Origin of the sequence: Bradyrhizobium sp. 2TAF36 (assembly GCF_052114925.1) — a bacterium.
GTDB lineage: Bacteria > Pseudomonadota > Alphaproteobacteria > Rhizobiales > Xanthobacteraceae > Bradyrhizobium > Bradyrhizobium barranii.
Genome location: NZ_JBFRFR010000050.1, coordinates 1 through 57,671, shown reverse-complemented (window position 1 = coordinate 57,671; position 57,671 = coordinate 1). Strand labels below are relative to the sequence as shown.

Annotated in this window: 52 protein-coding genes and 1 pseudogene (1 of these 53 running past the window's edge); 22 read left to right on the top strand and 31 right to left on the bottom strand. The window is 64.6% G+C overall.

Annotation, left to right across the window (positions count from 1 at the left end; all coding sequences use genetic code 11):
* The 4 genes from ccoO to AB4Z51_RS27305 all read right to left on the bottom strand — a co-directional run.
* Positions 1 to 44, bottom strand: partial view of a cytochrome-c oxidase, cbb3-type subunit II gene (ccoO, locus tag AB4Z51_RS27320; RefSeq protein ID WP_014497065.1) — the start only. It extends 691 nt beyond the left edge of the window; 44 of the gene's 735 nt are visible here — the first part of the coding sequence; its start codon is at positions 42 to 44; the stop codon falls past the left edge of the window.
* A gap of 10 nt (positions 45 to 54) precedes the next feature.
* Positions 55 to 1,704, bottom strand: coding sequence for a cytochrome-c oxidase, cbb3-type subunit I (ccoN, locus tag AB4Z51_RS27315; RefSeq protein ID WP_085404460.1), 1,650 nt, complete (start codon positions 1,702 to 1,704; stop codon positions 55 to 57).
* A gap of 301 nt (positions 1,705 to 2,005) precedes the next feature.
* Complete coding sequence (locus tag AB4Z51_RS27310) at positions 2,006 to 2,431, bottom strand: CBS domain-containing protein (protein ID WP_085404461.1); 426 nt, start codon at positions 2,429 to 2,431, stop codon at positions 2,006 to 2,008.
* 39 nt (positions 2,432 to 2,470) lie between these two features.
* Positions 2,471 to 3,304: a universal stress protein gene (locus AB4Z51_RS27305; protein WP_085404462.1), complete on the bottom strand. Its 834-nt coding sequence runs from the start codon at positions 3,302 to 3,304 to the stop codon at positions 2,471 to 2,473.
* 207 nt (positions 3,305 to 3,511) lie between these two features.
* Between AB4Z51_RS27305 and fixL the strand changes: the two genes are divergently transcribed.
* From fixL to AB4Z51_RS27285, 4 genes are all read left to right on the top strand, one after another.
* On the top strand, positions 3,512 to 5,029 hold the full coding sequence (fixL, locus tag AB4Z51_RS27300) for a sensor protein FixL (protein ID WP_085404554.1): 1,518 nt from the start codon (positions 3,512 to 3,514) through the stop codon (positions 5,027 to 5,029).
* Between the two features lie 3 nt (positions 5,030 to 5,032).
* On the top strand, positions 5,033 to 5,650 hold the full coding sequence (gene fixJ / locus AB4Z51_RS27295; RefSeq protein WP_028150099.1) for a response regulator FixJ: 618 nt from the start codon (positions 5,033 to 5,035) through the stop codon (positions 5,648 to 5,650).
* 58 nt (positions 5,651 to 5,708) lie between these two features.
* Positions 5,709 to 6,131: a response regulator gene (locus AB4Z51_RS27290; protein WP_135215071.1), complete on the top strand. Its 423-nt coding sequence runs from the start codon at positions 5,709 to 5,711 to the stop codon at positions 6,129 to 6,131.
* Between the two features lie 103 nt (positions 6,132 to 6,234).
* On the top strand, positions 6,235 to 6,924 hold the full coding sequence (locus AB4Z51_RS27285) for a helix-turn-helix domain-containing protein (RefSeq protein WP_085404555.1): 690 nt from the start codon (positions 6,235 to 6,237) through the stop codon (positions 6,922 to 6,924).
* 39 nt (positions 6,925 to 6,963) lie between these two features.
* Here the strand turns inward: AB4Z51_RS27285 and AB4Z51_RS27280 are convergent, their stop codons facing one another.
* The 4 genes from AB4Z51_RS27280 to AB4Z51_RS27265 are packed head-to-tail and all read right to left on the bottom strand — an operon-like array spanning position 6,964 to position 12,884.
* Positions 6,964 to 8,277 carry an MFS transporter gene (locus AB4Z51_RS27280; protein WP_441498359.1) on the bottom strand — a complete coding sequence of 438 codons (1,314 nt, stop codon included), beginning with the start codon at positions 8,275 to 8,277 and terminating at the stop codon, positions 6,964 to 6,966.
* A 23-nt stretch (positions 8,278 to 8,300) separates the two neighbouring features.
* Positions 8,301 to 8,834, bottom strand: coding sequence for a PRC-barrel domain-containing protein (locus tag AB4Z51_RS27275; protein ID WP_085404465.1), 534 nt, complete (start codon positions 8,832 to 8,834; stop codon positions 8,301 to 8,303).
* Positions 8,835 to 8,856: 22 nt separating this feature from the next.
* The gene (locus AB4Z51_RS27270; RefSeq protein ID WP_085404466.1) at positions 8,857 to 11,061 is read right to left on the bottom strand and encodes an amylo-alpha-1,6-glucosidase; all 2,205 of its coding nucleotides are present in this window, start codon (positions 11,059 to 11,061) and stop codon (positions 8,857 to 8,859) included.
* 59 nt (positions 11,062 to 11,120) lie between these two features.
* Complete coding sequence (locus AB4Z51_RS27265; protein WP_441498358.1) at positions 11,121 to 12,884, bottom strand: ABC transporter ATP-binding protein; 1,764 nt, start codon at positions 12,882 to 12,884, stop codon at positions 11,121 to 11,123.
* A gap of 272 nt (positions 12,885 to 13,156) precedes the next feature.
* Between AB4Z51_RS27265 and AB4Z51_RS27260 the strand changes: the two genes are divergently transcribed.
* On the top strand, positions 13,157 to 14,227 hold the full coding sequence (locus AB4Z51_RS27260; protein ID WP_085404468.1) for a glycosyltransferase family 4 protein: 1,071 nt from the start codon (positions 13,157 to 13,159) through the stop codon (positions 14,225 to 14,227).
* 180 nt (positions 14,228 to 14,407) lie between these two features.
* On the opposite strand, the gene AB4Z51_RS27255 is transcribed toward AB4Z51_RS27260, so the two are convergent.
* The 7 genes and pseudogenes from AB4Z51_RS27255 to AB4Z51_RS27225 all read right to left on the bottom strand — a co-directional run bounded on the left by AB4Z51_RS27255 (position 14,408) and on the right by AB4Z51_RS27225 (position 21,974).
* On the bottom strand, positions 14,408 to 16,330 hold the full coding sequence (locus tag AB4Z51_RS27255; protein WP_441498357.1) for an alkyl/aryl-sulfatase: 1,923 nt from the start codon (positions 16,328 to 16,330) through the stop codon (positions 14,408 to 14,410).
* Between the two features lie 252 nt (positions 16,331 to 16,582).
* On the bottom strand, positions 16,583 to 17,449 hold the full coding sequence (locus tag AB4Z51_RS27250) for a diguanylate cyclase domain-containing protein (RefSeq protein ID WP_441498356.1): 867 nt from the start codon (positions 17,447 to 17,449) through the stop codon (positions 16,583 to 16,585).
* Positions 17,379 to 17,741, bottom strand: a complete 363-nt coding sequence (locus AB4Z51_RS27245; RefSeq protein WP_441498355.1) for a hypothetical protein — start codon at positions 17,739 to 17,741, stop codon at positions 17,379 to 17,381. Before AB4Z51_RS27245 ends, AB4Z51_RS27250 begins: the two co-directional genes overlap by 71 nt.
* 119 nt (positions 17,742 to 17,860) lie before the next feature.
* Complete coding sequence (locus AB4Z51_RS27240) at positions 17,861 to 19,144, bottom strand: TRAP transporter large permease (RefSeq protein WP_321576422.1); 1,284 nt, start codon at positions 19,142 to 19,144, stop codon at positions 17,861 to 17,863.
* A gap of 240 nt (positions 19,145 to 19,384) precedes the next feature.
* Positions 19,385 to 19,729 (bottom strand): annotated as a pseudogene (locus AB4Z51_RS27235) (TRAP transporter small permease); the annotation flags it as partial.
* A gap of 260 nt (positions 19,730 to 19,989) precedes the next feature.
* Entirely contained in the window at positions 19,990 to 20,991 is a 1,002-nt protein-coding gene (locus AB4Z51_RS27230) for a DctP family TRAP transporter solute-binding subunit (protein ID WP_085404471.1), read from the bottom strand.
* 212 nt (positions 20,992 to 21,203) lie between these two features.
* Positions 21,204 to 21,974, bottom strand: coding sequence for a methyltransferase domain-containing protein (locus tag AB4Z51_RS27225; RefSeq protein ID WP_028150111.1), 771 nt, complete (start codon positions 21,972 to 21,974; stop codon positions 21,204 to 21,206).
* A gap of 145 nt (positions 21,975 to 22,119) precedes the next feature.
* Here AB4Z51_RS27225 and AB4Z51_RS27220 point away from each other — a divergent pair, with 145 nt between their 5' ends.
* Both AB4Z51_RS27220 and AB4Z51_RS27215 read left to right on the top strand, forming a co-directional pair.
* Positions 22,120 to 22,863 (top strand): SDR family NAD(P)-dependent oxidoreductase, encoded by a 744-nt coding sequence (locus AB4Z51_RS27220; protein WP_085404556.1) that lies wholly within the window; start codon positions 22,120 to 22,122, stop codon positions 22,861 to 22,863.
* Positions 22,864 to 22,960: 97 nt separating this feature from the next.
* Complete coding sequence (locus tag AB4Z51_RS27215; RefSeq protein WP_028150113.1) at positions 22,961 to 23,344, top strand: YidH family protein; 384 nt, start codon at positions 22,961 to 22,963, stop codon at positions 23,342 to 23,344.
* Between the two features lie 8 nt (positions 23,345 to 23,352).
* Here the strand turns inward: AB4Z51_RS27215 and AB4Z51_RS27210 are convergent, their stop codons facing one another.
* From AB4Z51_RS27210 to AB4Z51_RS27200, 3 genes are all read right to left on the bottom strand, one after another.
* On the bottom strand, positions 23,353 to 23,670 hold the full coding sequence (locus AB4Z51_RS27210; RefSeq protein ID WP_441498354.1) for a hypothetical protein: 318 nt from the start codon (positions 23,668 to 23,670) through the stop codon (positions 23,353 to 23,355).
* A gap of 60 nt (positions 23,671 to 23,730) precedes the next feature.
* Positions 23,731 to 25,506 carry an AMP-binding protein gene (locus AB4Z51_RS27205; protein WP_441498353.1) on the bottom strand — a complete coding sequence of 592 codons (1,776 nt, stop codon included), beginning with the start codon at positions 25,504 to 25,506 and terminating at the stop codon, positions 23,731 to 23,733.
* 468 nt (positions 25,507 to 25,974) lie between these two features.
* Positions 25,975 to 26,328: a UBP-type zinc finger domain-containing protein gene (locus tag AB4Z51_RS27200; RefSeq protein ID WP_085404475.1), complete on the bottom strand. Its 354-nt coding sequence runs from the start codon at positions 26,326 to 26,328 to the stop codon at positions 25,975 to 25,977.
* Between the two features lie 322 nt (positions 26,329 to 26,650).
* Here AB4Z51_RS27200 and AB4Z51_RS27195 point away from each other — a divergent pair, with 322 nt between their 5' ends.
* Positions 26,651 to 27,745, top strand: coding sequence for an amidohydrolase family protein (locus tag AB4Z51_RS27195; RefSeq protein WP_085404476.1), 1,095 nt, complete (start codon positions 26,651 to 26,653; stop codon positions 27,743 to 27,745).
* Between the two features lie 61 nt (positions 27,746 to 27,806).
* On the opposite strand, the gene AB4Z51_RS27190 is transcribed toward AB4Z51_RS27195, so the two are convergent.
* From AB4Z51_RS27190 to AB4Z51_RS27180, 3 genes are all read right to left on the bottom strand, one after another.
* A complete protein-coding gene (locus AB4Z51_RS27190) occupies positions 27,807 to 28,808 on the bottom strand; it encodes an NAD(P)/FAD-dependent oxidoreductase (protein ID WP_354114756.1) in 1,002 nt (333 codons plus the stop codon).
* A gap of 8 nt (positions 28,809 to 28,816) precedes the next feature.
* Entirely contained in the window at positions 28,817 to 30,811 is a 1,995-nt protein-coding gene (locus AB4Z51_RS27185) for a LodA/GoxA family CTQ-dependent oxidase (protein WP_085404478.1), read from the bottom strand.
* A gap of 69 nt (positions 30,812 to 30,880) precedes the next feature.
* Positions 30,881 to 31,093 carry a hypothetical protein gene (locus AB4Z51_RS27180; protein ID WP_085404479.1) on the bottom strand — a complete coding sequence of 71 codons (213 nt, stop codon included), beginning with the start codon at positions 31,091 to 31,093 and terminating at the stop codon, positions 30,881 to 30,883.
* Positions 31,094 to 31,321: 228 nt separating this feature from the next.
* Between AB4Z51_RS27180 and AB4Z51_RS27175 the strand changes: the two genes are divergently transcribed.
* From AB4Z51_RS27175 to AB4Z51_RS27165, 3 genes are all read left to right on the top strand, one after another.
* Entirely contained in the window at positions 31,322 to 32,518 is a 1,197-nt protein-coding gene (locus tag AB4Z51_RS27175) for a hypothetical protein (RefSeq protein WP_441498352.1), read from the top strand.
* A gap of 9 nt (positions 32,519 to 32,527) precedes the next feature.
* Positions 32,528 to 33,166: a hypothetical protein gene (locus AB4Z51_RS27170; protein ID WP_085404480.1), complete on the top strand. Its 639-nt coding sequence runs from the start codon at positions 32,528 to 32,530 to the stop codon at positions 33,164 to 33,166.
* Between the two features lie 177 nt (positions 33,167 to 33,343).
* Complete coding sequence (locus AB4Z51_RS27165) at positions 33,344 to 33,805, top strand: hypothetical protein (RefSeq protein ID WP_085404481.1); 462 nt, start codon at positions 33,344 to 33,346, stop codon at positions 33,803 to 33,805.
* Positions 33,806 to 33,899: 94 nt separating this feature from the next.
* Here the strand turns inward: AB4Z51_RS27165 and cax are convergent, their stop codons facing one another.
* Both cax and AB4Z51_RS27155 read right to left on the bottom strand, forming a co-directional pair.
* A complete protein-coding gene (gene cax, locus AB4Z51_RS27160) occupies positions 33,900 to 35,000 on the bottom strand; it encodes a calcium/proton exchanger (RefSeq protein ID WP_085404482.1) in 1,101 nt (366 codons plus the stop codon).
* A gap of 336 nt (positions 35,001 to 35,336) precedes the next feature.
* Positions 35,337 to 36,398: an isocitrate/isopropylmalate dehydrogenase family protein gene (locus tag AB4Z51_RS27155; protein ID WP_085404483.1), complete on the bottom strand. Its 1,062-nt coding sequence runs from the start codon at positions 36,396 to 36,398 to the stop codon at positions 35,337 to 35,339.
* 171 nt (positions 36,399 to 36,569) lie between these two features.
* Here AB4Z51_RS27155 and AB4Z51_RS27150 point away from each other — a divergent pair, with 171 nt between their 5' ends.
* Positions 36,570 to 37,958, top strand: a complete 1,389-nt coding sequence (locus tag AB4Z51_RS27150; protein ID WP_085404484.1) for an MFS transporter — start codon at positions 36,570 to 36,572, stop codon at positions 37,956 to 37,958.
* A gap of 4 nt (positions 37,959 to 37,962) precedes the next feature.
* On the opposite strand, the gene AB4Z51_RS27145 is transcribed toward AB4Z51_RS27150, so the two are convergent.
* The 7 genes from AB4Z51_RS27145 to AB4Z51_RS27115 all read right to left on the bottom strand — a co-directional run bounded on the left by AB4Z51_RS27145 (position 37,963) and on the right by AB4Z51_RS27115 (position 46,564).
* Complete coding sequence (locus tag AB4Z51_RS27145) at positions 37,963 to 39,585, bottom strand: B12-binding domain-containing radical SAM protein (RefSeq protein ID WP_085404485.1); 1,623 nt, start codon at positions 39,583 to 39,585, stop codon at positions 37,963 to 37,965.
* A gap of 185 nt (positions 39,586 to 39,770) precedes the next feature.
* On the bottom strand, positions 39,771 to 40,610 hold the full coding sequence (locus tag AB4Z51_RS27140; RefSeq protein WP_085404486.1) for an aKG-HExxH-type peptide beta-hydroxylase: 840 nt from the start codon (positions 40,608 to 40,610) through the stop codon (positions 39,771 to 39,773).
* A 22-nt stretch (positions 40,611 to 40,632) separates the two neighbouring features.
* On the bottom strand, positions 40,633 to 42,066 hold the full coding sequence (locus AB4Z51_RS27135) for a hypothetical protein (protein ID WP_085404487.1): 1,434 nt from the start codon (positions 42,064 to 42,066) through the stop codon (positions 40,633 to 40,635).
* On the bottom strand, positions 42,063 to 43,223 hold the full coding sequence (locus AB4Z51_RS27130; protein WP_085404488.1) for a radical SAM protein: 1,161 nt from the start codon (positions 43,221 to 43,223) through the stop codon (positions 42,063 to 42,065). Before AB4Z51_RS27130 ends, AB4Z51_RS27135 begins: the two co-directional genes overlap by 4 nt.
* On the bottom strand, positions 43,220 to 45,184 hold the full coding sequence (locus tag AB4Z51_RS27125) for a RiPP maturation radical SAM C-methyltransferase (RefSeq protein WP_244623184.1): 1,965 nt from the start codon (positions 45,182 to 45,184) through the stop codon (positions 43,220 to 43,222). The genes AB4Z51_RS27130 and AB4Z51_RS27125 overlap by 4 nt, the downstream gene beginning before the upstream one ends.
* Positions 45,181 to 46,239 (bottom strand): radical SAM/SPASM domain-containing protein, encoded by a 1,059-nt coding sequence (locus AB4Z51_RS27120; RefSeq protein WP_135215068.1) that lies wholly within the window; start codon positions 46,237 to 46,239, stop codon positions 45,181 to 45,183. The genes AB4Z51_RS27125 and AB4Z51_RS27120 overlap by 4 nt, the downstream gene beginning before the upstream one ends.
* Positions 46,240 to 46,309: 70 nt before the next feature.
* Complete coding sequence (locus tag AB4Z51_RS27115) at positions 46,310 to 46,564, bottom strand: hypothetical protein (RefSeq protein ID WP_028150121.1); 255 nt, start codon at positions 46,562 to 46,564, stop codon at positions 46,310 to 46,312.
* 266 nt (positions 46,565 to 46,830) lie between these two features.
* Here AB4Z51_RS27115 and AB4Z51_RS27110 point away from each other — a divergent pair, with 266 nt between their 5' ends.
* From AB4Z51_RS27110 to AB4Z51_RS27065, 10 genes are read left to right on the top strand one after another with little or no spacing between them, the layout of a single operon-like run.
* Complete coding sequence (locus AB4Z51_RS27110; RefSeq protein WP_028156974.1) at positions 46,831 to 47,280, top strand: (2Fe-2S)-binding protein; 450 nt, start codon at positions 46,831 to 46,833, stop codon at positions 47,278 to 47,280.
* Between the two features lie 11 nt (positions 47,281 to 47,291).
* Entirely contained in the window at positions 47,292 to 49,478 is a 2,187-nt protein-coding gene (locus AB4Z51_RS27105) for a xanthine dehydrogenase family protein molybdopterin-binding subunit (RefSeq protein ID WP_085404491.1), read from the top strand.
* Between the two features lie 46 nt (positions 49,479 to 49,524).
* Positions 49,525 to 50,808, top strand: coding sequence for an NAD(P)/FAD-dependent oxidoreductase (locus AB4Z51_RS27100; protein WP_193560891.1), 1,284 nt, complete (start codon positions 49,525 to 49,527; stop codon positions 50,806 to 50,808).
* A complete protein-coding gene (gene soxX / locus AB4Z51_RS27095; protein ID WP_085404492.1) occupies positions 50,801 to 51,253 on the top strand; it encodes a sulfur oxidation c-type cytochrome SoxX in 453 nt (150 codons plus the stop codon). Before AB4Z51_RS27100 ends, soxX begins: the two co-directional genes overlap by 8 nt.
* Positions 51,254 to 51,257: 4 nt before the next feature.
* Positions 51,258 to 51,725: a SoxY-related AACIE arm protein gene (locus AB4Z51_RS27090; protein WP_085404493.1), complete on the top strand. Its 468-nt coding sequence runs from the start codon at positions 51,258 to 51,260 to the stop codon at positions 51,723 to 51,725.
* Positions 51,725 to 52,042, top strand: a complete 318-nt coding sequence (soxZ, locus tag AB4Z51_RS27085) for a thiosulfate oxidation carrier complex protein SoxZ (protein WP_014497100.1) — start codon at positions 51,725 to 51,727, stop codon at positions 52,040 to 52,042. Before AB4Z51_RS27090 ends, soxZ begins: the two co-directional genes overlap by 1 nt.
* The gene (soxA, locus tag AB4Z51_RS27080; RefSeq protein WP_085404494.1) at positions 52,039 to 52,818 is read left to right on the top strand and encodes a sulfur oxidation c-type cytochrome SoxA; all 780 of its coding nucleotides are present in this window, start codon (positions 52,039 to 52,041) and stop codon (positions 52,816 to 52,818) included. Before soxZ ends, soxA begins: the two co-directional genes overlap by 4 nt.
* A 58-nt stretch (positions 52,819 to 52,876) precedes the next feature.
* On the top strand, positions 52,877 to 54,226 hold the full coding sequence (locus AB4Z51_RS27075) for an ABC transporter substrate-binding protein (RefSeq protein WP_441498351.1): 1,350 nt from the start codon (positions 52,877 to 52,879) through the stop codon (positions 54,224 to 54,226).
* Positions 54,223 to 55,161, top strand: coding sequence for a carbohydrate ABC transporter permease (locus AB4Z51_RS27070; protein WP_085404495.1), 939 nt, complete (start codon positions 54,223 to 54,225; stop codon positions 55,159 to 55,161). The genes AB4Z51_RS27075 and AB4Z51_RS27070 overlap by 4 nt, the downstream gene beginning before the upstream one ends.
* Positions 55,158 to 56,012, top strand: a complete 855-nt coding sequence (locus tag AB4Z51_RS27065) for a carbohydrate ABC transporter permease (protein ID WP_441498350.1) — start codon at positions 55,158 to 55,160, stop codon at positions 56,010 to 56,012. Before AB4Z51_RS27070 ends, AB4Z51_RS27065 begins: the two co-directional genes overlap by 4 nt.
* Positions 56,013 to 56,070: 58 nt before the next feature.
* On the opposite strand, the gene AB4Z51_RS27060 is transcribed toward AB4Z51_RS27065, so the two are convergent.
* The coding region (locus AB4Z51_RS27060) for a regulator (RefSeq protein ID WP_441498349.1) at positions 56,071 to 57,671 on the bottom strand (1,601 nt) is incomplete at its 5' end.

The window sequence follows — 57,671 nt, the reverse complement described above, 5'->3', positions numbered from 1 at the left end:
ATCGAGTTCTTTTCGAAGATTTGATGGCGTGTCCAGAACGACATGGAAGGCTCCTCATTCCGCCGGCTGAAGCGCGACGGGCATCTGGACTTCCACTTCGCCGACGCGAACGGTCATCCAGAGATTGTAGGCCATGATCAGCGCCCCGATCAGGAACAGGCCGCCGCCGGCGGCGCGGATGATGTAGAAGGGATGCATCGCCTCGACGCTCTCGATGAAGGAATATTCGAGGAAGCCGAGCGAGGTGTAGGCGCGCCACATCAGGCCCTGCAGGATGCCGGACACCCACATCGCCGAGATGTAGAGGACGATGCCGAGGGTGGCGATCCAGAAGTGCCAGTTGACGAGCTTCAGACTGTAGAGGCCCTTGCGATTCCACACCCACGGCACCAGGCAGTACAGCGCACCGAACGAGACGAAGCCGACCCAGCCGAGCGCGCCGGAATGCACGTGGCCGATGGTCCAGTCGGTGTAGTGGCTGAGCGAGTTGACCACCTTGATCGACATCATCGGGCCTTCGAAGGTCGACATGCCGTAGAAGGCGACGGAGACGACGAGCATGCGCAGCACGGGATCGGTGCGCAGCTTGTCCCAGGCGCCCGACAGCGTCATCAGGCCGTTGATCATGCCGCCCCAGGAGGGCATCCACAGCATGATCGAGAAGGTCATGCCGAGCGTCTGCGTCCAGTCAGGCAGCGCCGTGTAGTGCAAATGGTGCGGGCCGGCCCAGATGTAGAGGAAGATCAGCGCCCAGAAGTGGATGATCGACAGCCGGTAGGAATAGATCGGCCGCTCCGCGCGCTTCGGGATGAAGTAGTACATGATGGCGAGGAAGCCGGCGGTCAGGAAGAAGCCGACTGCGTTGTGGCCGTACCACCACTGGAACATGGCGTCCTGGATGCCGCCCCAGGCGACATAGGATTTCGAGCCGAACACCGAGACGGGGAGCGCGGGATTGTTGCCGAGATGCAGGACCGCGATCGTCACGATGAAGGCGAGATAGAACCAGTTCGCGACGAAGATGTGCGGCTCCTTGCGCTTGATGATCGTGGCAAGGAAGACCAGCAGATAGGCGACCCAGACGATGGTGAGCCAGAGGTCGGCATACCATTCCGGCTCGGCATATTCCTTCGACTGGGTGACACCGAGCAGATAACCGGTGCCGGCGATCAGGATGAAGAAATTGTAGCCGATCACGACGAACCATGGCGCGAGGTCGCCCGCAAGGCGCACCCGGCAGGACTTCTGCACGACATAGAGCGACGTGCCGATCAGCACGTTGCCGCCGAAGGCGAAGATCACCGCGGAGGTGTGCAGCGGACGAAGCCGGCCGAAGCTGGTCCAGGGCAGATCGAAGTTCAGTGCGGGCCACGCCAGCTGCGAGGCGATGATGAGGCCGACGAGGAAGCCGGCAATGCCCCAGAACATCGCCATGACGGCGGTGAACTTGATCGGACCCATATTGTAGTTGGGGCGGCCGTTGATCTCCGTCGGCGGCAGCGCCGCCGGACGATCGAAGTAGCGGTTGATGATGCCAAAGACCACAGCCAAGCTCGCCGCTGCGCTGAGCGCGGCATGGAAGGCAAAGGCCGAATCGAGCGCCTTGGCTGAGGCGATCACGCAAAGGAAGGCGGTGACTGCGAACACGATAGCCAGGCCGCTTTCACCGATGGTCATGGATTTGGAGATGGAGGGCTGGCTCATGCGGATTCTCTCTGAAAGAACACGCCGCCAGAAACCACATTCGACCTCGCGGCGAATTGATTGAAATCAAGACAGGTGGATTTCTATTCGGGTGAGTGACGCGGCGCCCGTCAGTTGAAGTGCCCTCTCCCCTTGTGGGAGAGGGCAGCGAGGACGGTGCCGCGCACTCACTTGGGTGAGGGGTTGGCTCCGCACGGAGAGTCTTTCGGTGGAGAGAACCCCTCATCCGGCGCTTCGCGCCACCTTCTCCCACATCCGCCTTCGCCAAGGCTTCGGCGGACATGAGGGGAGAAGGAAGAAGTCACTCCTGCGCCGTCGCCTTGAGCGCCTTGATGACGTCCTCGCGGGCGATGATTCCGACCAGCTTCTCGGCGCCGTCGAGCACGATGATGCTCCTGATGCGGTGCTCGACCATGATCTGGAGCACGCGCGTCAGCCGCGTGTCGGGGCTGACATAGATGAACTCGGGCGTCATGACGTCGCCGATCCTGCGGCTCATCAGGTCGCGATAGTGCGGCAGCATCTGGCTCGGCGAGAACGCGAAACACTTCAGGATGTCGAACTTGGTAACGATGCCGACCACCTGCCCGTCGTCCTCGACCGGATAGGAATTGAAATCATCACGCTCGAACATCTCGCTGAGCGCGAGCAGGTCGTGGTCGCGCCGCACCGTCGTGACGTTGCGCGTCATGTAGCTGTCGACGGTCTCTTCAAGAAATTTGTACACGGCGCGTCCTCCTCGATTAGCTTTTGGGCCGGGCGGCCGTCAGTGCGACAGCAGCACGCTGCGGGCGGATTGGGTGACCAGATATTCGGTGACGCCGCCGAGGATCAGCTCGCGAAAGCGCGAATGACCATAAGCGCCCGCCACGATCAGGCCGGCCCCAAGGTCGCCGGCGACCTGCTCCAACTGCGCGGCAGCGGTTGCGTTCCGCACGGCCTCCGAGACGCGTGCGCTCGCGGTAACGCCGTGACGGGCGAGCCAGGCGGCAACGTCGGTGACGCCGGCCATCACCGCCGAACGGTCGTCATCGCGCTCCGGGATTTCGACGATGGTGACGTCCCTCGCCTTGCGCAGCATCGGCAGCGCATCCGCCACCGCGCGCCGCGCCTCCGGCGTGTCCTTCCACGCCACCAGCACGCTGCGCAGGTCGAGCCAGTTGACCTTATCGGGAACGACGAGAAGCGGGCGGCCGGCCTGCATCACCAGGTCCTTGGGGCTCGCGAGCGCGAACGCGTCGGAGAAGGCCGGGCTGTGGCCGCCGCTGACGATGATGTCGGCACATCGTGCCTGCGCCAGCACGAATCGCGCCGGAAAATCCATCGCGCCGCGCCACTCCACGCGGCCGCCGCGCGCCTTGGTGGCGGCGCGGAATTGCGCCTCCAGATCGGCAAGGCGCTTCCTGATCGAGGCTTCCTCCTGATCGATCAGGCTCTGGGCTTCAGCGCCGTCGGTGAAATAGAGCGGCGGCGCGAACTGCCCTGCGGCAACCCCGATAATGGCCGCCTCGAATCGCTCGGCGAGCTCGCCCGCGACCTGAAGGCGCGCCTCGTTGGACTGATCGAGCGCCAGGCTGACCATCACGGTCGCGTAAGTCATTGGGATTCTCCGCACAGCTATGAACTGGCGCGAAATCTAGCCTCGCCGTGACGGGGCAGGATGAGGTAGATCAAATCGCCGGGCGCGACCTTGCGGGAAATCCGCCAATGGAATCAGACATCCGAACTTGCCTCGGGCCGGTCCATGGGCGAAATTGCGGTCATGTTCGCGGCACCACGCCCGCCGCGCGAAGATGGGAGTCATCGATTGTCGCCGACCCGCGTAACGCATCCGCCAGACGACAGTCGCGGCGAGCATTTCCGGGTCCGGATCGAGGGATTCGGCGTCGGCACCTGGGATCTCGACCTCACGACGCGCGAGCTGGAGTGGTCGGAAACCGCGAGGACGCTGCTCGGTATCGAGCGGGGCCAGCCGGCAAGCTACGACCTCTTCCTGTCGCGCCTCGAGCCCGGTGACCGCGCGCGCATCGAGAACGCGATCAAGCAGGTCTCCGAGCATGGCGGCGGTTTCGACGTCTCCTTCAGGATTTCCGCCAATTCCGGCCGCGGCAAATGGATCAGGGCCCGCGCCGGCTTGATCCGAGACGAATCCGGCGTCGCTCGCCATCTCAGCGGCATCTTCCTCGATATCGACGAGGAGAAGCAGGTCGAGGAAGCCCTGCGCACGCGTGAGACCCACCTCCGCTCGATCCTTCACACCATTCCCGACGCCATGATCGTCATCGACGGTCGCGGCATCATGCAACTGTTCAGCACCGCCGCCGAGCGCCTGTTCGGCTGGTCCGAGCAGGAGGCGATCGGCCAGAACGTCAGCATCCTGATGCCGGAGCCCGACCGCACCCGCCACGACAGCTACATCGCGCGCTATCGCAGCACGAACGATCCGCACATCATCGGCATCGGCCGCATCGTGACCGGCAAGCGCCGCGACGGCACGACCTTTCCGATGCACCTGTCGATCGGCGAGATGCAGTCCGGCGGCGAGCCCTATTTCACCGGCTTCGTCCGCGACCTCACCGAGCACCAGCAGACCCAGGCGCGGCTCCAGGAATTGCAGTCCGAGCTCGTCCACGTCTCGCGGCTGACCGCGATGGGCGAGATGGCCTCGGCGCTGGCCCACGAGATCAACCAGCCGCTGGCGGCGATCAGCAATTACATGAAGGGATCGCGGCGGCTGCTGGCCGGCAGCACCGACCCCAACACGCCGAAGATCGAAAGTGCGATGGATCGCGCCGCGGAGCAGGCCTTGCGCGCCGGCCAGATCATCCGCCGCCTGCGCGACTTCGTCTCCCGCGGCGAGTCCGAGAAGCGGGTCGAGAGCCTGTCCAAGCTGATCGAGGAGGCCGGCGCGCTCGGGCTTGCCGGCGCGCGCGAGCAGAACGTGCAGCTCCGCTTCAGCCTCGATCCCGACGCCGATCTCGTGCTCGCCGACCGCGTGCAGATCCAGCAGGTGCTGGTCAATCTGTTCCGCAACGCGCTGGAAGCGATGGCGCAGTCGCCGCAGCGCGAGCTCGTCGTCGCCAACACCCGCGTCGATGACGACATGATCGAGGTCGAAGTGTCCGACACCGGCTCCGGATTTCAGGGCGACGTCATTCCCAACCTGTTCCAGACCTTCTTTACCACCAAGGAAACCGGCATGGGCGTGGGACTGTCCATCAGCCGCTCGATCATCGAGGCTCACGGCGGACGCATGTGGGCCGAGAGCAACCCATCGGGCGGCGCGACATTCCGCTTCACTCTCCCGGCAGCCGATGAGAATTGATCCATGACGACCAAGGGACATGTCTACGTCATCGATGACGACGAGGCGATGCGGGACTCGCTGAACTTCCTGCTGGATTCCTCCGGCTTCGGCGTCACCCTGTTTGACGATGCGCAAGCCTTCCTCGATGTCCTGCCCGGCCTTGCCTTCGGCTGCGTCGTCTCGGACGTGCGCATGCCTGGTATCGACGGGATCGAGCTGTTGAAGCGGATGAAGGCGCAGCAAAGCCCGTTCCCGATCCTGATCATGACCGGCCATGGCGACGTGCCGCTCGCGGTCGAGGCGATGAAGTTGGGGGCGGTCGACTTTCTCGAGAAGCCGTTCGAGGACGACCGCCTCACCACCATGATCGAGACGGCGATCCGCCAGGCCGAGCCGGCRGCGAAGAACGAGGCGATCTCGCAGGACATCGCCGCCCGCGTCGCCTCCCTCAGCCCGCGCGAGCGCCAGGTCATGGAAGGGCTGATCGCGGGCCTCTCCAACAAGCTGATCGCCCGTGAATACGACATCAGCCCCCGCACCATCGAGGTCTACCGGGCCAACGTCATGACCAAGATGCAGGCCAATAGCCTCTCGGAGCTGGTCCGGCTAGCGATGCGCGCCGGGATGTTGAAGGATTGAGGCAAATCGGATTGAGGCAAGTCAAAATCATTCTCCCGGGCCGTGCTAGCCAGATGGGATGATCGAGATCGGCTCGCACCATCAGCGGCTTCCAGTGACGTCATCCGCAAAGCCCACCGTCTACGTGGTCGACGATGATGCCGCCGTGCTGGGATCCCTGCAATTCCTGCTGGAAACCGACGGCTTTGCCGTGCGGACCTTCAGGAATGCCACGGCCCTGCTGAATGCCAGCGGCGCRCCCGGCGCGGACTGTTACGTGATCGACTACAAGATGCCCGACATCAACGGCATCGAGCTGGCCGGCCGGTTGCGCCAGTCCGACGAGGGCACGCCCGTGATCCTGATCACCGGCTATCCCGATGGGAATATCTCGGCCCGGGCGGCAGCCGCAGGCGTCAAGGACGTGATTTTGAAGCCGCTTCTCGACGAAACCCTGGTCAAGTCCATCCGCCACGCCATCCAGGGCGGCCGCGGCAACTGACCTACGGGGTTCTACGTAGGTAACCTCCCTTAAGATATCTCGCGAAATTTTCGAAGCGCCCGAACCCGCGTACCAAAGCGTCATCACAACGGAGATGGCGCAGATGCTGACCGAGACACTCAACACCCAGGCGATCAACACCCAAGTTCGTGCCAAGATTGCCCCTGCCCATCCCGTCTCCGACCAGTTCGGCGCGATCGCCGGCCTCGTCGCCACGGAGTTCTCCTACCGCAAGGACGAGGAGATCTACGGCGAGGACGAGCCGGCCGAATATGTCTACCAGGTCATCACCGGCGCGGTGCGCAGCTACAAGCTGCTCTCCGACGGCCGCCGCCAGATCGGCTCCTTCCATCTTCCCGGTGACGTGTTCGGCCTCGAATCCGGTCCCAGCCACCGCCTCGCCGCTGAAGCCATCATCGACACGACCGTGCGCCTGGTGAAGCGCGCGAGCCTGGAGAAGGCCGCCGGCACCGATGTGCAGGTCGCGCGCAAGCTCTGGGCCATGACCGCCGGCGAACTACGTCACGCCGAGGACCACATGCTGCTGCTCGGACGCAAGACCGCGATGGAGCGCGTTGCAACCTTCCTGCTCGAGATGGACCGCCGCCTTGCGGTAGCCGGCATGATGGCACTGCCGATGTGCCGCCGCGACATCGGCGACTATCTCGGCCTCACGCTGGAGACCGTGTCGCGCGCGCTGTCGCAGCTTCACGCCCAGGGCATTTTGGGATTTTCCGGCGCCCGCCAGATCGTGCTGCGCAACCGCCAGCGCCTGCACAATCTCGACGCCTGATTTCTGTCTTCCCCACCCAATTTGGCCGGCTGAATTCGTTCAGCCGGCCATTCTTTTCGGCGCGATCATGCCGGTGCGCCGGGTTTCCGGCATCACAAAGAGGATCAGCAAAAGCCCGGTCGCGGCGACGCCGGACAGCCCGATGAAGGCGGTGGCATTGCCGAACTTGTCGCTGACATAGCCGCCAAGCGCCGTGCTCAAGGACGCCCCGATGCCGGTCGCCGTCCCGACAATGCCTTGCGCCAGATTGAAATGGCCGCTGCCGAAGGCGACGTCGGYCACGATCAGCGGGATCATCACCGCGAACACCGCCGCCGTGATGCCGTCGAACACCTGCACCGCGACCAGCAGATAGGGATCGCGCACGGTCGCAAACAGAAGGCCCCGGATCGTCAGCGCAGCGAATCCGATCAGCAGCAGCGGGCGCCGGCCCCAGAGCTGGGCCTTGCGCCCGACCGTCGGCGACAGCAGCGCCACAATCGCCTGCGGCACGACGATGCAGAAGGCGACGAGCACGGTTGCCCACTGGCTCGACCGCGCCGTCACCGCGCTCGCCATCAGCGGCATCATCGCGGCGTTCGCCAATTGCAGCAGCAGCACGCTCAGCGCGAAGACGATGAGCGGGCGTTGCCGGATCAGGTGCCAGAGATTGGTGTCGCCTGGAACCGGCGCCTCGCGCGGCATCTCGCCGTGACAGCGCGCGATGTCGACTTCCTCCTCGCGGATGCGCGACAGCGCGATCAGGGTCGGAATCGCGAGCAGGAAGGTGACGAGGAACACCGAGCGGCTCGACAGGAGATAGCCGGCCGTGCCCATCACGGCGGCGGCGACGCCGTTGCCGAGGGACGCAAAGCGCGCATTGCGGCCGAGCCGTTCGCCGATCGCAAGCGGACCGACCAGGCCGAGGCTGATCGCCGCGATCGCCGGCCCCAGCACGCAGCTCGCCGCCGCATGCAGCGTGGCCGCAGCAACCACCACGGGGAAGATCGGCATCGCCGCATAGGCGAGCGCGCAGAAGCCGATGGTCGCTATCGCAAGCGCTGCGACCAGCCGCTCGGACTTCGCGGCATCGATGATCGCGCCACCGGGCATCTGTCCGATCAGCGCGACGATGCCACCGATCGACAGCACGAGGCCGATCTCGACCTGAGTCCATTTCTGCGTCGTGAGGTAGACCGCGATGAAGGGACCGAACCCGGTCTGAACGTCGGCGAGGAAGAAGATGAACCAGTCGAGGCCGCGCAGGCTCTGGCGCGACGGCGCCGGAAGGCCCGCAGGCGGCGGCGCGGCAACCTTGTACCGTTCAACGCGGCTATCGCGATCTGCGTGGTTCCGCTTCCTCGACAACAGCACCGGCGGCCATCCCTCCCCGCGCCTCACTGAATCGCTTGCAGCGGCTGCAGGCTGCCGGACGCGCCGAGCACCACCATCGGCGTGTCTTCCTTGTATTCCGGCGCGGCTGCGACCTGCGCCTTGGTCAATTCCAGCGTGATGCTGTCCTTCTTGTTGGCAATCTTGCCGAACCGCATCGCGTTCCAGTCCACCACGATCTTGCGGCTGCCGACGCCGAGGAAACCGCCGAAATCAATCACGGCGGCGCGCACACGGCCGGCGCGGTCGACGATGATGTCGACAATGCGGCCCATATCCTCGTCGGCGGCGCTGCGCACGTCACGGCCGAGCACGCCATGGGCGTCGCTCGCACCGATGATGGTCACGGACGGCGGCGGAGCGGCGTCCTTCGGCGTGACCGGCACGGTTGAAGCCGGCGGCTGCACCGTGGCCGGCGCGTTCGCTTCGCTGGGGGGCGTCGTTGGGCCCGCGGGCGGCTCCTCCGCGGCACGCGATGCGGCGACCGTCAATCCCGCGACGATCGCCGCGCTCAGAACCAACCATCCGGCGGTACGCATGAACCCTCCTCCCGGCGCGCCGCTAGCGCGCCAGCACGATCGAGACCTGGATCTGGCCGCGCGTGCGCAAGACCTCCAGCGCGACGTCGTCGCCGTGACGGCTGACGCGCAGATCCACGCTGGAACTGCCCAGGCGCAGATCGCGCAGGATCACCTCGTTCAGGAACGCCGGCAGATGCGGATTGCGCAGGCGAATCTCGCCGCGCGCGACGTCGAACTCGATGCCGAGCGCGGCCTCCAGCAGCGTGAATGGCGTCGCGCTGGCCCAGGCCTGCGGCGCGCAGGCGACCGGATAGAGCGTCGGGCCGCGCCGCTTCTCGCGCCGGAAGCCGCAGAACAATTCGGGCAGCCGCCGCAGGTCCATGTAGGTCGCCGCGTCGAACAAACCCTTGAAGAGATGTGCCACCGAATGCTTGAGCCCGTAGCGCGCGAGCCCGAGCGCGATCAGCGCATTGTCGTGCGGCCAGATCGAGCCGTCATGATAGGACATCGGATTGTAGCGCACCTCGCCTTGCGCGACCGTGCGGATGCCCCAGCCCGAGAAGAAGTGCGGCGCCATCAGATCGGCGGCGACGAGACGTGCGCGGTCCTCGCGGATCATGCCGCTGAACAGCACCTGCCCGGCATTGGACGTCCGCACCTTGCAGGGCCGCTTCCTGCCGTCGAGCGCGAGCGCATAGGTACCGAGCTCCTCGCACCAGAATGCCTTCTCGAACCGCTCGGCCAGCGCCTTGGCCTCGGTCTCGAGCTTTCTGGCGAGGTCCGGCTTGCCGAGCCGCAGCGCACAACGTGCGGCGAGCTGCTTGGCAGCAAAGACGTAGCCCTGCACCTCGGCAAGGGCGAGATTGCCTTCCGCAAGCTGGCCATCGGCATGGAAGATCGCGTCATAAGAGTCTTTCCAGCCCTGGTTGGCGAGGCCCTTTTCGGTGGCGCGCTGGTATTCGACGAAGCCGTCCCTGTCGGGGTCGCCCGGGCCGTCGATCCAGGCCAGCCCCGCCTCGATCGCCGGCCACAGCTCGGTCAGGGTCTTTTCGTCGCCGGTGCGCTCGAAATAGCTTCCGGCGAGCAGCACGAACAAGGCGGTCGAATCCACGCTGCCGTAATATTGCGCGAACGGCACCTCGCGGAGCGCAGCCATCTCGCCGCCACGCATCTCGTGCAGGATTTTTCCGGGCGCCGCATCGTTCAGCGGATCGACCGTCTCTGCCTGAAAATGCGCGAGCCGCCGCAGCACGCCCTTCGCGACCCGCGGATCGATCCACAGCATCTGGAGCGCGGTGATCAGGCCGTCGCGGCCGAACGTCGTCGAGTACCAGGGAATGCCGGCATAGGGATAACGCCCCTGCGGCGTCTCCGTCATCAGCATGTTGAGGTCGGCCATGGCCTGGCACAGCACCTGGTTGAAGATGTTGTTCGACGTCTCGATGTTGGCCATGCCCATCGTCGACCGGCGCATCTCGCGGCGATGGGCGAGCAGGCCCCTGAAAAAGCGCGCGGGCTTCTCCGCGATCGGCCGGTTGCAGGACACCGCCACGAACAGGGATTTCGACTGGTGCGGGTCCAGATCGAGCTGCCAGGTCGCGGCATTCACCGACAGCCGCGTCGGACGCGGGTCGAAATGCAGGCCGGTGGTACGCACGGCATCGTCAAGGCCGCGATAGTGGAACAGCACGTCGGTCGGCCCGAGCAACTTGCTGGTGCCGGTCCCGCGGTGCGGGCGCCGCTCGCCGCGCACCTCGAACAGATCGGCAAAATCGCAGTCGAACAGCAGCGTCAGCTCCAGGCTGGCGCGACGGTCGCCATGGTTCTGCACGCCGATGCGCTGATAGGCCGTGCCGCGCCACAGGAAGATCGTGCGCACGATGTGCAGCAGGTCCTTCTGGAGCACGATGCGGCCCTGCCGATAGATATCGGGATTGGTGAGATCGACGGTCAGGGCCGAATTGTCGTCGCGCAGATTCGAGCCGAGCAGCAGCGGCTGGAGGTCGTCCAGCACGAGCTCCAGCCGCGCCAGATAGCGCGTGTCGTGGTTGAACAGGCCGTCCGGCCCGCCCGCGGAGGCGCCGATATCGCCATGGCTGTCCAGCACGATGAAGGTGTCGTCGTGCTTGAGCGACCGACGGGGCCGCGCGGCGGGCCCCGTCATCGGAATGTAGAACGCCTGCTCCGCGACGGCCTCCTCCGTCTGCGCTACCGAGATGATCTGGGTTACGGCTTCGGCTGCCATGAGCTGCTCCCCTGCGGCCTATTTTTCGAACGCGACCAACGCAAACGCAACTGTTGGACTTACGCGGCGAACTTCGCCAGCCGGCTCATCTCCTGCGTCACCAGCTCACGGTAGGGACCGTGGCCCTGCATCAGGCGGTCGGGCGCGCCGTCCTCGATGATCTTGCCATTCTTCAGCACCAGGACGCGATCGAAATTGCGCAGCGTCGCCAGCCGGTGCGCGATCGCGATCACGGTGCGGCCGCGCATCAGGCGCAACAGCGCCTCGCGGATCGCCTCCTCGGATTCGCTGTCGAGCGCGGCGGTGGCCTCATCGAGCAGCAGGATCGGCGCGTCCTTCAGGAAGGCCCGCGCGATCGCGATGCGCTGGCGCTGGCCGCCGGACATTTTCACGCCGCGGTCGCCGACCATGGTGTCGAGGCCCTCCGGCAGGCTATCGATGAAATCGCAGCGCGCCGCGATCGCCGCGCGCAGCACCTCGTCGTCGGTCGCGTTCGGACGGCCGTAGCGGATGTTCTCGCGGATCGAGCGATGGAACAACGATATATCCTGCGGCACGACCGAGATGGCTTCACGCAGGCTTAGCTGGGTCACCTTGGAAATATCCTGGCCGTCGATGGTCACGCTGCCTTCATCGACATCGTAGAACCGCTGCAGCAACGTGAACAGGGTCGATTTCCCTCCGCCCGACTGGCCGACCAGGCCGACGCGCTGGCCGGGCTGAAGCCGCAGGCTGAACCGTTCAAAAATCTTCTCGCCACCGGGATAGCCGAAGGTGACGTTGTTGTATGCGATCGCGGCGCCGCTCTTCATCAGCGGCTCGGCCTCGGGATGATCGCGCAATTCATGCGGCATGAGCAGGGTCGCGATCGCCTCGGTCAGGCGCGCGACGTGCTGGGTGACATCGACCAGCGCCACCGCGAGGTCGCGCGTCGCGTTGAGAATGGAGAGGCCGAGCGTACAGACCAGCACGACATCGCCGGTGGTCGCCTCGCCCTGCTGCCAGAGCGTGATTGCCCAGGCCATCAGCGCCACCGTCAGGACGACCGTTATGCCGGCATGCGTGAGCCGCAGCTTTTCCAGATAACGCAGGCTACGGCCGCGCGCGGTCAGTTCCCGGTTCACCGTCGCGTCGAACCGCTCGTGCTCATGGCTGATGCCGCAGAAGGCGCGGACCAGCGGCATGTTGCTGATGACATCGATCATCTCGCCGTCGACGACGGCGGCCTTGTCGGCAAAGTCGTCATGCAGCGGCTTGCCGGCCGCGGCCAGATGGAACATCGCTATCACCATACCGCCCGCGACCACGATCAGGCCGAGTGCCATATAGGGACTGACGGTTCCAATCAGCCCGATGGCCGCAATTGTGGCGATGCACGGCGGCAACACATTCCAGACGAACATGTTCTCGACCGTGAACACCGCGTTTGAGGTCGCGGTGATACGGCTCGTCAGCATGCCCGGCATGCGATCCGAGAAATAGCTCGGCGCGTGTCCGGTCAGATGACGAAATATGTCACGGCGTAAATCACCCGTGACACGAACGAAGGTGAAGCTCGCGGTCCAGCTCGCGATCCGCCACAGGAAATTGTCCGCCGCGATCAGCGACATGAGTAAAATGAATGCCAGCCATACGCTGCCACCGTGCGAAGTTCCAGCGGACAGGCTGTCGACCAGGGATTTGACGCCGTACTGCGTGCCCACGGAACAGRCAACGGCTGCAACGACAGCGGTCAGGATCACGAGATGCGATGCCGGCCGTCGTCGCAGATAGCGCAAGACAAAGGCAAATGGCCTGCGCGCGTAACCAGAAAGATGATCCATGTGACTGCGACCCCGTCGTATTGATTTCGATTTTTCTATTAGCCGATTGAACATCGACCGCTTCGCCTCGGTTCCCGGGCCGGGCCATCACGACATGCGGATGCGGACGATGTGAGAAGAGGAGATGGCAGCATCGCGGCCGACTGAAGTGTGTCGAAGAAGTAACGTTCGTTGAAGGAACTTCGCAATTGCGAGAACGTTCCCTCGTCTGGCATGCCGGTGCCGAGACACGGCGGGGGTTTAACTTCTATGATCACAGAGGAGATGGCGAGATGCGCATCGCGCAGGTAGCTCCGTTGACTGAGGCTGTTCCACCCAAGCTGTATGGCGGCACCGAGCGGGTGGTGCACTGGTTGACGGAGGAGTTGGTTGCCCTTGGACACGATGTAACCCTGTTCGCCAGCGGCGACTCGCAGACGTCGGCGAAGCTCGACGCACTTTGGCCGCGGGCGCTTCGTCTCGACGGTTCCGTGCGCGATCCCAACGCGCTGCATATGGTGCTCCTGGAGCGCGTGCGGCAGAAATGTGACGACGAGGAGTTCGACTTCCTCCACTTCCATCTCGATTACTATCCGTGGTCCCTGTTCCACCGGCAGCCGACCCCGTTCGTGACCACGCTGCACGGCCGGCTCGACCTGCCGGAGCATCAGCCCGTGTTCAACACCTTCTCGAAAATGCCTGTCATCTCGATCTCGAACGCGCAGCGCAGGCCGGTGCCGCAGGCGAACTGGGTGACGACGATCCACCACGGCCTGCCGGAGAACTTGCTGACGCCGAAGCCGGCGAAGCAGGAATATCTCGCCGTGCTCGGCCGCATCGCGCCCGAGAAGGGCGTCGACCGCGCCATCAAGATCGCGATGCATTGCGGCATCCCGCTGAAGATCGCGGCCAAGGTCGATCGCGCCGACCAGGACTATTACGACGAGCTGATCAAGCCGATGATCCAGAACAATCCGCTGGTCGACTTCATCGGCGAGATCGGTGACCACGAGAAATCCGACTTCCTGAGCGGCGCGCTCGGCCTCCTGCTGCCGATCGACTGGCCGGAGCCGTTTGGCCTCGTGATGATCGAAGCCATGGCCTGCGGCACACCGGTCGTCGCTTTCAACCGCGGCTCGGTGCCCGAGATCATCGATGAGGGCCTCACCGGCTTCGTGGTCGAGGACATCATCAGCGCTGCCGGCGTCGTCAAGCGCCTGCCGCAACTCGATCGCGCGGCCATCCGCAAGCAGTTCGAGAAGCGCTTCACGGCGCGGCGGATGGCGCTGGATTATCTCGCGGCCTATCGCAGCCTGACGGAAGCGCAGGCGCCGCGGATCAAGCTGGTGAGCAGCGCGGAGTAAGGGCCGCTTTCACCTCACGACACACTGTCATGCCCCGGCTTGACCGGGGCATCCAGTACTCCGCGACTTCTCGGCTCAAGCACTGCGGTCTCAGGAATACTGTCATCGCCCGGTCAAGCCGGGCGATGACAGCGAGCGTGCGGAGGGCGATGCCAGCAAGAACGTGGCGGCGGCGGCGCCCTAACTCACCACCGCCCGCTTCGGCTCGACGATCTCGAACATGCGCGGGAATTCGTCCATCAGGCCCATCAGCTCGGCAAGCCGCATCGGGTTGCCCGCGAGCTTGATCTTGCCGGCGGCGACCGCTTCCGGAAAGCTCGTCAGTTTCGCGATGACCTCATCGAGCGTTGCGCGCGCGAGCGTGAAACTGGCGTCCGCGCCTTCCGCCTGCACGCCCTCCGTATAAGTCAGCGCGCAATTCTCCAGGTTGAGCACGAAGATCTCGCCGGTATCGGAAAAGCTCCAATTCAGCACGATGTGCTTGCCCTCGGCCTTGGGGCCGTTGAGCCGAATGCCGAGCACGTCCCAGAGCTGCTCGGTGCGTAGCGCGGCCAGCGTCTCGCGCGGCATTGGCGGACGCGGCGGGGTCTTGGGCATGCCCTGACGCAGCTCCTGCGCGCCGAACAGATAGGCGTTGCGCCAGGTCGAGCTCTCGGCGGCATAACCGAGCTGCTCGAGCGTATCCGCGAGCAACAGACGCGCCGCTTCATTCTCCGGCTCCGCGAAGACGAGATGGCCGAGCGCCTGCGCGACAAAGCGGAACTCGCCTTTGTCGAAGTCCTTGCGTGCGCGCGCGAGGATGGCCTCGGCGCCGCCCATGTACTCGACATACTTCTTGCCGGATTCCACCGGCGGCAGCGGATCGAGATTGACCGGGTTGGCATCGTACCAGCCGAGATATTTCTGGTAGATCGCCTTCACGTTGTGCCGGATGTGGCCGTAATAGCCGCGGCCGTGCCAGGCGCCCTCCAGGCTCTTCGGCAACTGGATCGTCTCGGCGATCTCGGCGGCGGTGAGGCCGTGGTTCATCAGGCGGATGGTCTGGTCATGCGCGAACTTGTAGAGATCGCGCTGCTGGCGGATCATCGTGCCGATCCGCTCGCGCCCCCACACCGGCCAGTGATGCTGGCCGCACATCGCCTCGGCCTTGCCGTCCCAGAGCCGCAAGGCCTCGTTGAGGTACTTCGACCACGCCAGCGCATCGCGCACGTCGGCGCCGCGGAACGGCAGCAGATTGTGGAAATTGTGCGTACAGTTCTCGGCGAGGTTCAACAGTCTGTAGCGCGGGATGAAGAAGTGCATCTCCGCCGGCGCTTCGCTGTTCGGCGCCATCTGGAATTCGAATTCGACGCCGTCGATCACGCGCCTGTCGCCGGTCGCCATGATCAGGTCGGTCGGACGCAGCAGTGCCACGGCGCCCGCCGCCATCGACTTGCCGAGCCCGTTGTCGACTTGCCCCCGCACGCCTTTGGCGAGGAACGGCCCGAACTGGTATTGTGCCCGCCGCAGCATCGCCGGCCCCGCGATGATGTTCTCGGAGACGGCATGCTCCATGAACAGGTTCGGCGCGATGATCGGCACGGCGCCGGTTGCCAGCGCGTCCTCCTCCAGCACGCCGCGCGCGCCACCCCAATGGTCGGTATGGGTGTGGGTGAAAATGACGGCGGCCACCGGCTTCTGGCCACGATGCCTGCAATAGAGATCGAGCGCGGCACGTGCGCCCTCGATCGACGTCAGCGTGTCCACGACGATGACGCCGCTGTCGCCCTCGATCAGCGTCATGTTGGCGATGTCGAGCCCGCGCACCTGGTAGACGCCGGGCACCACCTCGAACAGGCCGTGATGCATGTTGAGCCGCGCCTGTCGCCACAAGCTCGGATTGACGGTCGGCGGCGCCGTCTCGCTGGAGAGGAAGCCATAGGGCTTCAGGCTCCACACCGTCCGCCCCTGCGGGTTGGCGATCTCCGCATTCTCGATCGTACCAAGGAAGCCACGTGCGGCATCGTCGAAATCCCGCGTGTCGGAAAACGGCAGCGCATTCAGCATCGCATCATGCTGCGCGGTGACGGAGGGTGTTGCGTCCTTCGGCTCGTTGCTGGTCATTCTTGTTTCCTCCCGGCCTGTGCGAACATCTAACCGCATCTCGCGGGTGATTGCTATCGGAGGAGACTGCCGAAATCGAGCGAGATGCCTCTTCCCTTCTCCCCTTGTGGGAGAGGTGGCGCGAAGCGCCGGATGAGGGGTATATCTCCGCCCGCAAGACTGTTTGTGCGGAGAGAAACCCCTCACCCGCCTCGCCGCTGCGCGGCGAGCCACCCTCTCCCACAAGGGGAGAGGGTGCACCGTCCGCGTGGCTTACGCAGCGAGCTCTTCCGCCAAGGTCTGGCCCGATGCGGTCGCATCCGCCATCCGCAAATCCCGCGCCAGCACATAGCCGCCGCGTTCCTGCTTGGCCCGATATAGCGCCTTGTCGGAGCGCGACAACAGCGCCTCGGCAGTGCGCCCGTCGTCSGGCGCGACGGCGACGCCGACGCTGACGCCGAGCTCGATCATTTGTCCGTCGATATCATAGGGCGCGCTGATCGACTGCACGATGCGCTGCGCCATCGCTTCCGCATCAGCCGCCGCACGCTGCACCAGGACGAACTCGTCGCCGCCCATCCGGACCACGAGGTCATCCTGCGCGGCGAGCGCCTTGAGCCGCCCGGCGACCTGCTTCAGCAGTGCGTCACCGACGGGATGGCCGAACCGGTCGTTCGCCTCCTTGAAGCGGTCGAGGTCGAGCGTATGGACGGCAATCATCCCGGCCGCCAGCATCTGCGGCAGGTCCGTGGCCAGCACCGAACGATTGGACGCGCCGGTCATCGGGTCCAGGCGCGAGAGCTGCTCGAACTGCCGCTTGAGCGTGATCTGGTTGATCGAGGCATTGAAGCTCAGCCGCACCATCTCGAAGCTCGCGGCCACATACATCAGGATGAGGAGCCCGAGCCCGACATGGCGCAGATCGGGTTGCATGAAGGTCACGATCGCAGCAGGCGCTGCGATTGCGACGAGATCGAGCAGCGCCGCGACGGGACGCAGCGCCAGCCGCGCCACCACGCCGGCGCCAAAGCCGAAGCCGATGCCAATCGCCATCACGGAACAGAGTGCATCACCCAGCACGATGCTGCGCGCGGCAAACACGCCGAGCACCGGATGCCGTTGCAACGGTGCCGGCAACATAGCGCCGCTCCCAGCGCGCGGCCTCGGCCCGACCGAGCTGCGGCGGACATGAGAGGCGGCGACGGAAAGCGAATATCTCGAACAGGCGGACAATGGCCACCACCACACCGGCAACCGTCAGGCCGGCCGTCACGATGTCGCCGGTCTCATAGGTCGTGATCGCACCGACCATCGCCTGGCAGGCGGCCGCAAGAATGGTGGGCATCGTCGTGCCGTGAAGGCCCGTGATGACTTCCATATAGACGGCGTCCGAAATCGACGCCCGTCCGGATTCCATTCTGTTGAAGAACATGCCAGCCCCATCCGCTGGCATGCTTCTACCGCAGACCCGTAAAATGGGTTCCCAGCACAGCGATGGCATTTGAGTGTGCGGGTTTACCGCGCGTTAGCCATGTCCCGGTCGTGCATAGGCTAATGCATCCCCAGCACCCGCGGCAGCCACAGCGTCAGATCGGGCCAGTAGGTCACGATGACGAGGAAGCCGAGCATGGTGATGAGCCACGGCAACACGGCGACCGCGAGCTCGGTTATTCGCATGCGCGCTATCATCGAGGCGACGTAGAGATTTAACCCGACAGGCGGATGGCAGAGGCCGACCTCCATGTTGACGTCCATCACGATGCCGAAATGCACGAGGTCGATGCCGAGCTTCTTGGCCGCCGGCGCCAGGATCGGCGCCATGATCAGGATGATCGAGTTCGGCTCCATGAAGTTGCCGGCGAGCAGTAAGAGGATGTTGACGACCAAGAGGAAGCCGACCCAGCCGAGGTTCTGCGCCGCGATCCAGTCGGCCAAGGTCGCCGGCAGGTTCTCGTTGGAGAGCACGAAGGAGAACAGCACCGCGTTGGTGACGATGTAGAGCAGCATCGCGCTGGTGTTGGCGGCGCGCAGCAGCACCCGCGGCACGTCCACGATCTTGATCGCCTTGTAGACAAACACCGCGATGACAAAGGAGTAGACCGCAGCCATCGCGGCCGCCTCGGTGGCGGTGAACAGGCCGCTGTAGATGCCGCCGATGATGATGACGACCAGCATCAATCCCCAGATGCTCTCGCGGAAGGTGCGGACGGTCTCGCCCCAGCTCGCCTTCGGCAGGCGTGGATAGTCGCGCTTGCGTGCGAGCCACCAGGTGACGATGCAGAGCATCGTCGTCAGCATGATGCCCGGCAGCAGGCCCGCGACGAACAGCGCGCCGATCGAGGTATTGGTGGAGACCGCATAGACGATCTTCGGTATCGACGGCAGCATCAGGATGCCGAGCGAGCCGGCAACGGTGATGATGCCGGCGCCGAAATGCATGGGATAGCCGTGGCGGACCATCTCCGGCAGCACGATCGCGCCGATCGCGGCAACGGTCGCGACGCTCGAGCCGCAGACCAGCGCGAACATCGCGCAGGCGACGATGCCGGCAAGGCCGAGACCGCCGTGCCAGTGGCCGATCAGCGAGGTCGCGAAATTGATCATGCGGCGCGCGACGCCGCCATGGGTGAGGAAATTGCCGGCGAGGATGAAGAACGGGATCGCCATGATCTCGAACCCCTCGATGCCCGTGAAGAGCTTCATCGAGACGGCTTCGATCGGCACTGTGGTCAGCGTGAACAGGAACGTCATCACGGTGAGGCCGAGCGCGATCGAGACCGGGATGCCGGTCAGCATCAGCGCGATCAGCAGCGCGAACACGGTCGCGGCACGCATCCAGTGCGGCAGCACCACAACGCCGAACTTCTCGGCGAGACACATCGCGAAGATCAGGATCGGCGCCATGATCAGGATGACGCCGAGCGGCGACACTTTTCGCGCGGCCGCCCTGGTCGCCGCGCCGGCGGGCTGCGGATGCAGCGCGGGCGAGACGTCGGCCTCCACGCCCTCGACATGACTCTCGTCATGATGCGGCAGATGGCCGGTCCAGTAGTAGGACCACGAGACCTGGAGGAAGCGGAAGCACATCAGGCCCGAGCCGAGCGGGATCGCCAGATAGACGAACCACATCGGCGCTTCCAAATCATTGGACTGCTGGCCGGTCTTGAACATCTCGGCGACGAAGGAGGCGCCGAAGGCCGCGATCATGCCCGTGAACAGCGCGCCGCACAGCAGCGAGAACAGGATCACGTGCTTGCGCGAATGTTCGGGCAGGCGGTTGACGAGCAGGTCGACGCCGACATGGATGCCGGTGCGCACGCCATAGGCTGCGCCGAACTTCGCCATCCAGATGAACATGTAGATGCAGAGTTCCTGCGCCCAGGACAGGTCGAGCTCGGACAGGAAGGTGAACACCGCCATCGACAGCGTCGCGAGCCAGTTCATCCCGTGCGCAGCCGCCCATCTGGAGAGGACGATCGATTCGCCTGCGCCGTAACGGTGCACCACGGCGATGAAGATCAACCCGGTTGCAGCCGCGATGAGCGTCGCGATCAGCCATTCTTCGAGATGGTTGAGCGCCTGATTGAGCACGCGAAGCAAATCAAAGTCCCCCTATCGATGCGAAACGGCCGGAAGTGCGCACACTCCCGACCGTTCGTATTGTCCTTGCGGAAAACGCGTCAGTTCATCTTGACGTCGAGTTCCTTGGCGACGAGATCGAGCACCTCCTGCCCGACCCGACCCTTTGCCCATGTATAAGTCGGCCGCATCGATTCCTGCCACGCCTTGCGGTCGGCGTCAGTCAGATAATGCAGCTTGGTCTTGCCCGCCTTCTTGATCTCGGCCAGCGCGTCCTCGTTCTCCTGGTGCGCGATCTGGTTGGTGTACTCGGTTGCATCCACCATCGCCTTCTCGAGCTGGGTGCGGATGTCGGGCGGCAGGCCGGACCAGAATTTCGAGTTGACGATGACCGCATATTGCAGATGCGCGTGATAGGACACTGTGATGTCCTTCTGCACCTCGTAGAACTTCTGGGTCAGGTAGTTCGACGCGGTGTTTTCGCAGCCGTCGACCACGCCGGTCTGGAGCGCCTGGTAGACTTCGGAGAACGCCATGATCTGCGGGATCGAGCCCATCAGGCGGAAATACTGGTCGGCGATCTTCGATCCGGAGATGCGGAATTTCAGGCCCTTGAAATCCTCAGGCTTCATCAACGCGCGGTTCGACGACACCATGTGGAAGCCGTTGTCCCAATAGGCGAGCCCCGTGATGCCCTTGGCCTCGAGCTTCTGGAACAGCCATTTGCCGATCGTGCCCTTCATCGCGCTGGAATAGGTCTCGTCGTCCTTGAACAGCCAGGGCAGATCGAGCGCCTCGAACTCCTTGATGCCGAGCGGCGCGAATTTCGCAGTCGAGGGCGCCAGCATCTGCACCGAACCGAGCTGAAGCGCCTCGATCTCCTCCTTGTCCTTGTAGAGCGAGGAGTTCGGATAGACTTCGATCTTGACCTTGCCGTCGGTGTACTTCTCGGCGAGTTCCTTGAACTTCAGCGCGCCCTTGCCCTTCGGGGTGTCGTTGGCGACGACGTGGCTGAACTTGATGACGATCGGGCTCTGGGCCTGTGCCACCGCTGGGGTCACAAGAATAGCTGCGGCGGCGACCGCAAGAAGCAGCTTGCGCATGAAGTAACCTCCCAACAACCTCTAAAACCGGGTTCTTTTTGTTTTGCAGCCCGGTTTGCAGCCCAGTAGTGGCAGCAATCCACCACCCGAACAACTAGACCTAAGCCCAATTTGCCGCAGGCAAGCTAGCTTGATGGCTGTTGTCCGCGCAACCCGGGACCCGCTTCCAGTCCCGGGTTGCGAACGGTTTATGTCGCATTGCGGCGGTGCGATCAGCCCTTGCGCTGGGCGACCATGAACAGACGCCGGAACGGAAACAGCGTCTGCCCCGCCGCATTCTTCGGATAGGCCTTCGCCACCCGCTCGCCATAGGCGGCCTCGAACGCGGCCTTCTCGTCGCCCTGCAGGATGTCGAGATAGCGCGTCAGCCAGGTCCCCTTGGTCCATTCCTTCACGGGATTGTCGCCTTCGAGCACCTGCAGATATTCGGTCTCCCAGATGTCAACGTTCTGGGAAAGCGGCGCGAGCAAATCATGATAGAAGGCCGGCCCTTCGACCGGCGGCGGGGTAACGAGATGCTCTACCTTTGACCGCCACGGACCGTTCAGCGCCGTCTCGCCGATCAGCACATGCGATGGCGCGAGGAAGTTGCGCGGCATCTGCACCGCAAGCATGCCGCCGGGCGTCACCTTCTCCATGACCGACGGAAACAGCGCCGCATGATTGGGCAGCCAGTGCAGTGCGGCATTGGAATAGATCAAATCGTATTGCCTGGCGGGGCGCCAATGGCCGAGATCCTCGTGCGACCATTCCACATCCGGCGCCGCCTTGCGGCCGGCGGCCACCATCTCGGCCGAGCCCTCGACACCGGTCACGGTCGCGTCCGGCCAGCGCTCCTTGATCAGTTTTGTCACGTTGCCGGCCCCTGCCCCGAGATCGGCGATCGCGCGCGGGGCGAAATCCGGAATCCGCATCAAGAGGTCGACGGCGGGCCGAAGCCGATGGCCGGAGAATTTCAGGTATTGCTGCGGATCCCAGACCATTGCTCAACGCCTTTTCTTTTTCGTGTTTCCTTCGTCGAGGCTCTTGGTTACCACTGCTCGTCCCGCTCAGGCAATTCGCGAAGCCGGCGGGACGGGCAGGAAACGAACGACAAGAAGCAAAAAGCAAACAAGAGAGCGTGTGACCATGGACCTCGGGCTCAAATCGAAAACCGCAGTCGTGACAGGAGCGAGCATCGGCATCGGCCGCGCCATCGCCAAGGGCCTGGCTGCCGAAGGCGTCCGCGTCGTCGGCGTGGCGCGGCGCACTGATCTCCTTGCCGAGCTGGTGAAGGAAGTCGGCTCCGGCCTGATCACGTCGTTCGAGCAGGACGTGATGGCGAAGGACGCCGCGGAGAACATCGCGGCCTTTGCGCAAAAGGAGCTCGGCCATGTCGACATCCTCATCAACAATGCCGGCGGCAGCCGCCCCCTTCCCGTCGATGCGCCCGACAGCAAATGGGACGAGGCGATCGCGCTGAACTTCACCAGCTACCGCCGCATCGCGCATGCGCTGCTGCCGCAGATGATCGAACGCAAATGGGGCCGCATCGTCAACATCACCGGCAAGTCCGAGCCGGAGGGACTCAACGCCGCCTTCGCCGCCAAGGCCGCCGTGCACGCCTGGGCCAAGGGCCTGTCGCGCGAGATCGGCGAGCACGGCATCACCATCAACTGCATCCCGCCCGGCCGCATCATGAGCGAACAGATCCGCCGCAACTATCCGCCGGGTTATCGCGAGCGCTTTGCCGAAGAAGAAATCCCGGTCGGCTATTGGGGCGAGCCGGAGGATCTGGCAGCGCTCGCGGTGTTTTTGGCGTCGCCGGTGGCGCGGTACATCACGGGGACGGTGATCCCGGTGGATGGGGGGCTGCGGCGGTATCAGTTCTGAGGGCTTGCCCTGGCTTCGCATACATTGCGCCCCGCCGCTCCGCTCCTGCGGGAATAGCGCGCGACGAACCCCATCGACAGCAACCAGAGAGGTCTCGATGATTGAGAGATACTCAGACCACGCGGCAAACGAGCGGACTTTTCTCGCCTGGGTCAGGACGGGCATCGCAATCATCGCGTTTGGCTTTGTCGTCGAGAAATTCAACCTCTTCGTCCGAACTATCGCTGAAGCCAACAGGACGGAGATCGGGTCCCGACTGCAATTCGATCGCTTCACGGGAGCGTTCAGTCACTATGACGGCCTCGCGCTGATCGCGATCGGGATCGCAATCATCGTGATTTCGCTCTTTCGCTTCATCAGGACTGGCCGAATGATTGACGACGCACAATCTCATTCCGCCGGCGGCATCAAGACAGAACTGGTGCTCGCCGTTGTGCTGGGCCTGATCGTTACAGCGATGACCGTCTATTTTGCGCTCTGACTTTGGACCTAGCGGTGGCGCCGGCTTCCATCGACAACGTCTGGAGATCGCTTTGCATCACCATACGGGCCGAACGGCTCGTCCACCAGGATCACATCGGGGCCGACCTCGGTGTTGACTGACGTGATGTTGCGGCCGCGATGATGGACCGCATGTCTATACATATTCCAAGCCGCCGAAATGAGCAAGCCGAGGCCAATGGTGAGAATTTGGGCTTCGCGGGTTGAATGAAAGGCAGGGCCGGCTGCGGCATCGCCGCGGCGGCGCGTTGGGGTTGCGGCGTTCGCCGCACACTCGTCCAAATCTACTGGCGTCGCCGCCGTCAATGACGCAGAGGCGGTCCCTTTAAGAAACACGCTCGGAAGGTCGGCGGCCGGGCTCTCTGGTCATGCATCAGTCGACGTGACTGCATTTCCTGCCGTCGACAACGCGCGTGGATGAGAGGCAAGCCGGATGATGTGCGGCGAGGCTGCTCCGCTATAGAGACTGTCGAGAATGGCGGAACGGTTCTTCAGGACCCCGCGCTGATTGATGTAGCCCTTGTCCGTTGTCTCGCCTGCCGCGAGCGACAGCGGCTGGATCTGGATGGCAACGGCCGATATCCGCGCGTTGGTCGCTGCCGCTAGGTTATGCTCGGTCAAGACCCGATGGACGTATGCGCGAACGCCGGAATCCAATGAAAGGGTGTCACCGGAATCCGCGCCTGCTGCGCCGTTAGCATGTCGCCTTGCACGGTCCGGATTGAGCCATACCAGCGCGACGAGAGAATCGCGGCCCTCGCCTCCGATGACCAGATCCTGCAGCACGCCGCCCATCCGGTCCAGGATGGCGGCACGCAGCTCGCCGACGAGCACCCACGTGCCTGTCATCATTTTGAAATTCTCCGAGAGACGCCCGGAAAACCTCAGGCCGCGGCAGAGATCGGCGGGATCGATGAACGAGACCGCGTCGCCTACCCGATAGAAGCCCTCTTCGTCGAATGCCGCCGCAGACAATTCGGGTAATCCGAAATAACCGGGCATGACGTTCGGGCCACGGACCCGCGCCTCGTAACCGTCCATCGCCGGAACCAGCTTGAGTTCGATGCCGGGTGCCGGCAAGCCGATCTCTCCCGGCGCTTCGCACGGTCGATAAGACACGCAGATGGTCGGCCCGGCTTCCGTGGCGCCGTATCCGGCCAAAATCGGAACTCGCTCGCCGCGGACTTCGATTGCATATTCCTGAAGCGTTGCCATTACGGCCGCCGGGATCGCCGCGCCCCCGAAAATCATTCTGTCGATGCGATGGAAGAACTTCCGCCTCAGGTCTGGATCCTCGCCGAGCGCGGCGCATAACAACGCGTAACCGGTTGGGACATTGAATGAGGCCGTCGGAGAGACGTCGTGCAGATTGGCGATTGTTCGATGAAACGCTTCGGGCGTCGGTCGGCCATCGTCGATATAGAGAGAGCCGCCGTTCTTCAGAATCCCATTCAGTATGACGTTGCAGCCCATGGTATGATGCCAGGGCAGCCATTCGATCTGAACCAGGGGCTGCGAGACCGGCGTGACCTGAGCGGCCATCTGCAGCACGCTCGACATCATGCGATGGGTATTGATCACTCCCTTGGGAGAGCCGGTCGATCCCGACGTGAACAGGATTTTGCCGACGGTCTCCGGTCCGAGTGCTGCGAACGCCGCCTCAAACGCGTGACCCGGTGTCGCGGCGGATAGCTCCGACAGCGGCGTGGTATCCGCCGCCTCTTCCGCCGTTATCCATTCGGCCTGCGCAAAGCCGGGGATGGCACGGGCTTGCACGAAGGGATCCGCCTTCTGGGCAAACACAAACTTCGGCGTGAGGACCTTCGCGATGTCTTCGATGCGGCTGAGGCCACCTGGCAGAAGACTGTAGCTTGGCGAGATCGGCGCAACCTGCAGACCGATCGACATCGCGGCGAACTGGATCACCGCATTCTCGATCGAATTGCCGGACAGGATGGCCAGCGTATCGCCCGCTGCGCCACCCCGATCAATCAGCGCCTGCCCGACCGAGCGCACTCGAGACCAGAATTCGCCATAGCTGATCGACTGCCATGCATTGTCGCGGGTTCGTTGCGCGAGAAAGACGCGGTCCGGCGTTTCCTGAGCCCAGTGGGGAAGGTATGCGCAAATCGTCCCGCTCACTCCAGCGAGCATAATCCGCGATCGCAATATCAGGGTGCCGTCATCCCTTCTCGTGACCTCGATGTCGGTCGGTGGTGAAGGCATAGAACAATATGGCGTGGAAGCAGGATGGTCGAGAGCAGGCTGCACAGGCGTTCTCCTTTCGATATCCGCGAAGGCCCGGCTGAGGCGGCGGCGATCGATGCAAACGATCTGTAGTCCTCACGCGCAATGAGGCTCCTGCAGAACGTCGGGAGGGCAATATCTCGATGCTACGTTGCGTGAGAATTTCATCTTCGCGAGGATCGCGTTGCATTTGCAATGTCGCTGATCCGGCGTCACGGACACCAGTGAGGGTTCCAATGGGGGATTCACGGGTGCCGAGAGTTCGCGCAAGACGTCCGCCCGTGAGTTCACGCGCGATGCCCGGAAGCAGCCCCGCTGCTAAACGCGCTCGTCTGCTATGGACCAGTTGCCAGAGGCTGCGACCTATTCATGCAGCAGCGATTGCCAGTCCGGAGGCACCGCGCCGTCCGGCCCGGGCACCGGCTGGTCCAACGGATGCGCGTGCGGGCCTTGCAGCTTCGGGCCCGCGAAGGGCTGTCCCGTGCGATAGTCGTAAAACCACCGTTCGCCCGGCTCGAAGCTCGTGATGATCGGGTGACCCGTCGCCGCGTTATGCTTCGTTGCATGCTGATTGGGTGACGTATCACAGCAGCCGATGTGACCGCATTCGACACATCTGCGAAGATGAAACCACCATCCGCCAGCAGCCGAGCATTCCGCGCAACCCGTTCCGCTTGGCTTGGCCGCGAGGTTGATGCCATCCCTGTCAGACTTCATCGATCCACTCACTGAAAGTGATTGCGGTCATCGCAAATCTTCGCCGCCATCGCATTTTGCCAGTGTTTCGCCCGACGGGTCAACCTCGCGACATCAGGGAGCATCTCGCGGGAGAATTGGAGAGGCGTTCACACAAAGTTGCGGCGGCGATGCACAGGCGTGACGCGAGGCATCGTTCGGCGACGAAAAATCGGCGTATTCCAATCCCCAACAATCATTGCCCCGCTGCGGCCGCACCACAGACAGCGGAGGGACGAAACGTTCTGCCGATAGAAGCACCACAGGCCTTGGCTTTGCCAGTTCGTCACGGGAGACGTGCAACATGAACAAATGGGATCAAAAATCTCGAGGGCATCACGCCTGCCCCACCTGCTACGGCCCGCCCTCGTCGCGCCGCGGCTTCCTCGCGGGCGTTGGTGCACTTGGCCTGGCCGCGGCCGTCCCCGCCGTTGCGGTGCACGGACAGACCAAGCCGGCGCTGATCGATACTCACCTTCATTTCTATCCGCCTGAGTATCAAAAGCTCTGGCTTGGCTACGAAGACGCACGCAAGCAGCCGCACTTTCCCGGCCAGGTGGCCTGGACCCGCGAGAAGCTCGTCGAGGACATGGACCGCAATGGCATACGCACAGGCATCCTGTCGGTCGCCTCCACGCCAGGCGTGTGGTTCGACCTCGGGCCGGCGGAAGCCGGCCGGCTCGCGCGCGCCTGCAACGAGTACGCGGCGGACATGATGCGCGACCATCCGGGCCATTTCGGCCTGTTCGCGACCTTGTCGATGCAGGACGTCGATGCCACGCTCAGGGAGATCGAATATGCGTTCGACACGCTGAAGGCGGACGGGATCGGGCTGCAAAGCAGCTACGGCGACAAATGGCTCGGCAATGCCGCTTACAGGCCGGTGTTCGAGGAGCTGAACCGTCGCAAGGCGGTCGTTTATGTGCATCCGCTGGTCGCGAGTTGCTGTAGCGCGCTCAGTGTCGGCACGTTCCCGGCGGTGATCGAAGTCCCGCACGACACCACACGGACCGTGACGAGCCTTCTGCTCAGCGGCGCATTCGCCCGCCACCGCGACATCAAATGGCTATTCTCGCACGCCGGCGGCACGATACCGATGATGGCCGGGCGCATCAATTCATTCTATGGGGCGCGGCCCGACCTGAAGGAGTTTGCGCCGGACGGAATCGAAGGCGAACTACGCCGGCTTCACTACGACACCGCGAATGCGACTTTCGCGCCGTCCATGGCCGCGCTGCTCAAGCTCGTGCCCGCCTCGCAGATCACCTATGGCAGCGACTATCCGTACTTCAGCCTTGGCCAGTTCGCGCAGTTGCAGAAGCTTGGCCTCTCGACAGACGATCTCGATGCGATCGGCCATCGGAACGCGACACGTCTCGTTCCCCGGCTGCAGGGTTAGAGGATCATCCCGAAAAGCGTGGAGCGGGCTTCGGAGCCCGATCGGCCTGCGAAATCATGCTTCATTGCGCGATCGTTTTTGCCGGATCGGCCCATGACTGCGGCGCCGGAGGCATGGTGCCATAGACGCTGATACGGCCTGCTTCGCAGTGAAGGAATGTTGTGGCGACCGCGTCGGAATACAATCGCGCCGAGGTCGGGCTCAGCCGATCAGCCGACAACAGCGCACCCGTCGCGACCAAAGCGGACGACAATGCGTTGAACAGCCCCTGAGAGGCAATCGGATCGAACGCCATCGCCGCATCGCCCACTGCAATCCAACCTTCGCCCGCGGCCTCCGAGAGGAGGCAAGCCGACGCGTCCACGCTGAGCAGCGCATCTCCAGCCGGTGTGCCGGATCTGCGAATGCGCCAAGTCTGCACACGCCCTCGCGGCCCACTGATGCGGTAAGACCAGGTCGGTCCATCGCTGCTGTATTCGAGCCACGATGCGGAACCGGCCGTCGCGCCGTCAGCCGCATCCTCGACCAGTTCGGCGACCATGCGATCCCGGGCGGCCACGCGCGCGCCCCGGCGCCGCGCAATCGCGGCGGCGCGCCCCGTTGCATCGACAACGATCTCCGCAAGGACGAGCTTCGTCCGAGCGCTATCGCTCGCACGACAGATAACGCCGCGGTCCGGCGTGACGCCGATTGCGCGCAGCCCGTAAAATGTAACCCCGACGGCGACAGCCTCGTCGCGAAGGCGCTGGTCGAAACGGCCGCGATCGACCACATACCCGACGCGGCAGGGATGACGCAGAAAGTCCTCGTAGTCCGACGCGCCCGAACGGTGTGTTCGTCGAATCCCGAGACAGGCTCGGGCGATCGCCGGATCGTCGAGCAGATGTTCAAGTCCCACCGCCGCGACAGTGACGAGCGAGGCCGGAGCAAGCAGCTCAAGCCGCGTCGTCGGCGTGACGCCGGAATCTGCGACAATGACCGTGCGGCCCCTAAGGGCCAGCAGGCGTGCGGCGGTCAAGCCGGCAGGCCCCGCGCCGACCACGAGACAGTCGGTGCGCAGCACGTCCAAGGTCAGATCTCGCCCGGGCGATAGGTCCGCTTCGGCGGGGGAGCCGTCTTGCGTGCACCGCGCCGCTGCGCCAGGCCTGCCGTCGTCTGCGGCAAGAAAAGGCTCTCCATGTCTTCGACCGCGTGGTACTTCGGATCGGCCGTGACATCGATCGGCCCGCTGCTGTCGCGGCGTCCCTGCTCGACCCGCAGATCCTGCACCGGCAGAGATGCAGGCGCGTTCTTCACCGGCAACACCATGCCGAGCTCGGACCATTCCGCAATCATGTTCGACAGGCGGTCATAGTAATCGTTGCCGCGGATGTCGCGCAACCAGTCGACCCGGTTCATCAGGTGCTTGAAGGTCTGCTGTTGCGTCGCCTGGCCGAGAGGCGCGATGGCGGCCGCACGCAGATAGTTTCCGTCTGCCAGAACCTGATCCGGGGCACGCGGTCCCCAGAACGTCGGCATCGACAGGAACGTCGACGGGAAGTAGTCGGCCGCCGAATTGCACGAGGTATGATCAGTCTGCCACGGCACGCCAAGGAAGCGGGTGAGGCAGCCGGCTGCGACACCATCGTGCGGACCATTCGCGCCGGTGCAGACCGCCGGAGTGAGAGTACCCCCGAAGTCCTGCCGCGCTGGTTGCTCACCGGCCAGGACCTTCAGCCGATACGCCGATGCCCACATCAGCGGAATCCGCATCACCCATGTCATCTCCATCGCGGGATGGAATGGGCCGCCGAGACAATCGTGCAAGGATGCGCGCTCGAGATGCTTGACCTGGACCTCGGGAGGCAGGGCATCGAAGTCCTGCGCCTGCGGCGGCTGGTGCGACGGCCCGTCGGCGTCGAATGTTCCAGCAGCCCAGCGCTTGAGGTGCGCGTACTGGGTCTTCGTCACGGCAAGCAGCGAATTCGAAGGCTTCGGCGGACCTTCGAAGAATTGGTCGACCGCATCGCCGAACACCTGCGCTATCTGATCTTCGATCAGTGCGCCGCTCGCGCCTGGATCGCGAAACAACGCCAGCACGGCCGCGCGCCACGCCGCATTCGCAGCAGACGCGTCGTTGAGCTTGGCGAGGACTTGCGCATTCTGCGCGTCGAGCGGCGAGCCAAAACCATGAACGACGAAGAGCCCGTGGTTGACCCATTGCAGTCCGGTCAGGCGCTGAAAGATTGGTTGCACGTCGTTGACGAACGAGGTCTTGACCGGTCGTGGAATCCAGCCCTTGTCGTAGAACACTTCCCGCACCACGTCGTCCATCGTGACGAGACCGAACAGCCCCGGCGCGTAATTCGGCGGCGTAACGCAGACATAGCCGGGCTCCGCATCGATCGGTGCATGCCCCGCAAATGTCACTTGCGCCCGCACCGGCCCGTCGCTGACGTCATCGTGCCAACCTGGATTGTTGGCGAAAGTCAGGGGCCGGGTCCCTTTGCGGAAAGGCCGCGAAACTCCATTGCCGCCGAGGAAGATCAGCCGCCCCTCCTCATCGGTACGAAGCTCGCCGAGATAGACCGGCGAAGCCCAGAACGCGCCATCGTCCAGCCTGATCGGGCCAGCCCCCTGCCCCGCGATGCTTCGCGGGGTTGGCGTGATGTCGAGCTTCCACCTGGCGTCCGGCAAAACCAGCTCGCGATTTCGCTGCAACGCGTTCTGGCTCAGCGGGCCGAGGTCCATTGCCTGGTTGAACTCGTACCAGCCGGCCTTGAGGTTTGCGATGCAGACGCGCCACTCGATCTTCGCGGATGCAGCGGTCACCTCCTGCACGCTGCCGTCCTTCATGTGGGCGTAGATGCGGAAGCGCGCGGCTTGCCGCTTGATCTCTCCGTTCGCGGTGCGAAAGTCCTCGACAAAGCGAGCCGGCTGTTCCGGCGTCGTGCCGGGCAAGGTCGACGCACCGCCGATCATCTCGGGGCCGATGACGTAGTCGCCGGCGCCTTGCGCGTTGCCAACGCGGGCGACGCCGATGGGCGGATAGACTTTCAACGCTGCAATTGCGTTTGGATCGATCATCGTCTGACCTCGATATCAAAAGGGATTGTCCAAAAACGGAGGCGTCGCACGAGACTTGCCGCGAGGCCATCAGCGCGGATGGTCCGGCTCGTCGATCGGCTGTCCGTTCAGGCTGCGCCTCAGGGCGGCGGGCTTCTCGCCGGCCTCGATCCGCCGCCTCTGGAATTTGTCGATGAACGAGGCGCGGATGTCCTCGATCGGCTCGAACTCCGAACGTGGCGGCGCGGTGCTCTGCGGAGCAGCTGCCGCGCCGAGCCCACGCGACTGAAAGCGATGCAGCATCGAACGTCCTCCGCGCAAATAATTCGCCGCAGAACTTGCTGTGCGGGGGCCTTTCGCAACCGGCTCCGACAACAGGCTATGTCAACCGCGCTGCGTCCAAATGACCGATCCGCAGGGTTGGCTTTGTTCAATTATAGCGAGTAGTATAGTATCAATGTAGACCTAAAGTCCACGCGACAAAGCGAAGCTCGCGTTACGGGTCATCAAAGCCGGAACAACACCATGTGCATGATGTGCGTGCATCGCGGCTCGGGCGTTCCCAGACTCAAACCTCGCAAGCGCCGCCCGCTCGGCCTCGCTCAGCCGCAGACCGGCGTGCAGGTGCGCGGCGTCGAGATCGTCCAGTGCGTTCAGGACGTGACGAATTCGGTGCCGCTGGTCGCCGATAAGGCGACGCTCGTTCGCCTCTATCTTGAGCCGACTTCGGTGTCGCAGCCCGGTCAGATCACCGCGGAAATTGCGTGGAGCCGGAGCGGCGGAGGCGACACGTTCCTCCCGGCCCTCAACTCGCTTCGGGTAGACCCGGGCTCGCCCTTCAGTCTCCGCGAACAGCGGGAAGACATCGACAAGAGCCTGAACTTCCGCCTGCCGGCCGCGGCCATCGGCGCGGGCACACTCAACTTGCGCATCAGCCGCATCTTTCAGCCCGGAGGCGGCGACCTTCCGGCGGCGGCGTTCAACATCGCGCCCGTCACATTCGCGGCGGCGCCGCCGCTGCGCATCCGGGTGATCGGCCTTCGATACAAAGCGGGCACGACGACCGTCACACCCGCTGCGGTCCACTTTTCGTATCTCAGGTCGTTTCTCAATCGCGCCTATCCTGTCGCCGCGCTCGAATGGTCCCACATGGTGGTGGACGCGGATTTTGCCGCACCGTTCGACGACTCGACGGTCGATCTCGCCAATGCCCAGATCGCCGCGCTGCGAAGCCGCGAGGTGAGCAGCGGCGTCGACCCGCGCACGCACTATTACGGTCTCGTCGACGATAACGCGTCCAACAACTTCATGCGAGGAAAGGCGTTCGCGATTCCGGGCACGCCCCAGCCGGACACCGTCGCTTCCGGACCCGCGGGCGTGCCGAACGGATTTGCCGGCGATCGCGACGCGTCGTACGCCGACTGGTACGGTGCTCACGAACTCGGACATACGTTCGGCCGGTTTCATCCGGGATTTCCCCCCGCCGCGCAGGACGCGAGCGATCCGACATTCCCTTATGAGAACGGCTGTATCAGCAAGCCGGACAACAAATATGTCGGTGTCGACACCGGGGATCACGAACTCGGCCTGCCGGCCGCTGCGTTGCCGGGGCTCACATATCACGACGTGATGACCTATGCAGACAACCAGTGGCTATCGGCGTACACTTACCAGGCGATAATGACCCGGCTTTTGGAAGAGGACGCCMTCGGTCCGCCGGTCGCCTAGGAGGATCCGATGAAGACCGAAATCAAGACCGGATCATTCGTTCACGTCGTCGCCACCATCAACAAGACCGCTGGTGACGGCAAGATCATGTATGTGAACCCGTCGGTCTCCACCATCGCGTCGGACGCCGCCACCGACAAGGACGTGGAACTCGTAGCCTACGACGGCACCGGCAAGGAAGTCTACCGTGAGCCAGTCGTGATCCGCCGGTCATCTGCTGAACCCGACCGGCCGAACGAAGTCGGTCTGATTCAGGCGGACCTTCCGCGGGTGAGCGGCATGAAGTCGGTAAGCCTCCAGCTCAAGGGGAAGGAGATCAGCCGGTACGAGGCCGGGGCGGCACCCTCCGGGCCGACCGCAGGCGCCACCTTCGGACTTGAGCTTGCCGGGGCTGCAGCAGCCAGCCGGCGGCCATTGAGGATCGACCAACTCGGCGGTTTGCAGCCCGTCGCCGGCGTAACCTACTCGGTCCAGGTCAAGCCGGACAACAAGTCGACGTGGGACACGATCGCAGTGAGTCGTCCCACCCCGGAGGTGGACGTCGATCGCAATCAGTTCGCCGGCGCCAAACGTGCCGCGGTACGCGTGTTGCGGACGACCGGATTCGACGAAGAAATCATCGCGGAAGATACGGTCGACTTGAAGTAGTCGCCCGCCACGAGCCTGCGCGTGCTTACCGACGGCATCGCACATTGATCCCGTCGAGGTCCAGGCCGGATACGCCGTCGACGCTTGATCTGGATCAAACCCGCCGCGGCATTGCCATCCCGGAATGGGTACGGCCGCGCAGAAAGCGCCGCCCGTAAGCCAAGGAGATGATCGATCATGACATCCTCGAATTCCCTGCGTACCTTCGTTCTCGCCGGAGCCGGCGCCCTGCTATCAGGCACAATCGCTCAGGCCGGGCCGATCCCGACGCATCTTTCGACGATGAAATCGATGGTCGATCAGACCACCACCGAAGTGCGCTGGGTCGGCGGCTGGCGCGGCGGCGGCTACGGCTATCGCGGCGTCGGCTGGGGCTACCGCGGCGGCTGGGGTTATCGCGGCTACGGCTATCGCGGCCTCGGTTACGGTGTGGTCGCCGGCGCGGTCGTCGGCGGCGCAATCGCGCGGAGCGCCTATTACGGCGGCTATGGCGGGTACTACGGTGGCTACTCTGGCGGTTATCCCGCCTATGGCTATGGCTACCCGGCCGCATCGTATTACGGTTATGGCGGCGGCAACTACGGCTATGGCTACGGCGGCGACAATTGCCCGCCCACCGGCAGCTACTGGGCCTACTAGCGGGAAACGTATTCGCCGCTTCGGAGGATGGCTCGCCACGGGCCGCCATTCTCCGATGAGCCAATTCACCCCTGTGCCCGCGGGCGAGTGCACCTCATCCCTCGCCCGCCGGCGGGACGACATACAGCGTCAGCGCAAACACCGCATAAATGAAGATCATCAGGGCGCCGACGAACCATGCCGAGCGTCCACTGGTGGTGATGAAGGTCGCCGTGACTGTTGCGATCATCACCATGGTGACGGCGCCAGGCCAGAACTGAAGGTTCATTGGCGTCGGTCCCACGACATAGCTGAGCAGCACGAGCGCGGGTGCAACGAACAGCGCGATCTGGGAGGCGCTGCCGAGCGCAATGCTGACGACCATGTCGAGGCGGTCCTTGCGCGCAGCGGCAAGGGCAACTGCAAATTCGGCAGCGGCGCCAACCAGCGAAACGATGATGAACCCGACGAAAGCCGGACTCATGCCGAAGGTCTCCGCCGCCTTCTGCACCGATTCCACGAAGATCTCGCTCACCAGCGCCACCAGCACGGTGACGGCCAGCAGCGTCCCAACGGCTAGCCCGATCGGCCAGTGCGCTTCCTCCTGCTCGCCGTGATCGGCGCTTGCGAACAATTCCTTGTGCGTCCCGAGCGAGAACCACAGGCCAAGCGCGTAAGCCGCGATCAGCAGGACTGAAATGCCGACGCTAAGCTTGTGAATGACGCCTCCGTCCTGCGGCAAATGCTCGAGGTCGGCGACTGCCGAGGGGGCCAGCAGGGCGACTGTCGCCATCAGCAACAGGCCGGACGACAGGCGCGCGCCGGCACGGTTGTACTCCTGCACGTGGTAGCGCAGGCCGCCGAGCAGCAGGCAGGCGCCGAGCATGAATGTCGCGTTGGTGACGATGGCGCCGGCAATCGAGGCCTTCACCAGCATGTACTCGCCTGCCCGCAGCGCCGTGATGGCGATGATCAGCTCCGTCAGATTGCCGAGCGTTGCGTTGAGCAGTCCACCCACGGCATCGCCGGTTCTGGCGGCGACCGCTTCGGTGGCGTGGCTGAGCAGCGCCGCCAGCGGCACGATCGCAAGCACGGCGAGCACGAACAGCAGCGTGTGGGAATGCGGGGCGACCGCGTCCGCCACCAGCACGATGGGCACGAAGACCAGCATCCAGAGCAGAGGTGTATCCCGGATTTCCCTGAGCAGGGTTGTCATATGGGCCGCCCTTTCCATGGATGCGTTGATGGAAAGGTCCGGCGGCGCCGCGGGGTGAGTCTTGATCTGGCTCAAGCGGGCCAGAGGAGACGGGCCACTGGACGTCAGGAAACGGACGTCGCGCATGATGAGAATGCGCCCTTGTCCCCGACCGCTGGCACGATAGCATCATGCCAGTGTTTTGCCCGACGGGTCAACGTGATCACTGTCACGAAGGTCGTCGCGACGCGCTCCGAAAATCCCTTATCGATCAAGGAGCCTGCTACTGTGCATGGGGTTGTTTTTCGAGTTTTTATGTTGGCCCCCAAAAAAATCGCAGGCATCCGCGACGATGGCTCACTCCGCCTGCAAGATCTCCGCGATCGCAGCACCTGCCGCGATGGTGCCGAGCTTGCCGCCGACGTCGCGCGTCGCTCTGCCCTCGCCGATCGCTTTCGCCACCGCGGCTTCGATCGCACGCGCCGCTTCCTCGTAGCGGACGGCGCCGCTCTTCTCGCCGTGCCAGGCCAGCAGCAACGCGGTCGACAGGATCAGCGAGACCGGATTGGCAACGTCCTGCCCCGCGATGTCAGGCGCCGAGCCGTGCGCGGCCTGCGCCATGGCGAAGCGATCACCGACATTCAGCGAGCCGCCGAGGCCGAGGCTGCCGGAGAGCTCGGCCGTGAGATCGGACAGGATGTCGCCGAACATGTTGGTGGCGACGATGACGTCGAAGCGATCGGGGTTGCGCACGACATGCGCCATCATGGCGTCGACCAGGATGTCGTCGACTTCGAGGCCGGGATAGCCCTTCGCCGCCGTGCGGCAGATGTCGAGGAACATGCCGTCGCCGAGTTTCAGCACATTGGCCTTGTGCACGATGGTCAGATGCTTCCGCCGCTTCATCGCCAGACGACAGGCGGCGTGCGCGATACGCTCGCAGCAGAGGCGCGTGATCCGGCGCAGCGAGATCACGACGTCAGGCGTGACCAGCATCTCGCCATTGCCCTGCTCCATGTTGCGGTCGGCGTAAAACCCTTCGGTGTTCTCGCGCACGACGACGAGGTCGAACTCGCCGAGCCGGCCGGGCCGCCCCGCATAGGTGCGCGCGGGCCGGACATTGGCGTAGAGGTCGAGACTCTTGCGAAAGTGCCTGGACGGGTTGATCTCGCCATGCGCCTCGTCCTTGAAGTCAAAGGTCGCGGTTGGCCCCAGGATCAGGCCGTCGGCGGCGCGGACGATGTCGAGCAGCTCGGGGCGTACCGTCGTGCCTGATAGCTTCAGGCTCGCATGCCCGACCGCGTGCTCCTCGAGCCGCAGATTGAGCTGGAAGCGCTCGGAGGCCGCACGCAGCACGCCCGATGTCGCGGCCGTGATCTCCGGTCCGATGCCGTCACCGGGCAGAACGACGATTTGCATGGTGATCCCCCAAGATTGCAGCAGCTGGCGCAATCATACGCCAGCCGCCGGCCGCATCGCCTCACCTTCGCGCATACACAGCATGCAAGCATATGCCTGTGGAAGCGGCCTTCGGCGTAGTACATGCCGAAAGTCCCCTTTCACCACGCCGCCGGAGCAACGCGCCAGGCAATGACAATCACGTTACCTGCCGCCGCGCGCGAGCCCGATCATCCCATTGCCGACGGCCTTCCGGCCACGCAGCGGCGCTGGGCGATCGCCGCCATCTTCACCGCGCTGGCGATGGCCTCCCTCGACACCGCGATCGCGAATATCGCGCTGCCAGCCATTGCCGCCGATTTGCACGTCACGCCGGAGCAATCGGTCTGGGTGGTCAATGTCTACCAGATCGCGCTGGTGGCCACTTTGCTGCCGCTCGGTGCGCTCGGCGAGATCGTCGGGCACCAGCGGATCTATCTCGGCGGCCTGATCCTGTTCACCATCGCCTCGCTGTTCTGCGCGGTGGCGTGGTCGCTGGACAGCCTGCTGGTCGCGCGCACGCTGCAGGGCCTGGGGGCCAGCGGCATCATGAGCGTCAATACGGCGCTGGTGCGCTTCGTCTATCCCGGCCGGATGCTCGGCCGCGGTTTTGGCCACAACGCGCTCGTGGTCGCGACCGCCTTCACCATCGGTCCATCGATCGCCTCCGCCATTCTCGCGGTCGGCCCATGGCCCTGGCTGTTCGCCGTCAACATTCCTTTCGGCCTCGTCGCGATCGGGATCGGCTTTGCAATGCTGCCGAAGACGCCGCGCGCCGATCATGGCTTCGACTTCCTCGGCGCAGTCCTTGCGTCCGCCTGCCTCGGCCTGTTCATCACGGGAATCGGCAGCGCCGCGCACAATCTGTCGCCTGTTGTCGTGGGCATCGAGCTGATCACGGCCCTCGCACTCGGCTTCATCCTGACGCGCCGGCATGCCGACCATCCCGCGCCGATGCTGCCGATCGACCTGTTCAGCCGGCCGATGTTCGCGCTGTCGGCAGCGACCGCGGTGTGCTCGTTCGCCGTGCAGGGCCTCGCCTTCGTCTCGCTGCCGTTCTATTTCGAGGACGTGCTCGGGCGTTCGCAGGTCGAGACCGGCTTCTTCATGACACCCTGGCCGCTGGTGGTCGGCATCATGGCGCCGATCGCAGGGCGCCTCTCCGACCGGCACGCGGTCGGCCTGCTCGGCGGCATCGGGCTCGTGCTGCTCGGCCTCGGCATGGCATTGCTCGCGATGCTCCCGTCCAATCCTGCCATTCCCGACATCATCTGGCGGATGGTGATCTGCGGCATGGGGTTCGGCTTTTTCCAGGCACCGAACATGAAGGCGGTGATGTCGAGCGCGCCGCCGCACCGCAGCGGCAGCGCCTCCGGCATCGTCGCGACCGCACGCCTGACGGGCCAGACCACGGGCGCGGCGCTAGCCGCCCTCTGCTTTGCGCTTGCCGGCCACGACGGCGCAACCGTCGCGCTGGCCCTCGGCGCCGGCTTTGCCGCGCTCGGCAGCGTGATGAGCTTCCTGCGGCTGGCGGTGAAGTAAGCCTTCAGGCCAGGTGCCGGGCTGCGGTGGTGTCGAGCGTCGCAGCGGTCGGGATGACCGTCTCGTCATCGAGCGCAGCGAGGCGCCCGTCGATGGCTTCGATGACCTTGCGCGAGAACGGCCCGAGATGCGCATAGGCGGCAATCATCTGCACCGCGATCCGTGCCGATGACGTGTCGCGCTTGGCGCAGTTCATGAAGGTCTGCCACAGCGGCCCGCGCGCTTCGGGAAGGGCGGTGACAACGCGGTGCACCGTCTCCATCGCCCCGACCCGCGAGCGGATGTCGCCCTCGGCGAGCTCGGGGCGCTGCCTGGATCGGTCGAGCAGCGTCATCAGGCGGTCGACGCGTCCTGCGTAGGCGGCGGGGCTGTAGATGTGCTCCAGCACCCGCTTGTAGTCCGTCAGGATGTCGCGCAACGGGCGGACCGGATCGAAGTTGATGCCGTCCGTGCACTGATCGGCGCCGATGGTCGGCGCCAGATCGTGGCCCGGATGCAGCCGGCCTTCACGCTCGAGTCGGCGCGTGAGCTGCGTGTTCGGCAACGCATAGAGCAGGCCGACCATGGCGACGGGAATCGCGGCCTCCTCGATGAAATCGATCATCGCTTCCGCCATCGAGACCTTCTCGGTGTCGAAGCCGACGATGAAACCCGCGGTGACGAGCATGCCGGCGGCATAGATCTTGTGGATGCTCTCGGCGATGTTGCGCCGCGTGTTCTGCTTCTTCCGCATCGCGACCAGCGTTGCAGGGTCCGGACTTTCGATGCCAACGAAGATGCCGAAGAAATTGGCCGCGCCCATCAGCTCCAATAGCTCGGGATCGTCGGCCAGGTTGACCGAGGCCTCGGTGGACAATTCGAAGGGATAGCCGTGCGCGCGCTGCCATTCGGCGAGCTGGGGCAGGAACTGCCGCAGCGACTTCTTGTTGCCGATGAAATTGTCGTCGACGAAGTCGAGATGGCCGCGGTAGCCCATCCGGTAGAGCGTCTCGAGCTCGACAAACATCTGCTCGACCGTCTTGGTGCGCGGCACACGGCCGTAGAGCTCGATGATGTCGCAGAACTCGCAGGTGAACGGACAGCCACGCGAATATTGCACACCGAGGTAGAGATAGTCCTCGAACTTCAGGAGATCGAAGCGTGGCACCGGCGTCTTTGTTACGTCGGCCTGGAATTTCGGCGCAGTGAAGACGCCGGCGCGGGCCCCGCTTTCCCAGGCCGCGATGAACTCGTCGATGACGCTTTCGGCCTCGCCGAGCACCCGGAAGTCGGCCCGTTCGTAGACATGGGGGCTCGACGTCGGATCGGGTCCGCCGACGACCACCGGCTTGCCGGCGGCGCGGCAGAGTTCGATCAGGCGCAGCGTATCGGCCTGCTGCGGCAGCATGCCGCCGGTGAACACGACATCGGCCCAGGCGAGATCCTCGTCACCAAGGGGCTGGGTGTTGCAGTCGATCAGCCGGACCGTCCAGTCCTTCGGCAGCATCGCGGCCACCGTGATCAGGCCGAGGGGGGCCGCGGGTCGCTTCACACCCATCAGCTCGCAGGATTCGCCAAAGCTCCAGAACGACTCCGCCAAGAACAGCGGATAGAGCATCAATACGTTGCAACGCTGCGGTACGTTCATGGAATCCCTTTTTGCTTCGTCCCAGTGTACCAGAGCGCGTTCGTCTTGCACCCCGGTAAAAAGGACAAACTGTCGCCGCAATGCAGCGCCGACGGGGCCTGGAACCGGCAATCACAGCCGAAAGTCGTCTCAAACCGCGTATCTGGCGTTTAGGGCTGGAACCCGGTCCTGGGCAGAGCGGGCAATCAGCCGCGCTCGCTGGCAAGCATCTTCCGGCTGCTCGCCAGGACGTCGCTGCACCAGGCGAAGAACGCGCCGAGAAACGCCCGGCCGGCCGCATCGGTGCGGGCGTGCTGCCGCAGCGTCTCGAACCCCTGCTCCATCCGCGACGCATTGCGCGCGAGCAGCGCGCGGATGTCGCTGCGAACCTGCGGGTCGTCTTCCTGCTCCAGCATGTGCACGTCGAGCTGGGTGACGTGGATGAACGAATATTGTGCGTGCAGCACTGCGGTCATTGGACGCGGCCGGTCGACCACGATCGGGCTGGGATAGAGCTCGTCCTGCGGATTGCTGATGATCCGGATCGCATTCTCGTTGGCGACGCCGAATGCCCTCAGCTTGTGATGGGCCATTTCATGGACGATCGCCTGCGCGGTCGCGAGCGGGCAATTGACCGTGAGGCCGATGACGCCGAACCGCGCGTCGACCGAGTGGCTGGCCGAGCCGAGCCGACCGGGCCCCTCGGTCGGCTGCTCGGTGTCGTGATAGCACTGGATGGTGTGCACGATATCAGGCCATTGTTTCGCAGCGAGCGGCCAGCGGCGGACGTAGTGCAGCGCCTGCTCCAGCGCCCGGATGGCTTGCGCGTCGGGGACAAACCGCGGCGCCGGCAGCAGCGGATCCTCCGTGCGCAGGGCAACCCTGCCATCCGCAATGGCCGGCGCACCGTTCACCGGGGGACGCTGCGGCGGCAGCGGCCGCCACGGCGTCGGCTCGGTGTCGATCAGGCCGAGGGCGACGGCGGTATCGTGGCCGTCGGCCTGCGGTCGTGCCGTGCGTTCCCAGTCAATCGACGTCGCGTCCATGGCGATCTCTCCTTCGAACCGGTCAGTGCGGACGACCACTCGTCGTCGAGAGGGCCGCGGAGACGCGCCCTGCGCGTCCAGGCAGCAAGGCAAATCCCATCGATGCCGCAAGGGTGTCCATATCCCCAAGCCGGTGCAGCGATCGGTCGGTGCCGATCACGATCACCGATTTCGCGATCGCGCGGACAGCGGCAAGCGGTTCGCGGCCGCCAAGCCGTTCCGCATCGACGAAAGCGAGGTCGACGCCATCAGGTGCAAGACGCGACAGCGCCGCAATCGCCGCGATGCTGGTCCCGCCGAGTACCGGCAATGACGCACCGAGGCGCCGGCGCGCGGCTTCAGCTAGCGCGGCATCTTCCTCGGCACCGTATAATCTCAGCTTTGGCCTCGTCTGCGCGATCAATTCCAGCAGCAATCCATCGCCGCATCCGACATGCACGGCCGATCCCGCGCGGCGCAGCGCAGCGGTCTGCTCCCAGACCACCGTGCTGAAGCGCGAGCGCATGGCGAAGGGGTTTTCGAAACCGGCCGCTTCAAATCCGCCGCCGAGTTCGGTGAGGATATCGGCGCTGTCCGCGGGCTCGACCGCTGCGGCCTTTCGCTTGTCCAGGTGCGTCGCCGCCGCGCGTTGACGAGGCCGCCGATGCGACGGTGTGCCCTCATCGGACAGCCATGTGCAGCGGAAGGTGGCCGTCGCAATCTCGGCAACGCCATTGACAAACGACGCACACACCGTCCAATCCGCCATCTCTTCGAGCCAACTCATTTCCGCGGCCAATCCCAGCTGGCGGCCGAGATCGATGAACTCACGCGAACGATCGCGCGTAGCGGAACAGTCCGCAGAACAAGGCCCGTGTCTCACCGGCCCCAGTCCCAGAACCGCGAGCGCGACATGGGCAGGCACGGCCGCTTTCTCCTCGCGCGCGAGGATGCCGGCCAACGGATCGCTTCCGCCACGCCGAAGATGGTCCGCCCAGGATCTTGCGCAGCATGCGGGATAGCCGAACCGTATCGCCGCCTGCTCCTGGCCGTCCGCCGCCGGCTCGGCGATCGATGTGTCGAGCGGCGCGGCGCCGATCAGGAACGCATAGTCGAGCAGCCGCTTCGGTTCGGCGATCGATGCCTCAAGCGGCCAGTCGACGGCATAGCCAAGCGACGCCTTGACCGGCTTGGCCTCCAGGCCAATCGCGCGCGCCCGCTCGGTCAGGGCGTCGATGCCATCATAGCCAGTCCACACCAGCGTGGCCGGGATGCGCTTCCGGCGCACCATCTCGAATTCGATCGCTAGCGCCGCATGCCTGAGGCGATCCAGACGCGGCTGCCAGAGCGCGCGCGCCTGCGGTCCGGTGAAGCTGATGCGCTGAGTCGCTGCCTTGGCGACGGCTGGCTCCCGCGGCGCGGCCGCGAGCGGAGGACGGGGCCAGGTCAGCCAGCAGGTCGGCCAGGCGGACGTCATGGTGCGTCCGCCTGCTGGAGCAACGAATGCAGGGTCGGATTGTCGCCGATCGACCAGGCGGCGATCATCTTCGCTTCGAGATCGGACCGGCGCTCCAACCGGCTGATCGCGACCTCATCGTTCGCCTGAAGCTCGGTCTCGATGTCCTCGAACAGGCCGAACCACACCGGGCAATCGATCGAGCGCATCCGCCAGTCGCCGTCGATCGCGGTGCCCGGACAATTGCCCTTGCACGCCAGGAAGAACCGGCACCCCTCGCATCCGCCATCGGCCTGCGGCGTCCGGTAAAGCGAGAGCTGGCGCTCGAAGGCCTCGCGGCCGGCACGCAGATGGGTCACGCCATCCTTGTTGGTGCGGCCGCAATTGCCGAGCCGGCCATCGCTCTCGACGCCCACCACGGCGCGCGTTGCATAGGGATCGCAGGCGTGGAAGACGCATGAGGTCTGCGCGTCATCGCCCCTAAGCATCGCGGCCATCTCGGCGAAGATGTCGAACTGGACTGACAGCAGCTCCTGTTCGAGCCGGCGCAGTCGCCTCAAGGCCGCAAGGTTCTCCTGCGCGGTGAGCGCGAGACCCTCGCCCCCTTCCGTTTCGTCCTGCTCCAGCAGGTGCAGGCGCAGCTTGCGCACGCCGAGGCTACCGAGAAACCCGATCCACTCGCACAGCACGCCGAGCCGAGCCGGCGCGGCATTCATCCGGTTGAGCGTCACGATCACGTTTGGCGGCATGCCCTCCCGGCACAGCGTCTCGATCGCCGCCTCGATGCGCGCCGTCGCACGCCGCGTCGCCGCCAGGCTGCCGGCCCAGCGAGCATCGTTGAGCGGTCCCGGCCCGTCGATCGAGATGCCGACGCGCACGTGGTATTTCCTGAAGAGCTCGATGTCGCGCTCCTCGATCAGCGTGCCGTTGGTCTGCATGCCGACGCCGCCATGGCGGTCGAAGCCCAGCTGCATCAGGCGTTCGAGATCGGGCCGGCGGGTCAGCATGATCTCGCCGCCGAACAGGCTGAAGGGTTCCGCCAATCTGTCCAGCGTCGCCATGATCGCGTCGAGATCGTAACGCGTCGGCACGTTGCCGGCGGTGCGGATGCCCTCCTGATAGCAGTAGCGGCACTTGATGTTGCACTTGTCGCCGAGGGGGCGGACTTCGACGGTCATGGCTGCACCCGTTCGAGGCCTGCCGGTTCATCGCTGGCGTTCATCAGGGCCACGTGCAACCCGTTTTCTTCCGGCGGGGCGATACGCTCGCGTGGCAAAACGAATCCAAGCGGAAATTCGGCACGGGCGTCGGCGTCAAAAATCTCGCGGCCGGCCTCGGTGACGAGCGACAACACTCTGCCGTCGATCTCGATCGCAAACCGTCGCGCCAGAATCGCATCCAGTGCGGCCTCGACTGATGCCGCATCCAAACGATCGGCAAGCTGTTCAATGACGCTCAGTCGCGTGCAGGGATTGCGCAGCAGATTGAGCACGGCGATCTCGGCCGGTGTCGGACAATAGAACGGCTGGAGCGCGCATGCCCGGGTGTCGCTGACGAGATGCGCCGTGCCGACCGCCGTCATCGTCAATTGCGGCGCAAAGGGCTGATCGAACCAGCGCGCACGCCAGGCCGCACTCGCGGCCTTGAGCGACACCAGATCCTGCTCGCGCGCGGCATCGGGTGCGTCGCCCTCGAAGAAATAAGCGAGATCGAAGAGATCCTCGTCAGGGACATCGTAGATCGCGCCATAGGCCGGCATCGGCGTGACGTTGCGGAATCCGATCTCGGCGGCGCGCTCGAAATTGGGGCTGAACCGGTCGAGCCGGATCCGGCCGCAGCCGACCGGCGGCTGAAGGTGTTCGAGCAGCGGGACCATCTTGGCGACGGCGTCGTAGGCGTCGCGTGGCTCGCCGGGAAATCCGTACAGGATCGACCAGACCAGCCCGACGCCGAGCTCGCGGCAATTGCGCAGCAGGCGCAGGTTGAGCAAGGCGCTCACACCCTTGCGCATGAGATGCAGCACCGGATCCGACAGGCTCTCGATGCCGGGCTGCAACCAGACCGTCCCGGCAAGCGCCAGCTTCTCGAGCTGCGCCTCGTCCATATTGGCCTTGATCTCGTAGAAGAAGCGAAAGCCGTGCGCCGGGCGTTCGGCGAGCCTGCCCAGCACGCCCTCGATATGGGACATGCCCAGGATGTTGTCGGTCGCGGCAAAGCGGCCGATGCCGAACTCCGCATGCAGGGTCTCGATCTCGCTGAGCACGCGCGGCGCCGACTTGGCCCGGAACGCCATGCCCTCGCCGTTGAGGCCGCAGAACGTGCAATGGTGCTTCTGCCCCCACCAGCAGCCGCGCGAGGACTCGAACGGAATCGAGGGACGCACGCGCGCAGCTTCAGACATCCAGGGCAGTTGCGCGAAATAGTCGGCGTAGTCGGGGATCGGCAGCGCATCCATCGCGGTCGGACCGGCTGCTGCGCCAGCAGCCGGCTGGTCGCGGGACAGGCATCCCGGTAGGCCGCGAGGCTCTTCGCCGCGCAGGATTGCCTCGACGGCCGGCCCGAACACGGTATCGGCCTCGCCGTTGAAGACATAGTCGATCTGCGCAAAGTTCTTCAGCAGCACCGCGCCCATCGGCCCATGGCAATTGGCGCCGCCGAAGCAGACGACGACGGACGGATCACGCGCCTTGACCGCGGCCGCGATCGCCAGCGAAGCGGCCGTCTGCTCGAACATCGAGGTGAAGCCGATGATCTTGGGGGTGCGTTCGAGCAGCCGGTCGGCCGCTTCCGCCACGAAGGACGGGATCAGGTTGCGGCGGATCTCGTAGAGCTGGTCCAGCCCCTTGCGCTCTATGGCGGCGCTGAGCTCGCTGAGGTGGCGCTGCGCCTGCGGCCGTCCGGGCCGCGTGCCCAGGCAATCGCCGAACAGCCAATCGCCGGCGAGGAGATGGCTCGGCAACTTCTCCGCAAGCTGCTCGTTCAGATCGAGCCCGATGCGGTCGGCGAAGAGCAGGTTCAGATAGAGCGTCTCGGCCCGAATGCCCTTCTGCCGCAGCAAGGCCTGCAACAGGCCGAGCGCCGCCGACGGCCGCACCACCGACATCACCGGCGCCGAGCAGAAGAGGACATCGACGCTCATTGTGCGGCCACGAGGTTGGCAGATGCGGCTTGTCCGTCCAGCAGGATCTCGCAGGTCTCGATCTGGCCGTGGCGCGCCTCGGCGGCTTCGCGCACGCGCGCCAGCAGCTCTGGCGAGCGGAAGATGCGGTCGCAGGCGGTGCAGATGCCGTCGAAATCCTCAACGCGCATCGGCACGGGATCGGCGGCCGTGACTGCGGCGAGGATGGCGACGGGTCCCTCCAGCCTGATCCATCTGTAGAGCGGATCGTCCGCGGCCGCCTGCATCGCGGCTTCGATCCCTTCCTTCGCGATGTGGCCCACCTTCAGCGAGTCGTAATGGGGAAGCACGCCGCAGCAGGGCCGGATGCCGCCCTCGTGATCGACCGTGACGGTGTGGAGAACGGACTCGCAGGGACCGCGATAGGCGGAGGCGTGGTGAACGCGGCCCGCCTGCGTGTCCTCGTCCGTGCCGTCGCCGCGACCGGTCGAGTTGGCGACGGTCTCATAGATGTTGATGCCGGGCTCGTCCTGAAGACCGAGATCGGCGCGCAGGCTGGCGGCAGTGATCTTCGAACCCGCCTCGACCACCACGGCGATCCGAAGCAGCAGGCCGCATTCGCGCGCAGCGGCGACCGCGTTGGCAATGAAATTCAGCGGCACGAACTCGGCGTGGGGATCGTCGTAAGACAACGTCATTTCGGTGAGCCCGGCCGCGCGCAATTGCCGAACAGCCGCCGTTGCGCGCGCGGGCGACTTGGCCCAGAACGCGCTCGTGGTGATGCCCGCGCGCAAGCCCAGCGACGCGGCCAGTGCCACGGCGTCGGCAACGATATCCGCATGCAGCATCGGATCACCCCCGACGAAATGGATGATCTCCATCGACGGGATCTGTGCGGCCTGCTGAATACAACGATGAACGTCCGCGGCGGACAGGTGCCCGCCGTGAAACATGTCAGATGAAAAGCAGCAATGCGAACATTTGAGCGGGCATTTCAGAGTGACGTTCAGAACGAGATTGGTAGGCGTCACCCTGGCCGCGCGGAAATCGGATAAAAATTGTGCGCCGAACGCCATGGCCGACGACCCCATATCCCGGCTGCCCGGCGAACCGGTCAGCCGGCCATCGTGATCTGCAGATGCGGGATCAGAGGATGTCGATATGGATCGTACCGGCCTGTACGCCGCCGCTACGCGTGGCCAGCTTGTTCCGCAGCATCGACGCCGTCTGGTCGTCGAGCTGTACGCCAACGCTGCTCAGATAGGAGACCGGGTCCTTGCTGACGTCGCTGGCGAGGCTGAGCAGATCGGCGTGGGTAGTGAGTCCGGACGGTGACTTGGCTTTGAGATCGTTACCTGACGCGAGAACTTTTTCGAGATCGATCGTGACGATGCGGCCCATGGCGATTCTCCCTTAGGATGGACTAATGATCCATCAAACCAAAGGTTGTACAATACCCTCAGATAGTCAAACGAATTCGATGCGACCAAAGGCTGCGGATTTGCACCGCCGTTCACAACGCAACACCGCGCTCCCGACATTCTTCCCCGCGCATGCCAGCCTCGCTGTTGGCCACCCCTCGGACTATTGATTTGAACAGTTCCAATTTGCCAGACACATTGCGCCCTGAGTCCGATCGGTGGATTGGGCCAATCAGGGGACTTGCGATGGCAAACCTAACAATCAACGGAAAAACCTTCACGCTCGACGTCGAGCCGGATACGCCGCTGCTCTGGGCGATCCGTGAGAATGCCGGCCTGACCGGCACCAAATATGGCTGCGGCATTGCGCAATGCGGCGCCTGCACCGTTCACATGGACGGCGTCGCCATCCGTTCCTGCGGGATTTCGGTCAGCGAGGCCGAAGGCAAGAAGATCACCACGATCGAGGGGCTCGCATCCGGCGACACGCTGCACAAGGTGCAGGCAGCCTGGATCGCCAAGGACGTTCCGCAATGTGGCTATTGCCAGAGCGGCATGATCATGGCGGTGGCCGCACTCCTCGCCGAAAAGCCGAAGCCGACCGACGCCGATATCGACGAAGCCATCACCAATATCTGCCGCTGCGGCACCTTCCAGCAGGTGCGCGAAGCGATCCACACGATCGCCAGCGCCTGAGGAGCCGCCCCATGAACAAGCATGTTTCTCCCAAGATGAACCGTCGCGCCTTCGTCATCGGCACCGCCGCTGTCGGCGCCGGCCTCGCCATCGGGCTCGATCTCCCCTTCGGTGGCCCCGCCGCGGTCCGCGCGGCCGACGGCTCGCCGGAAGTCAACGCCTGGGTCGTGGTCAGGCCCGACGACACCGTCGTGATCCGCATCGCCCGCTCCGAGATGGGCCAGGGCTCGCTCACCGGCCTCGCCCAGCTGGTCGCCGAGGAACTCGAATGCGACTGGTCGAAGGTCACGACCGAATACCCGACTCCCGGCCAGAGCGTCGCCCGCAAGCGCGTCTGGGGTGATTTCTCGACCGGCGGCAGCCGCGGCATCCGCAGCTCGCAAGACTATGTCCGCAAGGGCGGCGCCACCGCGCGCGTGATGCTGATCGAGGCCGCCGCGAATGAGTGGAAGGTGCCGGCCTCCGAATGCACCGTCGCCAAGGGGGTCATCACCCACAAGGCGTCGGGCAAGACGACAACTTACGGCAAGGTCGCCGAAGCCGCCGCCAAGCTGACGCCGCCGGCCGACGTGAAGCTCAAGGATCCCAAGGACTGGACCATCGCAGGCAAGGGCCTGTTGCGGCTCGATACCGCCGACAAGACCACCGGCACGATGATCTACGGCATCGACGTCAAGCTGCCGGGCATGCTGAACGCCGCGATCAAGGACTGCCCGGTGTTTGGCGGCAAGCTGAAGAGCTATGACGAAGCCAAGATCACCGGCATGAAAGGCGTCAAGAAGGTCGTCAAGGTCGGCGACACCGCGGTTGCGGTCGTTGCCGACACCTGGTGGCACGCCAAGACCGCGCTGGAAGCGCTGCCGATCGTCTGGGACGAGGGCGAGAATGCCAAGGTCTCGAGCGAGTCGATCGCGAAGTGGCTGGCCGAGGGCCTCGACGATTCGCAGCCGGCCTATGTCGGCAACAAGAACGGCGACGTCAAAGCCGCGATTGCCGGCGCAGCGAAGAAGGTCGAAGCGGTCTACAACTACCCTTACCAGAACCACGCCACGATGGAGCCGATGAACGCCACCGCGCTCTACACGGCCGACAAATGCGAGGTCTGGTGCGGCACGCAGAACGGCGAGGCCGTCTTCGCGGCGGTGCTGGAGGCCTCCGGCCTGCCGGCTGAGAAGTGCGACATGTACAAGGTGATGCCCGGCGGCGGCTTCGGCCGGCGCGGCCAGACCGACTACGTCCGCCAGGCGGTCATGATCGCCAAGCAGATGCCGGGCACGCCGATCAAGCTGTTGTGGTCGCGCGAAGAAGACATGGCGCACGGCAGGTATCACCCGATCACCCAGTGCAAGATGACCGGCGCGTTCGACGCCAACAACAATCTGGTCGCGCTGCACTACCGCCTGTCCGGGCAGTCAATCCTGTTCTCGCTGCGCCCCGAAGCGCTGCAGAACGGTATGGATCCGGCCGCATTCCAGGGCGTCGCCCAGTCCGGCGAAGCCGCGTTCGGCTATTCGGTGCCGAACCTCCTGATCGAGCATGCGATGCGCAACCCGCACGTTCCGCCCGGCTTCTGGCGCGGCGTGAACGTCAATCACAACGCGATCTACATGGAATGCTTCATGGACGAGCTGGCCCAGGCCGCAGGCCAGGACCCGCTCGAATTCCGCCGCAAGCTGATGGGCAATCATCCCAAGCATCTGGCGGTGCTCAATGCCGTGGCCGAGAAGATCGGCTGGGACAAGCCGGCACCGCAGGGCGTCTATCGCGGCATTGCGCAGGTCATGGGCTATGGCAGCTATGTCGCCGGCGCCGCCGAAATCTCGGTGACCGACGGCAACAAGATCAAGGTGCATCGCATCGTCGCCTCCACCGATCCCGGCTACGTCGTCAATCCGGCGCAGGTGGAGCGGCAGATCGCCGGCTCCTTCGTCTATGGCCTGTCCGCGTTGTTCTACGGCGGCTGCACCGTCAAGGACGGCAAGATCGAGCAAACCAACTTCGACACCTACAACTCGATGCGCATCAACGAGATGCCGAAGGTGGAATCGGTGATGGTGCCGAGCGGCGGGTTCTGGGGCGGCGTCGGCGAGCCAACCATCGGCGTCGCGGCGCCGGCGGTGCTCAACGCCTATTTCGCGGCGACGGGCAAGCGCATCCGCTCGGTGCCGCTGCGCGACCAGAACATCACCTTCGCCTGAGAAACGCCGCGGCGGCTGCAACGGCCGCCGCGGCATTTTTGCCTGGATGATCCTGATGACCACGCGCCCGGTGACACGGCGGAATGCCGTGCTCGGCATCACCGCGGCCGCCGCAACGCTGGCGCGGCCATCGGTCCTGCGTGCGCAATCGGCAGCACGTATCGTCGTGGTCGGCGGCGGCTTTGGCGGCGCGGCCTGCGCCCGCGCGCTGAAACGCGCGCAGGAAAACCTGCAAATCATCCTGATCGAACCGAACGCGGTCTTCACCTCCTGCCCCTTCAGCAACGAGGTGATTGCGGGCCTGCGTGAGATCGACGCGCAGCAATTCGACTATGACAAGCTCGCCGCCGAGGGCATCACCGTGATCGGCGAGGCCGTGACCACAATCGAGCCGCAGCGGCGCAGCGTCGTGACGACCGACGGCGTCGCGCTGCCCTATGACCGTCTCGTGCTCTCCCCTGGCATCGACTTCCATTTCGAGGCCCTGCCCGGCTATGACGAAGCGGCATCCGAAAAAATGCCGCACGCCTGGAAGGCCGGGGCGCAGACTCTGCTGCTGCGCAGGCAGCTGGAGGCAATGGCGGACGGCGGCACGGTCGCCATCGCGATCCCGGCCAATCCCTCGCGCTGCCCGCCGGCGCCCTACGAACGCGCCAGCCTGATCGCGCATTACCTGAAGACGAAGAAGCCGCGCTCGAAGGTGCTGGTCCTCGATGCCAAGGACAATTTTTCGCAGCAGCGGCTGTTCGAGAAGGCGTGGAAGGAGCTCTATGGCGACATGATCGAGCGCATCGCGCTGTCGCAGGGCGGTCGCGTCACCTCGGTCGATCCTTCGACAAGGACCATCATCACCGAGTTCGGCAACTACACGCCTGATGTCGCCAACGTCATCCCGCCGCAACGCGCCGGCCGCATCGCCGAGATCGCGGGCGCGGCGGATGCGACCGGCTGGTGCCCGATCGATCCCGTGACCTTCGAGTCGAAGCTCGTCCCGAACATCCACGTCATCGGCGATGCCTGCCTCGGCGGCGGCATTCCCAAATCGGCCTCGGCCGCGAGCGCACAGGGCAAGGCCTGCGCCGCCGCCATCGTCAACCTGTTCGTGGGCCGCGCGCCGGAGACGCCGCGGCTGACCGGCGTCTGCTATACAACCGCCGCGCCCGGCTACGGCTTCTCGCTCGCCGGCAACTACCAGCCCAGGGGTGACATCTTTGCCGAGGTCGAAGGCGGCGCGACCAGCCCGGTCGATGCACCACGCGAGCTCCGCGCCCGCGAGGCGGCTGAAGCCGAGCGCTGGTTTCAAACCATCACGGCAGACACCTTTGGCTAGAGCATTCCTTCATATCGCGGCGCTGATCGCCGCCGGCCTTGCCCTGGCTTGCGGCGCAAGAGCCGACGAGCTCGTGCGCTACAAAATCATCGGTGACACCATCCCCGAGCCGCTCACGGGCGCGCCGGCCGATCCCGCGCGCGGACGCGCGCTGGTGGTGGTGCGTTCCACGACCTGCATCCTCTGCCATTCCGGTCCGTTCCCGGAGGCGCGGTTCCAGGGTGACCTCGCACCCGATCTCACCGGCACCGGGAACTGGTGGTCGGCTGGCCAGTTGCGGCTGCGGCTGGTCGATGCATCGCGCTACAACCCGCAGACCATCATGCCGTCCTATTATCGCAACGACGGGCTGGTCCGGGTCGGGCGCAATTTTGCCGGCAAGCCGATATTATCCGCCGCGGAGATCGAAGACATCGTGGCCTTTCTTGTAACGCTTCGGAACTAGCTTCATGCCAACCACGCGACGACAATTCCTGAGTATTGCAGGCGGCGCGACGGTCGCCGGGACGATCCCGATCGTCACGTTGCGACCGCTGGAAGCGACGCCGGCGATGCTCAGCACCGCGATCCGCAACGTCGTCGGCGAAGCCCAGATTCACACCGGCAAAGTCAAGCTCGACATTCCGCCGCTGGTCGAGAACGGCAACACCGTGCCGGTGACGGTGAGCGTCGCAAGCCCGATGACGGCGACCGATTACGTCAAGAGCATCCACGTCTTCAACGAGAAGAACCCGCAGCCGAACATCGGTAATTTCTATCTCAACCCCTCCTCCGGCCGCGCCCAGGTCTCGACCCGCATGCGGCTGGCCGACACCCAGAAGGTGGTGGCAATCGCACGCATGTCCGATGACACGTTCTGGCAGGTCGCCGCCGACATCGTCGTGACGCTGGCCGCCTGTACCGAGGAGATGAACTGATGGCCGCGCTCATCAACGTTCCGGCAAAGGCCAAACGCGGCGATGTCATCGAGATCCGCACGCTGACCTCGCACATCATGGAGACCGGCTTCCGCCACACCGCGGACGGCGCGCTGGTGCCGCGCGACATCATCACGAGTTTTACGTGCCGCTACAATGGCACCGAAGTTTTCCGCGCCGACCTGTTTCCGGCGATCGCGGCCAACCCATACCTCTCCTTCTTCACGGTCGCGAAGGAGAGCGGCAAGTTCGAATTCGAATGGATCGGCGACAACGGCTATTCGTCGACCGCATCGGCCTCGATCACGGTCGAATGATCTTTTGGCGCGCGATAGCGGCGGCAACATTGTTGGCCGCGGCCCCTGCCCTGCTCGCCGGCGAAATTCCGCCGGACGCGCGCCGCTCCGGCTATTCGTTCATGGGGCCGGACACGCGCGCGATGCAGGATGACGACACGTCCAATCCGGGCATGCTTTTCGTGCTCGACGGCGAGGCGCTCTGGGCGAAGAAGGCCGGCAGCGCCGACAAGGCCTGTGCGGACTGCCATGGCGATGCAACGACCAGCATGAAGGGTATCGCGGCGCGCTATCCGGCCTTCGACAAGGCGCTGGCGCGCCCCGTCACCCTCGACCAGCGCATCAACCTCTGCCGTGCCAATCATCAGCAGGCGCCGGCGCTGCCCTACGAGAGCCGCGACCTCCTGGCGCTGTCCGCCTTCGTCGCACACCAGTCCCGTGGCGTCGCGATCACGGCTGGCGATGATCCGGAACTGAAGCCTTTCGTGGCGCAGGGCCGCGACCTCTTCATGCGGCGCGAGGGCCAGCTCAACCTCGCCTGCACCAATTGCCACGACGACAATTTCGACAAGCGTCTTGCGGGCGCGCCGATCACGCAAGGGCAGCCGACCGGCTATCCGCTCTACCGCCTGGAGTGGCAGACGCTGGGGTCGATCGAGCGAAGGTTGCGCAGTTGCATGACCGGCGTACGCGCCCAGGCCTATGATTACGGCGCGCCCGAGCTGGTCGCGCTTGAACTCTACCTGATGTCGCGGGCGCGCGGCCTGCCGATGGAGACGCCTGCCGTGCGTCCCTGAGTCCCCAGATTAGGACTAGGCAGGCGTGGCACGGCCGTTAGTATCCCTCCCAAAGAAAATGAATCAGAGGGAGGGATTTGACGTGGCCAACCATAACATCTCGCGCCGCACGCTGTTGACGGGGACCGCCGCGGCTGGCGCGCTCAGCCTGACCGGACTACCGGCACGCGCCGAGGTCAACTGGAAGAAATACGCCGGGACCAAGCTGGAGGTGATCCTCGCCAAGGGTCCGCGCGGCGACAACCTGCAAAAAAACATCAAGGAGTTCACCGAGCTCACCGGCATCCAGGTGGAATCCGAACAGATCCCGGAGCAGCAGCAGCGCCAGAAAGTGGTGATCGAGCTGACCTCGGGCCGGCCGAGCTTCGACGTCGTCCATCTCAGCTATCACGTCCAGAAGCGGCAGTTCGAAAAGGGGGGCTGGCTCGCCGACCTGACGCCCTTCATGAAGGATCCGACGCTGACGGCACCCGATCTCGTCGAGAGCGATTTCTCGGCCGCCGGCCTGCAATACGCCAAGAACGACAAGGGCCAGATGCTGTCGCTGCCCTGGTCGGTCGATTACTTCATCCTCTACTACAACAAGGAGCTGTTCCAGAAGAAGGGCGTCGCCGTCCCCAAGACCCTCGACGAGATGGTCGCGGCCGCCGAAAAACTGACCGACACCAAGGAAGGCACCTACGGTTTTGTCGGACGGGGCCTGCGCAACGCCAACATGACGTTGTGGACCAACTTCTTCCTCAACTATGGCGGCGAATTCCTCGACGCCAAGGGCAACATCCTGACCGACGGTCCAGAGGCTGTAGCCGCGACCAAGCTCTACCAGACGCTCCTCACGAAGGTCGCCCCGCCAGGCGTCGCCGGCTTCAACTGGATGGAGTCGATGGCCTCGTTCACGCAAGGACGTTCGGCGATGTGGATCGACGGCGTCGGCTGGGCGCCGCCACTGGAGGACCCCGCCGCCTCGCGCGTCGTCGGCAAGGTCGGCTACACCGTCGTGCCGGCCGGACCGAAGGGGCAATATTCGGCCACCTATGGCGACGGCATCGGCATTGCCGCGGCGAGCAAGAACAAGGAAGCCGCCTATCTGCTCTGCCAGTGGGCGGTCTCGAAGCAGCAGGGCGCGCGGCTGTTGCAGGCCGGCGGCGGCGTCCCGTTCCGCAACTCGATCCTCGGCGATCCCGAGGTCCAGAACGGCGTGAAGATGCCCAAGGAGTGGCTGCAGTCGGTGATCGATTCCGCCAAGATCAGCAAGCTCGGCCTTCCCGTCGTGATCCCGGTCGCCGAATTCCGCGATCTCGTCGRCGCGGCCCTCACCTCGACACTATCGGGCGCCGATCCCGCGACCGAGTTGAAGAAGGCTCACGATCAGTACCGGCCGATCCTGGAGCGCAGCGAAAAAGCGTGAGTGCGTTGACACAATCGACTCCGGCCGCGGCACGGTCCGATGCCGCGCCGGAGAAGGAATTGCGGCCGCCGTCCTACTGGCCGTTCGTGGTGCCGGCGCTGGTCGTCGTGCTCGCGATCATCATCTTCCCGTGGGTCTTCACGATCTGGATGAGCCTGAACGAGTGGAAGGTCGGCTCACCGACCACCTTCGTCGGGTTCTCCAACTATCTGCGGCTGACGAGCGATCCCCGCTTCATCGAGGCGGTGGGCCACACCATGGTCTACACTTTGCTGTCGGTGCTGCTGCCGCTGATCCTCGGCACGTTCGCGGCCGTCGTGTTTCACCAGAAATTCGCCGGCCGCGGCTTTCTGCGCGGTATCTTCATCATGCCGATGATGGCGACCCCCGTCGCGATCGCGCTGGTCTGGACCATGATGTTCCACCCGCAGCTCGGCGTGCTGAACTACCTCTTGTCGCTGGTCGGGATACCTGCGCAGCTCTGGGTCTTCCACCCCGCGACCGTCATTCCCTCGCTCGTGCTGGTCGAGACCTGGCAATGGACGCCGCTGGTCATGCTGATCGTGCTCGGCGGCCTCGCCGCCATCCCGACCGAGCCTTATGAAAGCGCGCAGATCGACGGCGCCAGCTTCTGGCAGGTGTTCCGCTTCATCACCCTGCCGTTGATCATGCCGTTCCTGTTCATCGCCGGCATGATCCGCATGATCGACGCCGTGAAGAGTTTCGACATCATCTTCGCGATCACGCAGGGAGGACCGGGCTCGGCGTCGGAGACGATCAACATCTATCTCTACAGCGTCGCCTTCACCTATTACGACCTCGGCTACGGCTCGGCGATCGCGGTGGTGTTCTTCCTCCTCATCGTCGCCCTCGCGGCCGTGATGCTCTATGCCCGCCAGCGCATGCTGTGGACCGAAATTGCGAGCGGCGCATGAGCCCAAGTCAAGTCAACCCAAGTCGAWTCAACCTACGTCAGGTCATTGGCAGGATCGGTCTGTGGCTGTCGGTGTTCGTCATCGTGTCGCCGGCGATCCTGTTCTTCCTCTGGATGGCGTCGCTATCGCTCAAGTTCGAGGTCGACAATGCCGCCTACCCGCCGGTGTTCTTCCCCGATCGCATCGCCTGGAAGAACTATGCCGACGTGCTCGCTTCCAACCGCTTCCTGACCTATTTCGTCAACAGCCTGATCGTCACCGGCGGCGCGACCACGCTGGCCCTGCTCGTCGGCGTTCCCGCCGGCTACGGCATCGCGCGCATGGCCGCGCACAAATCCGCGATCGTGATCCTGATCGCGCGCATCACGCCCGGCCTGTCCTATTTGATCCCGCTGTTCCTGCTGTTCCAGTGGCTCGGATTGCTCGGCACGCTGGTGCCGCAGATCATCATCCATCTCGTCGTGACGGTGCCGATCGTGATCTGGATCATGATCGGCTATTTCGAGACCACGCCGCTGGAGCTGGAGGAAGCCGCGCTGATCGACGGCGCCACGCGGTGGCAGGTCTTTCGGCACGTCGCCCTGCCGATCGCCAAGCCCGGGATCGCGGTCGCCTTCATCCTCGCCGTGATCTTCTCCTGGAACAATTTTGTGTTCGGCATCGTGCTGGCCGGACGCGAGACGCGCACCCTGCCCGTCGCCGTCTACAACATGATCTCGTTCGACCAGTTGAGCTGGGGCCCGCTCGCCGCCGCCGCGCTGATCGTCACCCTCCCGGTGCTGCTGCTCACAGTGTTCGCCCAGCGGCAGATCGTGGCCGGGCTGACCGCGGGCGCGGTCAAGGGCGGGTAGCAAATGAAGCAGCCGGGCGACACGACATCGCCCGGCTGCGTTTCATGTTTTCCGATGCCTACTCCGCCGGCGCGGCGTGCATCTCCGGATGGGTGGCATAATGCTCGGTGGCGCCGAGCCTGCTGGCCGCGAACAGTCCCGCCGCCATCACCGCGTAGGCGAACGCCACCGCGGGCGTGACGCCGAAGCCGCCGCCGATACCGACGGCTTCGCCATGCATGAAGCCGAAGTAGGTGAGCACGGCACCGACAAGCGCGAAGGCCGAGGCCTTCTCGAAGTCGCGCTCGATGATGAAGACACCGATCGCACCGAGGATGAGGCCGCCGAGGATGGAACCGCCGCCCATCACCTCCAAGCCGTGATAGAACACGCCCTGCTGCGGCAGCGCGGCAATCGCCGCGGCCTTGACCGCGTCGGCCTTGTCGGCGGCGAGACCGCCGACAGAGGTCGCCGCCATCATGGTCGAGCCGAGCATCGTGTCGATCTGGAGCTTGGCCCAGGCGGCAAGATGCGGCGTCAGCGCCAGCACGATCGCGGGCGCGTGCTTGACCGGCGTGGTCTGGAACGCCTGCGCACCGATCAGCATGCCGATATAGAGCAGGATCGGCGAGATCGCGACGACGGGCACGAGTGCCAGCAGCACCGAGATGATGCCGAACCAGGCCAGCACCACCACCATGATGCCGGTCGCAGCCGAATAGCCGATGCGGCCGCCCATCGCCTTCCAGCCGGGATGACCGATATAGACGGCGTTGATGAAGGGGTTGCCCATCAGGCAGCCGATCAGGCTGACGACGCCGTCGGCGGTGAGCACCCGCGTGGTCGGATATTCGTCGCCCGCCGCTTCCGCGCTCTCGACATTGTCCATGGCCTCGACGAGGTCGTAGATGCCGAAGGGAATGGCGGTAACCAGGATGATGCCGAGGAATTCGAAGCCCGAGAAGACGTAGCCCACCGCCGGGATCGGCACCGAGAAGCCGAAGTTCGCGAAAGCGTCGCCGACTCCCTTGACGCTCAGCCCACCGAGACCGAGGCCGAACAGGTTTGAGCCCCAGGCGATGACCATGCCGACCGCGATCGCGACGAGGCCCGCGGGAATGCCGCGCCAGTATTTCACGCCGCCGAACCAGCTCACCAGGATGATGGCGAAGCAGACGAGACCAATCTGCGGCGTCATGTACATCTCTAACGCCGGACGCATCGAGATGAAGGTGACGGAGACGCCGGCGAGCGTGCCGAGCAACGCCGCGCGCGGCGTGATCTTGCGGATGAACGGCGCGATGAAGCCCCCGATCATCAGGATAAAGCTCTGGAAGAACACCCAGACGAGGCCAGCCGACCAGCCCTTGAGCGGATCACCGGTCTTGATCGTGATCGGCAGCATGATCACGAAGGTGACGATGAACATGTGCGGTACGCTGACGCCCGAGGGCAGTGCGCAGACATCGTTGCGGCCCGTCTTCTGCGCCAGCCGATAGGCGAGATACGCATAGTAGAAGGTGGAGAGGCACATCATCAGCCCGAGCGCGGGCAGGATGCGGCCGAACACGAGACTATCAGGCATCTTCAAAACGAAGCGCAGCAGGCCCGTGAGCACCAGCATGTTGACGAGGATGTTGGTGCCGAAGCCGAAGAACGCGTTCCAGTCGCCCGATGTCC

Coding starts and splice junctions, on each gene's coding strand:
- ccoN (WP_085404460.1), bottom strand. CDS start 1,704: ATGAGCCAGCCCTCCATCTCCAAATCCATGACCATCGGTGAAAGCGGC.
- AB4Z51_RS27305 (WP_085404462.1), bottom strand. CDS start 3,304: ATGACTTACGCGACCGTGATGGTCAGCCTGGCGCTCGATCAGTCCAAC.
- AB4Z51_RS27285 (WP_085404555.1), top strand. CDS start 6,235: ATGCTGACCGAGACACTCAACACCCAGGCGATCAACACCCAAGTTCGT.
- AB4Z51_RS27275 (WP_085404465.1), bottom strand. CDS start 8,834: ATGCGTACCGCCGGATGGTTGGTTCTGAGCGCGGCGATCGTCGCGGGA.
- AB4Z51_RS27270 (WP_085404466.1), bottom strand. CDS start 11,061: ATGGCAGCCGAAGCCGTAACCCAGATCATCTCGGTAGCGCAGACGGAG.
- AB4Z51_RS27260 (WP_085404468.1), top strand. CDS start 13,157: ATGCGCATCGCGCAGGTAGCTCCGTTGACTGAGGCTGTTCCACCCAAG.
- AB4Z51_RS27255 (WP_441498357.1), bottom strand. CDS start 16,330: ATGACCAGCAACGAGCCGAAGGACGCAACACCCTCCGTCACCGCGCAG.
- AB4Z51_RS27245 (WP_441498355.1), bottom strand. CDS start 17,741: ATGTTCTTCAACAGAATGGAATCCGGACGGGCGTCGATTTCGGACGCC.
- AB4Z51_RS27240 (WP_321576422.1), bottom strand. CDS start 19,144: ATGCGTGCCGCGACCGTGTTCGCGCTGCTGATCGCGCTGATGCTGACC.
- AB4Z51_RS27230 (WP_085404471.1), bottom strand. CDS start 20,991: ATGCGCAAGCTGCTTCTTGCGGTCGCCGCCGCAGCTATTCTTGTGACC.
- AB4Z51_RS27225 (WP_028150111.1), bottom strand. CDS start 21,974: ATGGTCTGGGATCCGCAGCAATACCTGAAATTCTCCGGCCATCGGCTT.
- AB4Z51_RS27220 (WP_085404556.1), top strand. CDS start 22,120: ATGGACCTCGGGCTCAAATCGAAAACCGCAGTCGTGACAGGAGCGAGC.
- AB4Z51_RS27215 (WP_028150113.1), top strand. CDS start 22,961: ATGATTGAGAGATACTCAGACCACGCGGCAAACGAGCGGACTTTTCTC.
- AB4Z51_RS27200 (WP_085404475.1), bottom strand. CDS start 26,328: ATGAAGTCTGACAGGGATGGCATCAACCTCGCGGCCAAGCCAAGCGGA.
- AB4Z51_RS27195 (WP_085404476.1), top strand. CDS start 26,651: ATGAACAAATGGGATCAAAAATCTCGAGGGCATCACGCCTGCCCCACC.
- AB4Z51_RS27185 (WP_085404478.1), bottom strand. CDS start 30,811: ATGATCGATCCAAACGCAATTGCAGCGTTGAAAGTCTATCCGCCCATC.
- AB4Z51_RS27180 (WP_085404479.1), bottom strand. CDS start 31,093: ATGCTGCATCGCTTTCAGTCGCGTGGGCTCGGCGCGGCAGCTGCTCCG.
- AB4Z51_RS27170 (WP_085404480.1), top strand. CDS start 32,528: ATGAAGACCGAAATCAAGACCGGATCATTCGTTCACGTCGTCGCCACC.
- AB4Z51_RS27165 (WP_085404481.1), top strand. CDS start 33,344: ATGACATCCTCGAATTCCCTGCGTACCTTCGTTCTCGCCGGAGCCGGC.
- cax (WP_085404482.1), bottom strand. CDS start 35,000: ATGACAACCCTGCTCAGGGAAATCCGGGATACACCTCTGCTCTGGATG.
- AB4Z51_RS27155 (WP_085404483.1), bottom strand. CDS start 36,398: ATGCAAATCGTCGTTCTGCCCGGTGACGGCATCGGACCGGAGATCACG.
- AB4Z51_RS27150 (WP_085404484.1), top strand. CDS start 36,570: ATGACAATCACGTTACCTGCCGCCGCGCGCGAGCCCGATCATCCCATT.
- AB4Z51_RS27145 (WP_085404485.1), bottom strand. CDS start 39,585: ATGAACGTACCGCAGCGTTGCAACGTATTGATGCTCTATCCGCTGTTC.
- AB4Z51_RS27140 (WP_085404486.1), bottom strand. CDS start 40,610: ATGGACGCGACGTCGATTGACTGGGAACGCACGGCACGACCGCAGGCC.
- AB4Z51_RS27135 (WP_085404487.1), bottom strand. CDS start 42,066: ATGACGTCCGCCTGGCCGACCTGCTGGCTGACCTGGCCCCGTCCTCCG.
- AB4Z51_RS27130 (WP_085404488.1), bottom strand. CDS start 43,223: ATGACCGTCGAAGTCCGCCCCCTCGGCGACAAGTGCAACATCAAGTGC.
- AB4Z51_RS27125 (WP_244623184.1), bottom strand. CDS start 45,184: ATGAGCGTCGATGTCCTCTTCTGCTCGGCGCCGGTGATGTCGGTGGTG.
- AB4Z51_RS27120 (WP_135215068.1), bottom strand. CDS start 46,239: ATGGCGTTCGGCGCACAATTTTTATCCGATTTCCGCGCGGCCAGGGTG.
- AB4Z51_RS27115 (WP_028150121.1), bottom strand. CDS start 46,564: ATGGGCCGCATCGTCACGATCGATCTCGAAAAAGTTCTCGCGTCAGGT.
- AB4Z51_RS27110 (WP_028156974.1), top strand. CDS start 46,831: ATGGCAAACCTAACAATCAACGGAAAAACCTTCACGCTCGACGTCGAG.
- AB4Z51_RS27105 (WP_085404491.1), top strand. CDS start 47,292: ATGAACAAGCATGTTTCTCCCAAGATGAACCGTCGCGCCTTCGTCATC.
- AB4Z51_RS27100 (WP_193560891.1), top strand. CDS start 49,525: ATGATCCTGATGACCACGCGCCCGGTGACACGGCGGAATGCCGTGCTC.
- AB4Z51_RS27090 (WP_085404493.1), top strand. CDS start 51,258: ATGCCAACCACGCGACGACAATTCCTGAGTATTGCAGGCGGCGCGACG.
- soxZ (WP_014497100.1), top strand. CDS start 51,725: ATGGCCGCGCTCATCAACGTTCCGGCAAAGGCCAAACGCGGCGATGTC.
- soxA (WP_085404494.1), top strand. CDS start 52,039: ATGATCTTTTGGCGCGCGATAGCGGCGGCAACATTGTTGGCCGCGGCC.